The following is a 57,671-nucleotide window of genomic DNA, read 5'->3' on the forward strand; positions in this document are numbered from 1 at the left end:
CGGGTCCTATCCTTTCTCGTATTATGACTATGCGACACCTGTTTATGAGCCCGTCCTGAAACAATTTGTTACTCGGCATCGCCTAGAGAAAAAGAATCCCGAGCTTACTATGAGCGAAGCGGTGGAGCCTATCATATACTATCTTGACAATGGCACCCCTGAACCGATACGTTCTGCACTTTTAGATGGGGGGCGTTGGTGGAACGAGGCTTTTGAAGCGATTGGATATAGGAATGCATTTCAAGTAAAAATATTACCGGAAACAGCTGATCCTTTGGATGTGCGTTATAACGTAATTCAATGGGTTCATCGCTCGACAAGGGGATGGAGTTACGGTAGCAGTGTCACAGACCCAAGAACAGGTGAAATAATTAAAGGACATGTAAGCTTGGGAAGCCTTAGGATTCGACAGGATTTTCTCCTTGCACAAGGCTTGATGAACAAGCCTTTCAAAGATCGTGATGACAATCATGATGCGATGCTTGACATGGCCCTTGCACGCATTCGCCAGCTGTCGGCACACGAAATTGGTCATACGTTGGGCTTCGCGCACAATTTCGCGTCAAGTGCCAATGACCGTGCCTCGGTTATGGATTATCCACATCCTCAATTGCGGTTCAAGAAGGGCCAAATTGATTTTTCGCAGGCTTATGATAGTGGCATTGGTATGTGGGACAAGGTCATGGTCGCGTATTCATATGCCGATTTCCCCTCTGAAACCGATGAGCGAAAAGCACTGGATACTATATTACGAAATGCGTATGCAAAAGGACTTCGATATATCTCAGATCGTGATGCTAGGGCACATGGCGGGGCACATGCCCTTGCTCATTTGTGGGATAATGGTCTAAACGCCAGTTCGGAACTTGAAGAAGTTCTAAAGGTAAGAAATCACGCTATCGCTAATTTTTCCAGAGATAATATTCGTGATAGAGAATCCTTTTCTATTTTAGAAGACGTTTTTGTGCCGCTCTATTTTTTTCACCGCTATCAAACGGAGGCCGCAGCCAAGCTCATAGGTGGTCTTGATTACAATTATGCCGTTAAGGGCGACGGACAATTGACAGTAAAGGTAATCGATGCAAAGACCCAGCAAAAAGCTTTGGAAAGTATATTAAAGACGTTGCAGGCGGATCAAATTGCTGTTCCTGCGGATAAATTAGAGCTATTTCCTCCTAGGGCTATTGGCTACCCAAGAACCCGTGAGTCTTTCAAAGGAAAAACGGGCGTATCCTTTGATGCGCTATCAGCTCCTGAAACAGCGGCCGACATGACACTACGATTAGTCTTGCATCCTGAAAGAGCATCAAGGTTGATCCAACAAAAAAGTCTCCATGCCGATAATTTGGGTCTGAAGCAGGTATTAGATCAAGTAGTGGCGGCTACGATAGAACAAAAATTTAAAAACACGTACTTGAACGAAGTACAACAGGGCATCAATTTTAGGGTGCTCTTTCATCTTATGCATCTCGCTTCAAATGAAAACGTTCATGTTCAGGTAAACGCGATAGCCCATGACAAACTTAGGGAGCTACATAATTCGTTGGATAAAAGTAGCTCCGTCAATCGCGAAATATCAAGGCGTATTGATGATTTTCAAAAAGACCCCAAGGATTTTGATATTTTAGTACCCCCTCGTATGCCTGACGGATCTCCGATAGGAATGGATTGTTACTACTAATGTTACGTTTAATAGAATTTAATTGGAATCCTTCAAGAATTGTCAAAATTAATAGTAAATGGAAATAAACCTTATCAGTGATACCGTAACAAAACCCACTTCGGAAATGCTTGATGCCATGATGGCAGCAAAAGTAGGGGACGATGTTTTCAAAGCAGACCCTACGGTTAATGCGTTGGAAGAGAAGGTGGCTGAATTGTTCGGAAAGGAGGCGGCCTTGTATTTTCCATCGGGAACAATGACCAACCAAGCCGCTATCAAGCTCCACACGAATCCTGGAGATCAATTGATATGTGATAAATATGCCCATGTATACAATTACGAAGGGGGTGGGGTCAGTTTTAATAGCGGCGTATCTTGCAAACTAGTCGATGGTTACAGGGGTACTATGACCGCAGAGCAGGTTGAGCATGCCGTAAATCCGCCTGACTTTTACCATAGCCCTTTGACCTCATTGGTTTGCATTGAGAATACCACCAATAAGGGTGGGGGAGCCTGTTGGAATTTTCAGGAACTAGAGCGTATTAAATCGGTTTGCGAGAAACATAAGCTAGCCTACCATCTCGATGGAGCTCGATTATGGAACGCTTTAGTAGCTAAGAATGAAACAGCTCGACAATATGGAGCACTTTTTGACAGCATTAGTGTTTGCCTCAGCAAAGGTTTGGGCTGCCCCGTAGGCTCTGTATTGGTAGGGAACAAAGAATTGATAGGTAAAGCTTTGCGGATACGAAAAGTGTTGGGGGGAGGAATGCGACAGGCCGGTTTTTTGGCCGCGGCCGGCATTTATGCCTTGGACAACCATGTAGAAAGATTGGCTGAAGATCATAAAAGGGCACAGGAAATAGGGAAGATTTTAGAAATGCTTTCTTTAGTAAAGAAGATCGAACCGATTGAGACCAATATTATAATTTTTGAAATAGATGAACAAAAGACCAGCGAAACCGCCTTTTTGGAAAAGCTAAAGCAAAAAGGCGTACATATCATTGGAATGGGCCAAGGGAAACTCCGTATTGTTACGCATTTAGATTACACCGACCGTAAGCATGAGGCCTTTATTGGCCTCTTGAGAAAGTTATAAAGTATCTGGTTTTTAGAGTTTTGCAAATTGTTGCAGAAGGTTTTTGATACCATTCTCCAATCCCATTTCAGAATCATACAATTGACTATCGCCTAAGAGTTTGCCCTGTTTATCATATATATAGAACAAGAAGCGACCTTCGTGGTCCGTTTTTCGTTCAAATTGATTTCGGGTTATTTGCATTCCACGTAGGTCATTAACTGCTTGCTCGGCTTTCTGACGGGTCGAATATGGAATACTGTTGAACAGGATATTTCCGCTTTGCGCCTTTATATGGTAGCGGTAGCCGTTTGTTGAATCATGAAGTATCTCTATCACTTTGCTTTTTTCCTAAAAGATACAAAATTAGGTAGCATAGTAAATTGATGAATGGAAAATTTTAGAACCTGGTTTTACCATAGATAGGACAAAAATAACATGAGCATTTGGCTCGATAAAGGGCAAAATCAACGTTCTATATACTTATTGATCAATTTGGTATGTTTTTTAATGTTGCCGTTCATTGCATAGCCCGCTAATTCACCCAGTCTTTTTTCGTTTTCATCTATGATGACCAAGAAGGGAAATACCTTTTTATTATTCCAACGGGACATAAGTTTTTTATTGTGCAAGAGGAGGTCACTGGAAATAGAACCTCGCCTTCTAGGAAGGTCTACATAGAGTAAGACATAATTGTCGGCCTGATCTAAAAAAGCTGAGGTCTCAAAAAAATCCTTTTGTAGTATTTTGCACGGGGGGCACCAATCACTACCGGTAAAATAGATAAGCAGATTTTTATGCTCCGCTTTAGACGCTTCTAAAGCTGTGGCATAGTTGGTCAACCAATTAGATTTGCTGCTAGAAACCTCAATCTGACTCTGGCTTAATAGGGGAAGTAGCAGTAAAAACACTATTTTTTTCATCGCGTACAAGTTGGGTTTAGTCGCCCAAAGCGAATGGCTATGTGCCAAATTGAGCGCCTACTTTCCAAATAACGAATCTAGGCCAGGAATATTGGGCATACCTTCTTTGGCAACGGCAGCCAATTCGGTTTCATTGACTTGAGTAGCCCTTTCAATAGCCTTGTTTATGGTGATGACCAGATAATCTTCCAATTCTTCTTTATCTTCAAGAAGTCGATCGTCTATCTTGATTTCCTGCACTTTTCGGTTGGCGGTAATCGTTACCTTTACAAGGTCTTCCGTAGCTCTCTCTTCAATAGTGACAGTGTCCAACCTTTTTTTTGTGGCCTCCACTTTTTCTTGGGTTTCCTTAAGTTTCCCCATCATACCCATCATATCTCCGAACATAATATTCTTTTAAGATTAAAATACAAAAGTACTATTTTGCGAGACAAGATAAGAAGATAATGGAGTCACTCTTGACATAACAAATAGAGCCATGAATTTTCTATATCTTACTTTTGCACTTTTGTACCAATGCCAATACATACTATGAGCGAGATAACACCTCCTGTCGCAAAGAAAATACCCAAACGGTTAGAGCAACATGGTGACCTAAGAATTGATAATTATTACTGGATGAACGACAGGGAAAACCCTGAGGTAATAGCCCATCTCAAAGCTGAGAATGCCTATTATCAAGAATTAACAAAACATTCCCAAAATTTTCAAAGGGTTCTTTTCGAAGAGATGAAGGGACGAATTAAAGAAGATGATGCTTCGGTGCCCTATAAGAAGAATGGATACTGGTACATTACGAAGTATGAAACGGGGAAAGAATACCCTATTTACACCAGAAAACGAGAATCACTTAATGCCGAGGAAGAAATTATCTTTGATGGCAATGAAATGGCCAAAGGGCATGACTATTTTAATATCGGCGGAATAGCGATCAGCCCCGATAACAGGCTGGCAGCCTTTGGTGTCGATACCGTTTCAAGACGCCAATATACCCTTCGAATTAAAAATTTGATTACCGGTGAAATTTATGCAGATAAGATTGAAAACACTACAGGTGGCGCGGTTTGGGCCGATGATAATCGAACGCTTTTTTATACAAATAAGGATGAGGTAACCCTGAGGTCGGATAGAATTTTCAAGCATAAACTCCGTACCGATTCAAACGAAGACCAACTGGTTTTTAATGAAACAGACGACACCTTTAGCACTTTCGTGTATAAGACCAAATCGAGAAAATATATCATTATAGGTTCCCATAGTACGCTAACCTCGGAGTATCGTATCGTTGAGGCCGACCGGCCAGATAATGAATTTAAAATTTTTGCTGAACGTCAAAGAGGTGTAGAATATGGTATCTCCCATTATGGGAATCATTTCTATGTGCTTACCAATAAAGACGGTGCCACAAACTTTAAATTGATGCGGGTAGAATTGGAAAAAACAGGAGCGGAAAATTGGCAAGAGTTCATCCCGCACAGGGCAAATGTGTTGCTTGAAGACATTGACATTTTTAAGGAATACTATGTGCTATCAGAACGGGAAAATGGTCTAAATAGAATAAAAATAGAACGTTGGGACGAAAAAGAAAGTTACTATTTACCTTTTATAAGTGAAACCTATACCGCCGAAGTTGGACGGAATCCTGATTTTGACACTGAAATTTTAAGGTATACCTATAACTCGATGACCACCCCGAGTTCAGTAATTGATTTCAACATGCGCACGCGGGAAAAGGAGGTGAAGAAAGAGCAGGAAGTCTTGGGAGGTAAGTTCGATAAGACAAATTATATAGAAGAGCGACTATGGGCCACTGCCAGTGATGGGGTTCAAGTGCCATTGTCGGTTGTATATCATAAGTCTACTGCCCTTAATGCGAATACACCGCTCTTGCAATATGCATATGGTGCTTATGGGTATACCGTAGACCCCTATTTTTCTACAGTGCGCCTAAGCCTTCTTGATCGCGGTTTTGTCTATGCCATCGCCCATGTTCGAGGCGGGCAATATCTAGGAAGACCTTGGTATGAATCTGGTAAATTATTTCATAAGAAAAATACCTTCACCGATTTTATAGATTGCTCTAAATTTCTGATTCAAAAAGGGTATACAGCTCCGAACCATTTATATGCCATGGGTGGTTCGGCCGGAGGGCTTTTGATGGGAGCTGTTATGAATGCAGCACCACAATTATACAGGGGCGTTGTAGCCGCAGTGCCATTTGTTGATGTGGTAACCACTATGCTTGACGATACCATTCCATTGACTACGGGTGAATATGATGAATGGGGCAATCCGCATCACCAGAAAGATTATGAATATATAAAATCCTACTCTCCTTACGATCAGGTTATTGCCCAGGATTACCCCAATGTATTGGTAACTACCGGGCTACATGATTCTCAGGTACAATATTTTGAGCCTGCGAAGTGGGTAGCAAAACTCAGGGAGTTAAAAACAGATACTAATCCTTTATTGTTCGATATTAATATGGATGCTGGGCATGGGGGTGCTTCGGGCCGTTTTGAAGCCCTCAAAGAGGTGGCTAAGGAGTATGCCTTTTTACTTGATTTGGAAGGAAAAATAGACATATAGAAAAAAAATAGTAATTTTGTACTAGGAATAGTGTCGAAATAGAGAATTACTTCGGTACGCTTCCCAAACTAGATAGCCTTTATGGAACGAAAAATTTCAGCTTTTAACAGCATCCTAGAACTAATAGGTAATACTCCACTCGTTAAAATAAACAAAATTACCAAGAACTTTAAAGGTAATTTTTTTGCCAAAGTTGAATCATTTAATCCAGGTCACTCCTCAAAAGACCGCATCGCGATACATATCATAGAAGAGGCCGAAAGAAAAGGCATTTTAAAGAAAGGCAGTACCATTATCGAAACTACTTCCGGAAATACCGGCTTTAGTATAGCCATGGTAAGCATAATCAAAGGTTATGATTGTATCTTGGCGGTTAGTTCAAAATCCTCAAGTGATAAAATAGATATGTTGAGGGCTATGGGGGCCAAGGTATATGTATGTCCTGCCCATGTGAGTGCCGATGATCCAAGATCGTATTACGAAGTAGCCAAAAGATTGCACCAAGAAACGAAAGGTTCTATTTATATAAACCAGTATTTCAATGAGCTCAATATGGATGCCCATTATGCAAGTACGGGGCCTGAAATCTGGAAACAGACCAATGGTCAGATAACGCATTTGGTAGCATGTAGCGGCACAGGAGGTACTATCTCGGGCACGGCTAGGTTCTTAAAGGAGCAGAATCCGAACATAAAGATTATCGGTGTAGATGCTTATGGATCGGTTCTAAAAAAATATCATGAAACTGGAGAATTCGATGCCAAGGAAATTTATCCCTATCGTATCGAGGGGCTTGGTAAAAATCTGATTCCTGCCGCAACCGATTTTGAGGTAATCGATGAGTTTATCAAAGTAACCGATTCCGATAGCGCACATACGGCACGTGAAATTGCCAAAACCGAAGGGATTTTCGCAGGCTATACGAGTGGTGCTGTTATGCAGGCCATTAAACAGCTGAACGAAGAAAATAGGTTTAAAAAGGAGGATAATATTGTGGCGATTTTCCCAGATCACGGCTCGAGATATATGAGTAAAGTATATAGCGATGAATGGATGGAAAATCAGGGGTTTTTCGACACACAAGTCGTTGAGGAAACCCATAGGATACAGATTGTCAAGGAATAATTTTAAAGCGGTATTTCGTTAAAAAGCAGCGGTATGTAGAATCGTTGCTTTTTCTGTTTTACTGGATTTTTTTTATGAATGTTATCTTGAAAACCTTACTTTTACAGCCAAAACTAAGCAAACCGAATGCGAGATTTATTTGATAGAATTTTAGAAAATAAAGGCCCTCTAGGAAAATGGGCATCACAAGCTGAAGGATATTTTGTTTTCCCGAAATTGGAAGGCTCCATATCAAATCGAATGAAGTTTCAGGGAAAAGAAGTTATTACTTGGAGTATTAACGATTACCTAGGATTGGCCAATTTGCCCGAGGTGAAAAAAATTGACGGTGATGCCGCCGCTGAATATGGAGCAGCCTACCCTATGGGTGCCCGAATGATGAGTGGCCATACCGATTTCCATGAACAGCTGGAAAAAGAGCTTGCGAGATTTGTAAAAAAACAAGCTTCCTATCTTCTAAATTTTGGATATCAAGGTTTCATGTCGGTCATCGACGCTTTGGTGACCAAAGATGATATAATTGTCTACGATGTAGATGCGCATGCATGTATTATCGATGGTGTGCGATTGCATATGGGCAAACGATTTACCTTTCAGCATAACGATGTTGCTAGTCTTGAAAAAAACCTTGAGCGCGCCACAAAATTGGCAGATCAAACCGGAGGTGGTATTTTGGTGATTTCCGAAGGCGTTTTTGGTATGCGCGGAGAGCAAGGTAAACTGAAGGAAATCGTTGCGTTGAAAAGCAAGTATAATTTCCGTCTTTTGGTCGATGACGCCCACGGTTTTGGTACTTTGGGTAAAACTGGGGCAGGAACTGGTGAAGAACAGGGAGTGCAAGACGATATCGACGTGTATCTAGCCACTTTTGCCAAATCGATGGCCAGTATAGGAGCTTTCGTTGCGGCCGACCAAGAAATAATAGATTATTTAAAGTATAATCTTCGTTCACAAATGTTCGCCAAGTCGCTTCCGATGGTTTATGTTAAAGGTGCATTGAAAAGACTCGATATGCTCCGAAATATGCCCGAGCTCAAGGCCAAACTTTGGGAAAATGTAAATGCCCTTCAAAATGGACTAAAAAATAGAGGTTTTGATATTGGTGGAACCAATAGCTGTGTAACTCCTGTGTATCTTAATGGTAGTATACCCGAAGCCATGGCTTTAGTGAAGGATTTACGTGAAAATTACGGTATATTCTGTTCTATAGTTGTTTATCCCGTGATTCCTAAAGGGTTGATATTGTTACGTATGATTCCTACGGCGACCCATACCATGAAAGATATAGAAGAGACCCTTGATGCGTTTTCTGCTATTCGTGACCGATTGGAAAATGGTACCTACAAAAAATTGTCGGCAGCGGTTGCTGCTGCAATGGGAGAATAGTATTTGGTCAATAGCTACCAAACCATTAACCAAGTCAAACCAGTAGTTATAGGTTTCGAATCCGGTTCGTTTAAAAGTAGCAAAGACTTATCTTAATTTTCTTTGGAATTTATTAGCCCTTTTTCAATCAAGGTGACTTATTATCATCAGATTTTTTGTTTTTTCTGGTTTCCCCGGAAATGCGGTTCATGAATATGTTATCGAATTCTTTTTTTTACCGTTAGACGTTGATTAAAAGACGGCATTTGCCATTCGTCGCTTGACTAAGCGATTCATATCTTATTGTAGATCCATTCTAAAAGTACAGCGCTTTTTGTGTACCGTGGGCTGAACATGCTTCCAAATCTGTCGGGCTGCTAGGTTATCACTGAGCTCAGGGGTACGTATGCCTGTTTTTACGCCGCGTTTGGTAAAGGTCTCATAGTATTGATTGAAAATGATGGCGGTAACTCCTTTGTTTTGATAATCAGGATGTACTCCAATTAAATAAAAAATGGCACGATCGACTTTTTTTCGATTTTTTGCCCGCCACAAATGGTACCAGCCAAAAGGAAATAATTTCCCCTTTGCTTTCTGCAAGGCCCTGGCAAAAGACGGTAAGACTACAGCAAAGGCGATAAGTCTGTCATTTTCATCCACAACGAATTTAATGAACTCTGGGTCGACGAAATTGATGAATCTTTTTTTAATGTAGTCGCGTTGCGCTGGTGATATCGGAGCATACGATGCTAGTTTGGCATAGGTAAGGTCTAGAAGATCGAACATTGGATCGACGTATTCCAGTAGTTCCACTTTAGACGAAACATTTACTTCTTTAAGCGAAAACCTTTTCTTGACCAATTTATTGATTCTTAAGAAAAAAGACGGATCGGCATCCGATGTGGGCATGGTATTTTCGAAATACTCCTTTTCTTTTCTAAAGCCTAGGGCTTCGAAATGGGCCGCATAATAAGGGTGATTGTACCATGTAACCATAGTTCCAAGACTATCGAATCCTTCCGTTAACACGCCTACTTTGTCCAAGTTCGAGAATCCCATAGGGCCTTCAATATGGTCCATTTTATGGGTTTGGGCCATTTCAATGACCTTTTTCATTAACGATTTGGAAACTTCCGGGTCGTCAATAAAATCGCACCATCCAAACCGCATCTTTTTAATGTTCTGTCGTTCGAGCTCAAGCGTATTAATAATAGCCACGACCCGGCCTACAATTTTACCATTACTATAGGCTAGAAATAACCATGCACGCGCAGTTTTAAAAGCTGGGTTGTTTTCTTTATCAAAAGAAGCCATTTCGTCCGCCATGATTGGGGGTACCCAATTTGCAGATTTTTTGTAAAGTTCAAAGGGAAACTTCACGAACTCTCTGAGTTGTGATTTAGAACCTACTTCTTTAATCGTGACCATACTATTGTATTTGCAAGGTCAATATTAGGGATAAATAGGATTACATTAAAATTATACATCCCTTTTTAAAGTGGAAAAAGAACAAGGGACCATTAAAAATCAATGGTTCCGCTTTGGGAGTTTTTCTTTTGTTTTTTTGAAGTACCTAAATCAATATCTTCTGCCCCTTTACCTCTTCTTTTTCGCTTTTTCTTTTTTTTCTTCATGGTGTTTTTTCGAATTGCCCCTCCGTTTCCATTGGCGCTTTGGTCATCTATCGCCTTGAGGGTATCTTGATGAAAATCAAAACGGTAAGAAGCTCCTGCTGTTATGAAGATTCTGGTAGGCGTATTCTTAAAACTAGCTCCTAAATTGAAGTCAACCTGCAAATCATCCGTCAACAAATGAGCTACTCCTCCCCGCAGCAGAATGTCTGAATAGCGATCACTATTAATGCCCTGATTTTCGATGAAGGCGCTCCACTTCGGATTTCTAAAAGCATGGGAGAGCGAGACCAAATAGCTTAATTCGGGGAAATCAGTTGAAATACGGTCATAGGCAATGTTGGTTATCAACACGAAACGTGGGGTCAATTTACTCTGGGTAGCTACCATACCTCGATAAGAGACGGTAGGGTCGCCTACGTAAAACGGATTCTCACCTAGATTGAAGGTGGCCCCGCCGTAAATGGAAACCGACGGAATTAGATTTTTGAGCTGAAAAACATTATTTGCCCTCCAGCTATAAAGGTTTGGTTTATTGCGCTCTTCAGATTTGTAGCGATCGTAAATCAAAAATTTCAATCCCAATCTATTTCGTGAAAAATCGGTTAGATTTTCGGAAGACCCAAAATCCGTATACGTAATATTCTGGTTCTGAAACGTACCCTCATAATTTAGTTCCAATGTTTCGAATAAAAGTCCATAACGTAGCGAAAGATCTGTACCCCATATGGTACTTTGTGTGTTTCGGATCGCATGATCACTTTGTTCGTAAAAAACTCCGGCCTCTAGCTGTAACACATTTTTTCCAACCGCATAAGCGCTCACAGAGAGACCTGGGCGGTTTGAATTGATGACATCGGTATATTGTGAATGTATTGCCAAGGATATAAAAAATAGAGGCAGTAGCAGTGTATTTCTCATGTGTTTGCGTAGTGGTATAAAAGTATCCCCTATAGAAAATTTCAGATATTTTAAGTGTTTAAGCGTTATGAATAAAGCACCAAACCTTCTTCGATAGATACTGATATTGACCGATTTATCATTATTTTAGCATTTCAACCTTATCAATACAACGTTAGAATCGTATTTTTGATATAAATATTTCAAAAAAAGTATGGCCTTTTTCAAGACAATCTTAATCATATTACTGGTCTATTATCTGTTGAAAATCTTGGCCCGAATGTTCGCCCCTAAAATTTTCGGTTATGCCGCTAGAAAAACGCAAGAGCATTTCCGGGAGAAATTTGGGGAGTTCTCGCAACAACATCAAAATAATAGCCAAGAGCGTATAGACGATGTAATTATCAATAAGAAACCACCCAAAAAAAATTCTACCTCCGAAAAAGTTGGGGATTATATTGACTTCGAGGAAATTGATTGATTATTTTAGCCAAATCAACCGATAAACCCTGTTATGCGTAAAGGACTCAAGGCTTTCTTCGTCCATTTTTTTGTGACCGTTTTCTTTGTTCTTGCTTCATTGACCTATTTTTACCCGGTTCTTCAAGGGAAGGTCATCGAACAATCCGATATTATCCAATATACGGGTATGGCAAAGGAACAAAATGACTTCAGAAAGCGCACAGGTGACGAACCCTATTGGACCAATAGCGCTTTTGGAGGGATGCCGACCTATCAGTTAGGCGCATACTACCCACACGATTACGTGAAGAAATTAGATAGGATTATTCGTTTTTTACCGAGACCTGCCGATTATCTTTTTCTTTACTTTATAGGCTTTTATATCCTACTTAGTTGTTTGAAAGTTGATTTTAGATTGGCTGTATTGGGGGCGTTGGCCTTTGGGTTTTCTACCTATTTAATCGTTATTTTGGGGGTTGGACATAATGCGAAGGCCCATGCACTGGGTTACGTTCCGATATTACTCGGTGGTATTGTTTTAGTTTTTCGGGGTAAATATTTATGGGGCTTTGTAGTGACCGCACTTGCCATGGCCCTCGAAATCGGGGCCAACCATTATCAGATGACGTATTATTTCATGCTTTTAATACTTGTGCTGGGGGTGGCTTACTTGGTCGATGCTATCCTAAAGAGAAAACTTAAACACTTTTTTATTTCCATAGGTATACTTGTTGCGGCCGTCGTGTTGGGAATAGCGGCCAATGCTACTAGCCTTTTGGCGACTAAACAATATGCCGACTGGAGTACAAGAGGACCTTCGACTTTGACTTTAGATCCTGAAGGTAATCCAAAGGAAAATTTAGGGGGGCTTGACAAGGAATATATCACTCGTTGGAGTTACGGGGTAGTTGAGTCGCTTAACCTTTTTGTACCTCGTTTATTCGGCGGTTCGTCCCAAGAAAATTTGAGTAACAACTCTAAAACCTATGATTTTTTAATAGACCAAGGTATTTCTAGAAACCAGGCACTCGATTTTTCCAGTAATATGGCTCTTTATTGGGGAGACCAGCCTACTACATCAGGACCTGCATATATTGGTGCCGTCGTTTTTTTTCTCTTCATATTGGGTCTGTTTTTGGTCAAGGGAAAGCTAAAATGGTGGCTTTCTGGAGGATTTATAATGTCCTTACTTCTATCTTGGGGAAAGAATTTTTCGATTTTGACCGATTTGATGATAGACTATTTTCCGTTATACGATAAGTTTCGGGCCGTATCGTCCATTCAGGTGGTTCTTGAGTTGTGCGCTCCTACTTTGGCCATATTGGCCTTAGCCGTTCTTTTTGATAAATCGATAGCCAAATCAAAAAAAATCAAGGGACTCAAACTTTCCTTTTACTGGATTATGGGGTTGGGGCTAATCTTGTTCTTGGCTAAAGGTCTTTTTGATTTTTCAGGATATCATGACGCCATGCTTGACCGGTACTATGGTGATGAAATCGTATCGTTGATCAAATTGGACAGAAAGGCTCAGTATACTGCCGATTTAATACGTTCATTGCTCTACGTACTCTTGGCAGGCCTAGCACTATGGTTTTTTTTAAAAGAAAAGCTCAGACCAAATCTCCTTGTGTTTATTTTAGGAGTGCTAATAGTGTTTGATTTAGTAGGTGTCGACCGAAGATATGTTAATAAAGATGATTTCGTTGCAAAGAGGCGAATGGCCGAACCTTTTCAGGAAACTGCGGCCAATAGGGCTATTTTAAAAGATACATCGGTTTATAGGGTTTTCGATCAGACCCGTGGTTTTGAAGGAGCCCACACGTCGTACTTTCATCAGGCCATTTCGGGCTACCACGCCGCAAAGCCTTCTGCAATGCAAGATTTGTTCGATTATCATATCGCCAAAGGGCATATGGGTATTTTGAATATGTTGAACGTAAAATATGTAATTCAACAGGATGAAGAGGGTGCAAGCTATCCGCTGGTCAATTCAGATGCGAACGGCAATGCTTGGTTCGTAAGAAAGATTATAGAGGTAAAAGACTCGGATGCGGAGATTCAGGCTTTGGAAAATTTAGACACCAAGAACGAAGCGGTGCTTAATTCGGAAAAATTCGACGATTTTGATCAGAGAGATTTTCAAGTAGATTCAACGGCATCCATAGTCCTTACGGATTATGCGCCCAACCATTTGACTTATTCTTCAACGAACGACCATCTCGGGGTGGCAGTATTTTCAGAAATGTATTATCCCTACGGTTGGAATGCCTATATTGATGGTCAAAAACACAGCCATTTTAAGGTGAATTATGCGTTAAGAGCACTTGAAATTCCAGAAGGAAGCCATATTGTCGAATTCAAGTTCGAACCCGAAGTCGTAAAGACAGGCAGTAGAATAACCTTTGCCAGTTCCATTCTATTGGGGCTGATCGTGCTAGGAGGTGTGGGTTTTTCGCTATATCGAATGCGAAAAGAAGGTAAAGAAAACGAGTAAATATCTTAAAGGGCGACTATATGTCCCAACGCTTCATGTGAAACGATGAAAAAAGTGCTCATCATAACCTATTATTGGCCGCCTGCCGGAGGGCCTGGGGTGCAGCGCTGGTTAAAGTTCGTCAAGTACCTGCCAGATTTTAATGTAGAGCCAGTACTATATATTCCTGAAAATCCGCATTACCCTATTGAAGATCCATCTCTGATCAAGGAAATTCCTAAAGAAATTACAACCTATCAACACCCCATTTTTGAACCCTATTCACTGGCCAAATTCCTATCCGCCAAAAAGACGAAGCGTATCAGTTCAGGTATCATCCAAGAAAAAGACCAATCCCTACTAGAAAGGTCAATGCTATGGGTAAGAGGAAATTTTTTCATACCAGATGCCCGAAAATTTTGGATCAAACCATCGGTTCGGTTTTTACTAGACGTTCTTGAGAAAGAAAAAGCAGATACGATCATAACTACTGGTCCTCCCCATAGTGTGCATTTGATAGGACTCGCTTTGAAAAAGCAGCTTCCCAAACTTCGTTGGATCGCCGATTTTAGGGACCCATGGACCTCAATAGGGTATCACAAAAAACTTAAACTCACGAATTCATCACAAAGGAAACATAAAAAGCTGGAGCACGAAGTTTTAAGTAATGCTGATTCCATTATTACGACCAGTGCTACAACAAGGCATGAGTTTGAAAATTTGACGAAACGTCCTATTAAGGTCATTACTAATGGATTCGATAGTCGTTATGAAGGGTCAATCGATCTCGACAAAAGTTTTACGATTTCTCATATCGGATCCATGCTTGCTGGAAGAAACCCCAAAAACCTATGGAAGGTTTTATCAGAGTTAACTACCGAAAACTCGGTTTTTCGAGCTGATTTACAACTTGAGTTTATGGGAGTGGTCAGTCAAGATGTGATGGATACTCTTTATCGCTATGAACTGGGGCCCTATATCAAAATGAAAGGTTATGGCTCGCACGCAGAGGCAGTCAGAAAACAACGGCAATCTCAGCTTTTGTTGCTTGTCGAGATAAATTCAAGAGAGACCGAAGGGATAATTCCCGGGAAGCTTTTCGAGTATATGGCCGCCAAAAGACCTATCTTGGCCTTAGGACCTAAGAACTGGGAAGCAGGTGAGATGGTTCTCAACACCAATTCTGGTAAGGTATTTAATTATGAATCCCATGGTGATTTAAAGGATACTATACTTCAATGGTACGGGGCCTTTAAGAAGGGAAAATTGACTGCCAATTCGGAAAACATAACGATGTATAGTCGAAAGTCCCTTACCGAAGAACTTGTCAAACTACTTTAATGGGTATTGTATTTAAACAATCGCTTAACAATGCCATAATCACTTATCTGGGGTTCGGCCTAGGAGCATTGAATACGTTGGTCCTATATCTTAATTTTATGGATCCGAAGTATTTTGGATTGATTCAGGTGGTTCTCTCGACCTCTTATGTGTTAATGCCAATTCTCGCTTTCGGGGTTCCAAATAGTTTGGTAAAGTACTATAGCAGCTTTACGGATAAGAGAACCATTGATGGTTTTTTGACGTTAATGCTGCTCTTGCCTTTGATTGCCATGCTTCCCATAGGAATAATCACGCTGTTGTTAAATAGTACTATCGGCGCCTTTTTGGCAAGAGAAAACCCAATAGTGCAGGATTATGTCTGGCACATTTACCTCATAGGAATAGCCATGGCCTATTTTGAGGTTTTCTATGGTTGGGCCCGCGTGCAATTAAAGTCCGTTTTCGGAAATTTCATGAAAGAAATTTTTACAAGGGTGGGTCAAACTATGCTCTTGTTGCTACTCTATTTTGACCATATCACCGTTGAAGAATTTATATGGGTTTTGGTGGCCATCTACCTTTTTCGTACCCTGATAATGAAATTATATGCGTATCGTTTACGTGCGCCACGACTTAATTTTAGTTTCCCGGGCAATAGTCGGGAGATTATCCTGTATAGTACCCTAATAATTTTAGGGGGTTCTACGGCTATTGTTCTACTGGAGGTAGATAAGGTCATGATCAATCAATTTATTCAAATCGAGAACGTAGCCTATTTTAGTGTAGCGGGCTTTATCGCTATGGTCATTGCCGTACCATCAAGGTCGATGCACCAAATAACCTATCCTTTAACGGCTAAAATGTTAAATGAGAATGACCAAAAGGGCCTGAAAAGATTATATCAAAGAACCTCTGTGACCCTATTCGTCGTTGCCGGGTTATTGTTCATTCTTATATTGTCAAATCTCGATGACCTTTATCGATTATTGCCCGAACCTTATGGCAAAGGCTATTTTATATTCATTTGGCTTGGGCTGGCCAAATTGTTTGACGCAGTCATGGGGAATAATAATGCGATTCTTTATAATTCAGATTATTATCGTTCTGTTTTGGTGATGGGTGTTTTTCTGGCACTTTTTACCGTATTGTTCAACTTGTGGTTGATACCGACTTTCGGTTTAAATGGGGCAGCGATAGCCAGTTTCTCGGCTTTTTTTCTGTATAATTGTACCAAACTTATTTTTGTTAAATGGAGATTCGGCATTCTTCCTTTTACTTGGGATACCGCTAAAATAATGGCACTTTTGATGGGCGTGGGTTACGTGTTTTATATTATACAATTTTCGTCCCATCCGTTTTTGAACATTGTTTTGAAAGGTTTCATTATGGTCTTGATATATGTATGGATTGTCTATCGTTATAAAATATCTGATGATATATACGATGTTTTGAATAAATTTTTTAAGAAGCTTAAACTTTAAAAATCATACTTTTCTTAATAGATAACGAAAGTTATTTTATATATTTTTAGTCAGATAAAAGAGACGATGAAGTATATTGTCGAAGGCCATTTTAGTGCCGCCCTATGTAGAGACTTTTCCGAACCGATTGGTAAGGCCGAACTAAAAATCTACGATTTAGGTGAATCAGTAGACGAGCGATTACATTTATTGAACCTTGATAGATGTCAAGAGCCGCTCGAGAAGAAGGCAATCTTGAGAAAAGAAGAATTTTTGGTCGGTAACGGAACTACCGATACACAGGGAAAATATAGGATTGAACTTCATTATACCTATCAGGGGGGAGCCTTGGCAATAGATCTTTGTATAAGTAATATTCCTGGTCAAAAAAATACGCCTCAAAAATCAGTTCAATTTGTTGTCCAAAAGATGACACCGATATGGAGAAAGAAAGAAGAAGGTTCCTATTATATTTGGAATTATCGTTTGCCCTTTGATTTTTGGTCTCAATTGCGGATATCTTTTGATGCTTGGATGATATGCGGATATTTGAAGTCTAAAGATGATAGAAAATTACCACTGAAAGGAGTAAAGGTGTTGGCCTTTGATGCAGATTGGATTAAAGATGATTTTCTTGGCGAGGCCCTAACGGATGAAACCGGAGCTTTTAGAATCGACTACAATGGCAAGGATTTTAAGAGAACTTTTCTATCTCCATTAATCAATGTCGAGACGCCGTTCAGGGTCATTCCGGGCCCAGGGGTTTATTTTAAAGCGCAAAATTCCCAGGGTGCGTATATCCTTGAGGAGAGCCGCTCGTTGGGAAATCAAGATGGAAGGAAAAATATACCTCATTGTTTTTATGTCGATCTTTACATTAATTCAGAAAAGGCGGAGAGTCTTGGGGCCAAAAAATCACTTGGTGAAAATTAAGAGTACAACATGAAAATTAGAATTAAGGGCAATGCTATTCGAATTCGCATCACAAAATCAGAGGTGGCCGATTTTTGCAAGAACGGATACCTTGAAGAAAAGACTTTCTTCAATACCGGGGTATTCAAATATGCAATAAGACAAGAGCGAAATGCATCGTGCTTTGAGGCCATATTTGAAGACAACACCATTAGTTTCATCTTGCCAAAAGAAATGGTCGAAAGCTGGGAAGTCAATGAGGTGGTGGGTTTTGAGAATATCGTGGTCTTATCGGATGGGAAAGAACTTTCTCTGCTTTTGGAAAAGGACTTTACGTGTCTGGAACCTCGCAAAGAAGATCAAACCGACAATTATCCGAATCCAAAATTTGCAGAATGAAAAAGGATTTTCAAAGAGAGGTCTCTATACATGGAACACAGGAACTTTTAGATATTAGATTAAAAGATCCGGTTAGGCATGCGGCCGGAAAGCTAGGTGTGAAAGAGGCTTTACGACACAGCTTCAAGGAAATGGGGGTAGTACGATCGATGCGTGCATTGTTGGAAATGAACCAAGAAGACGGCTTTGATTGCCCCAGTTGTGCGTGGCCGAATCCAGAAAATCCATCTGTCATTGCCGAATACTGTGAAAATGGGGCTAAAGCTCTAGCTGATGAGGCAACCACTCAATTTATAGACCGCAAGTTTTTTAAAAACTACTCCGTAGAAGAACTTTCAAGATTGTCAGATTATCAGCTCAACAATTTTGGTAGATTGACCGAGCCTTTGGTGCTACGTGCAGGTAAGGTCCATTACGAACCTATTTCATGGGAGGAAGCATATGAACTGATCAGTCAACAGCTAAAGGCACTGAATGCGCCCGATGAAGCGATATTTTATACTTCTGGACGGTCAAGTAATGAGGCCGCCTATCTCTATGGAATGTTTGCGAGGGCGTTCGGAACCAATAATATGCCCGATTGTTCAAACATGTGTCATGAATCGAGCGGGGTAGCACTTTCCGAAACTTTGGGTATTGGAAAGGGTTCCGTGAAGCTAGAAGATTTATATGAGGCTGAAATCGTAATCGTAGCTGGGCAGAATCCAGGTACAAACCATCCCAGAATGTTGAGTGCCCTGGAAAAGTGTAAGGAAAATGGGGGAAAGGTGATCAGTATCAATCCACTTGAAGAATCCGGAATGGTCAATTTTAAGAATCCCCAAAAGATTAAGGGGCTGCTTGGATTTGGGGAAGGTATGGCCGATTTGCATCTTCCAGTGAAGATCAATCAAGATATTCCATTGGTCAAATTATTACTGAAAAGGCTTGCGGCCATTGACGCTATCCAGGGAGACATATTCGACCATGAGTTTATGAATAATTATGTAGAAGGCTATGAAGAACTTTTGTCCGACCTTGACCGGTATGACGAAAATGAGCTGTTAGATCAATGTGGCGTTGATAAAAACAAAATCGAGGAGGCGGTATCGTTGTTAGCCTCTCGCACCAAAATTGTGGTTTGTTGGGCAATGGGTTTGACGCAACATAAAAATGGCGTAGCGAACATACGCGAATATGTGAATTTATTATTATTGAAGGGCGCCATTGGCAAACCAAATTGCGGCACCTGTCCGGTTAGGGGACACAGCAATGTACAGGGAGATCGAAGTGTTGGAATCATGCATTATGTGGACCAAGATTTGAACCAACGGATACGGGAACATTTAGGTTTTGAACCACCTAAAGAACCTGGAGTTGACACGGTAGGGGCAATCAAAGCGATGTATGATGGAAAAAGTCGGGTGTTTATATGTTTAGGAGGAAATTTTCTGATGGCCGCCTCCGATACAGAATATACCGCAAAAGCCTTACAGCGCTGTGAACTCACGGTACAGATCAGTACAAAACTCAACCGTTCACATTTGATAACTGGACAAACTGCCCTTATTCTTCCCACTTTCGGGCGTTCTGAAAAGGATATGAAAAATGGTAATTTGCGATATCTCACCATGGAAGATAGTATGGGAAGGGTACGCCAATCTCGTGGTCTTTTACAACCTGTCTCAGAAGCAATTAAAAGTGAACCCGAACTTATTGCCCAATTGGCGGATACTTTTTTCCAAGGGCAGCATTCGGTCAATTGGAAAGCCATGTCGATAGACTACGACCTTATCCGACAGAGTATCGATACGGTTATAAAAGGTTTTGAGAACACCTCGAAGCGCTCAAAGGGAATAGGGTATTATCTGCCCAACAATGCACGAGTTCTCGATTTCAGTATGCTTCCGAATGGTAAGGCACGCCTTACTCTCAATCCCTTACCTGAGCATCCTTTAAAGAAAAATGAATTTCTGCTAATGACCATTCGCTCTCACGACCAATTCAATACTACCATTTATGGACTAGATGATCGTTATCGTGGAGTATATAATGAGCGACGTGTACTTTTTATAAACCCTAAAGACATGGCTGATCAAGGGTATACAAAGTTAGAAAAGGTCGATATAGATAGCTGTTATGATAACACGCTTAGAACGGCACGTAATTTTTTGATAGTTCCTTACAATATACCCACGGGCAATTTAGCCGCTTATTTTCCGGAAACCAATGTTTTGGTCCCATACAATCATTATGCCGACAAGAGCAAAACGCCAATTAGCAAGTCGATACGGGTTACCCTTCGAAAAGCTCAATAATCAGATTTGGTACATAGGGAACAAAAAACCCCCGCAGCGGATTTATCGGCTGCGGGGGTAAACAACTAACCAACCTAAAAACTATCTTTATTAGTATGACCTAGAACTTCGCGTTGATGACGTTCTGGCCCTATTATTGCTACTTCTCGATGGCACTTTGGCGACATTTCTTCTTGCTGAAGAACTTCGGGTAGAAACAGAACTTCTACTTCTTGTAGGTGCCTGCTTCATTGTTCTTCTCGCCGTAGAAGTACTTCTTGTAGCCACCTTATTTGGCCTTTGGGGTGCCTTATAGGTCTTTGTACTGCGAGTTACCGTTTTGCTCCTTGGGGTTTGCCTTACCGTTCGCTTGGTTACCGTATTCCGTTTTGGGTTTCTAACGGTTGTTGACCTTTTGACGACCGTGTTCGAAGACTTGGTATTGCCTCTTCGATAGGTATTGCCCTTACCGGGATTCGACCTGTTGACCGTCGATCTTGTTGTAGCATTTCTATTAACCCCATTAGATCGAACTGCATTCCCTTGTCGGTTCAAGCTCCGGTTGTCCCTTTTATTGATGGTCCCATTTGATCTAGAGATACCGTTATTTCGTTGTGCTACATTTCTATTGCTTCTTGATGCATTCTCTCTCAGTGCAACACGCTTGTCGTTTCTATATACTTGAGAACGCTCTCGACGTACCTGATTATACCTATGTGTCTTGCCTATTTTTGCATAGGCCCGTCGGTGATTATGTAGATAGGGTCTATAATAGGTGTAACGTATGGGTCTATAATACCTTCTATAAGGCCTGTTGAACACTAGGCTAAAACCTATAGCTGGCCTAATGAAAAACCTATGAAATGGTCTAAATATATAATGTCTATTATACATATTGATATAGCCGGTATGATAATCATAAAATCCACGGGTATTATAATACACCTGCATTCCACCTATTCTTCTTACCCTTCCGCTGTTATAGCTTAAATCGACATTGCCTATTTGGGTAACCCTACCATAATAATCATAGTAGATCGGAATATTCTCTATTTGGATAACGGCTCCGTAATCATCGTACTGTACGTATGGGTTATAATCGAAACCTGAATTAAATGTTATTCCATTTCTTCGTCCTACCACTCGGTCATCAATATAAAAATCGAATTCACCATCGGGATATACCGAAAACGTAATGCCATTTTCCACAAAGATGAAAGAGTCGTTGTACCTATAAGCATTGCGTTCTGCAACCTTATTTTCCGTACCGTTGGCCAAGGTACTCGCTGTACCAAGTACTAGGGCCGATAAAAAGAGTACTAAGTTTTTCATGATATAAGGTTTTTAATTCTCAATGCAACTATTTGCATTCGATTTGTATATACCAAACAGCATGCCAAAATTTATAAAATATTGATTATGAGTTAATTATGATTTTTAAAATAATTGTAAAGAACCACTTTCAATACTTATGTCGCTATGTAAACAACTTAAATACAGGAAAGAATCGAACATATAAAGTGAGGTGAAATACTTACCAGCTCGAAAGATTACGGCCTATTTGACAGAAAAATTCAGGGCTCATGGTATAGACCTGGCCTTTTGAAGGACTATAATTTTTCTTTCAAGTAATTCGCGGTAAACGACGAATCGCTTTTTACGAGCTCTTCCGGGGTTCCCGTTGCTACTAAGTTACCCCCGTTTTCTCCTCCTTCCGGACCTAGATCAATAATATGGTCTGCACATTTGATCAGCTCTATATTGTGTTCGATTACGATGACCGAATGACCACGGGCAATTAAGGCATCGAACGATTTTAAAAGTTTTTTTATGTCATGAAAGTGGAGTCCTGTAGTGGGCTCATCGAAAATAAAAAGAGCCTTATCTTTTGTAGTTCCTTTCACAAGAAAAGAGGCCAGTTTTATACGCTGCGCCTCTCCACCCGATAGGGTAGAGGAAGATTGCCCGAGAGTTACATAGCCTAAGCCGACGTCTTGTAATGGCTTCAACTTGTTCACAATTTTTGTCTGTTGATAGTTCTCGAAGAAAGCAATGGCATCGTCGATGGTCATACATAGAATATCATCTATATTTACATCATTGAATTTAACCTCAAGCACTTCTTTCTTAAATCGTTTGCCACCGCAGGTCTCACACTCTAAATGAACATCGGCCATAAATTGCATTTCCACCGTAATTTCTCCTTCACCTTTACATTTTTCACAACGTCCGCCGTCAACATTAAAAGAAAAATGTTTCGCCTGATACCCTCTGATTTTACTTAGTTTTTGTGACGCAAAAAGGTTGCGTATATCGTCATAGGCCTTTATATAGGTCACAGGGTTGGAACGTGATGACCGCCCTATTGGGTTTTGATCAACAAATTCTACATGTTTTAGACTTTTATAGCTGCCTTCGACCCCCGAAAATTGCCCAGCTTTTTCGCCGTAACCTCCAACCTCTTTCAAAATAATGGGATAAAGTAGTTTTTTGACCAACGTACTCTTGCCGCTTCCTGAAACACCGGTAATTACCGTAAGCATGTTTAAGGGAAAGGTTACATCAATGTTCTTCAGATTATTCTCCCGCGCCCCTATTAGTTTAACGAAGTTCTTTGATGTACGTCGCTGCTTGGGAACTTCTATTTCTCTTGAACCGTTGAGATAAGCTGCAGTCAGCGAATTTGATTTCAGTATTTCGTTGAGAGGGCCGTAAGCTACAACCTCACCACCATGCGTACCGGCTTCAGGTCCAATATCAATAACCTCGTCGGCCGCCTTCATAATATCTTCATCGTGCTCTACTACAATTACAGTATTTCCCAAATCACGCAATGATTTCAAGACTTCAATAAGGTTTTCTGTATCTTTTGGATGTAAACCTATACTTGGTTCATCTAAGATATACATACTTCCTACCAAGCTACTACCTAGCGAAGTTGCCAGATTGATTCGTTGGCTTTCGCCTCCGGATAGGGTATTTGATTTTCTGTTGAGGGTAAGATAATTTAAACCAACTTTGCTTATAAAGTCCAAGCGGGTGTTTATTTCCTTTAATAGACGCGATGCTATTTGCCCATCATACTTGTTAAGCGAAAGTTCGATGAAAAAGGCCCTGAGCTTTTCAATAGGAAGCTCTACCAAATCTGAAATATTGCTTCCACCGATTTTGACGTAATCGGTTTCTTTTCGAAGCCTTTTTCCTTTACAGAGGTTACACCTGGTTTTTCCACGATACCGTGATAACATTACCCGATTTTGAATTTTATAGCTTTTGTCCTCCAACATGGAAAAGAAGTCGTTCAGGCCAGTAAAATGTTCATTTCCATCCCATACCAACTGTTTTTGGTCATTAGAGAGTTGAAACCAAGGTTTATGTATCGGAAAATCAAATTTGTAAGCCGAATTGACCAGTTGATCCCGATACCAACCCATGCTCTCACCCCGCCAGGGGAAGACGGCATTTTCATATACGGAAAGTGCCGTGTTCGGCACAACCAAATCCTCGTCTATCCCAATGACATCGCCATATCCTTCACATTTCGGACAAGCACCGTACGGATTATTAAAACTGAACAAATGTACATTAGGTTCTAAAAATGACATGCCGTCAAGCTCGAACTTATTACTAAAAGTGTGTTTTACTGCGGTATCAAGCTCTTCAATAATACATTCTCCTTTTCCTTCGAAAAAAGCCGTGTCGATGGCGTTTGCCAATCGATTATAAAAATCTTCATCGTTTTTAACGATCACACGATCGACGACCAAGTGGAACTCACGTCCGATATCTTTAGGTACAGAATCGATCCGTAAGACTTCATCATGGTATTTGATTCGGGCATAACCTTGTTTGGACAAGAGTTGAAGGGCCTTACCCGTTTCGCGGTTTTCATCGATTTTGAAAGGGGCCAGAAGTAACAATTTTGTACCCTCCTTATATTTTTTTACCTGTCCAATGACATCACTAACCGTATTCTTCTTGACTTCGTCACCTGAAATTGGTGATATGGTTTTCCCGATTCGTGCATACAGTAACTTTAGGTAATCATAAATTTCAGTGGTCGTACCTACTGTAGATCTAGGGTTACTTGAGTTCACCTTTTGTTCAATGGCGATGGCTGGTGCAATACCTTTTATATAGTCGACCTTTGGCTTGTCAAGTTTACCCAAGAATTGTCGTGCATAAGAAGAAAGACTCTCAACATAACGTCGTTGGCCCTCCGCATATAACGTATCAAAGGCTAAACTTGACTTTCCCGAACCGGATAGCCCTGTAATAACAACGAGCTTATTTCTGGGTATTACGACGTTTATGTCTTTAAGATTGTGTAGTTTTGCCCCTTTGATAATGATATTTTTTTTGGGGTCGACTTCTTCTATTTTGAACATACCTAAGATTAGGGTGCAAAGATACAATAAGCCCTTTTCAATTACTACAATCGTCTGACCGATATTAAAAATCTCTCCATCGAAACAGATTTTTTTTCAGGTCATTTTATTTTTTCTATATTTGAACCTAACAAAACGTTAATACGCCTATAGCAAGAAAATTACTTTTTTAAAAACTAAGACATTCACTACTGAGCCCTTTTCATAGGATAAGGCCATTGGTTTTAATTAAAAAAGTAATTGTTATGGAAGTACAACTGCAAGATTCCCTTCTTATAAAAAGATATTGTGCTGGCGATGAAAAAGCGCTAGAGGCCTTAATCGAAAAGCATAATCAGCGATTAAGCAGCTTTATTTATTCCAAGGTCAATAATCGAGATATTACTGAAGATATTTTTCAAGACACCTTTATTAAGGTCATAAAGACGCTCAGAAAGGGAGCCTATAACGAAGAAGGTAAGTTCTTACCATGGATAATGCGTATCGCTCACAACCTTATTATTGATTATTTTAGAAAGAGTAGCAGGATGCCTATGTACGAGGGTAGCGACAGCTTTGATATATTTTCTCTGATCAGTGACGAAAAACTTAATGCCGAACGACAGATTATCAAAGATCAGATAGAATCTGATCTGGTCGTTCTTATTCAAGAATTACCCGAAGATCAACGTGAAGTTTTGATCATGCGCATATATAAGGATATGAGTTTCAAGGAAATTTCGGAAAATACAGGTGTAAGTATCAATACGGCGCTAGGAAGAATGCGTTATGCACTATTAAATCTCAGGAAGATAATTGAAAAGAATAATATTGTTTTAACGAATTAATAGGCTATAGGTCGATTGACTTAATTATCTTAGAAGTATTGTCGTTATTATAGAGAAACAATACTGAAAAGATATGGAAGAAATTTACTTCAGAAACCAACAAAATTGCGAGATAGTACAGGCTAAACCAGAAACCGTAAGCTTTTTGTTGAATTATTCAAAGTCATTGAAAATAACACAAGCCAAGGGAATACAGTTTGAATCAAACTTGAATTAAGTAGCATTAAAGTCGAATAACACGGATTTATTGAAAGGCCCCTACAAAGAATGTAGGGGCTTTTTTTATGGTATTCGTTTACGATACGCCAACGCTCGTTAACCCCAAATGAATCGCCAAGAGCTGAATTAAACTCTAATACAATATAATTGGGAATCTCACAGTCCCCATATTTCATGGCGCAACGCACTTCACTACGTTTTATTTTGCTGAAAAATAAAAAAATAGCTTTTCACATCAATTTATAGTGGTTTGACAACAATGTTTTTTGCTTTAGGTGCCTTATATCTAGTTTTAGGTCATAATTAATAATGGATGTCGCAAGGGATACCATTAAAACTCAAAAATAATAACTAATAACCTTTAAGAGCTTTCTTTCTAAGAATCGCAAATCTTACAAAAACTTTCAACAATGGACCTACAAATCGAAGATTCAGTACTAGTACGAGATTACATCGCCGGAGACGAAAAATCTTTAGAGATTTTAATCAATCGCCATAACCAAAGAATTACGAGCTTTATTTATTCCAAAGTATTGGATAGAGACATTACCGAAGATATTTTTCAAGATACGTTTATTAAAGTTATTCGTACACTAAAGAAAGGGTCTTACAGCGAAGAAGGTAAATTTTTACCCTGGGTTATGCGCATTGCCCATAATTTGATTATCGATCACTTTAGAAAGAACAAAAGAATGCCAATGTTCGAGGGAAGCGACGATTTCAACATCTTTTCGGTTATTGGTGATGATAAATTGAACGCGGAAAAGCAACTTATCAAAGATCAGGTCAATTCTGATCTAAGAAATTTGGTTGAGGAGTTGCCCGATGATCAGAAAGAGGTATTGATTATGCGTATTTATAAGGACATGAGTTTTAAGGAAATCTCAGAAAATACAGGTGTAAGTATTAACACTGCTCTAGGAAGAATGCGATACGCGCTTATCAACCTTCGAAAAATAATAGATAAACACAATATCGTGTTGACTAACTAAATAGAGTACCTTAATAAAAAATAACAATATTTCTATAGTAGTTGCGTTATCTTTGTATAACTATAACTACTGATATGGAAAAAATTTACTCTGAAAACCTTGAGAAAGGGAAAATCTTAAAAGCTAGACCTGAGACAATTCAGTTTTTACTAAATTTCTCAAAATCATTTCATCTAGTGGAATATCAAGACCTTCGATTTGAAAATAGTCTGAATTAAAAAAACCCTTACCGGGTTTTTTTTGTTTTCAAGTAGTCATTCAAGACTTTTTTTCTCCCGATGGTGTTGGTAATAACGTCCTTTTCTAGGTTCCAGCCTCTCGCCGGTGAATATTGACGACCGTACCATATGATCTGAAGATGAAGTTCGTTCCACAGTTCTTCAGGAAATAGACGTTTGGCATCTTTCTCGGTTTGCACGACATTTTTTCCATTGGATAGCCCCCAACGGTACATAAGCCTATGTATATGCGTATCTACAGGAAATGCAGGAATACCAAAAGCCTGTGATACTACTACACTTGCCGTTTTATGCCCTACCGCTGGCAGCTCTTCCAAAAGTTCTATGTCTTGCGGCACTTTCCCTTCATATTTGTCTATAAGAATTTTCGAAAGCCCGAATATGCCTTTCGCTTTCATTGGGGAAAGACCTACGGGTTTTATGATTTCCCGTATTTCGTCGACCGATAATTTAACCATGTCGTAGGGGTTGTTGGCTTTGGCAAATAAAATCGGCGTTATTTTATTGACCCTGACGTCGGTACTTTGCGCCGACATTAATACAGCTATCAATAACGTATACGGATCTTGATGATCCAGCGGTACAGGAATTTGCGGGTATAAATCTTGAAGCGTTCTTATTACAAAATCTACCTTTTCGGTTTTCGTCATTTTTTAATTAGTTTCGGGACGTGTTACAAATACGAATTTAACTAAAATTAAATATGAATACATTGAAAGTAGGCGACAAGGTTCCTGGATTCGCGGCCAAGGACCAAGATGGAAACACTGTAAACCTATCGGATTACCACGGAAAAAAATTAATTGTCTTTTTCTATCCAAAGGCGAGCACCCCGGGCTGTACGGCGGAGGCATGTAATCTCAGGGATAATTATAAGGAATTAAAAGATCAGGGTTATGAGTTGCTCGGAGTAAGTGCCGATTCTCAAAAAAGGCAGTCCAATTTCAAAGAGAAATATAATTTTCCATTTCCTTTATTGGCCGATGAAGATCGTACGGTCATCGAAACTTTCGGCGTTTGGGGACCAAAGAAATTTATGGGGCGTGAATACGATGGAATTCACCGAAAAACATTCGTTATTAACGAAAACGGTATTGTGGATAGGGTAATCGATAAGGTTAAAACCAAAGATCACGCAGCCCAATTGTTGGCAGAATCCTAAAATAGGTTGAAAAAACAAAAATCCCGATAATGCATCGGGATTTTATTTATACAAAGGGACATATTTATACTTTTTCCTCTTCTGACTTTATCAATTTTCGGGTAAAAAGGTTTTTGTTCTTTATAATTTCCGCAATGCCTTTTGGAAGCATCTCTTCCCAGCCTTCTTCATTGTTAATTATTTTCTTTAGAACGTCACGCGAGAAAATATGCATAATTTCCGGATCGTAATCTATGATATCCATTACTTTTCCGTTGTATTTAAAGAACTTATAGAGTTCTTTCATTCTTGGGTGCACCTTCATATTATTACTGGTCATTATCTGCCCCGTCTCAGGATTTTTCATAGGATAAAGGTAGACTTGCAGTTCTTTGAAAAATAGTTTTCCGAAAGCTTCAAGAATTCCGCCGCTAAGGTGACGATAATATTTTTCATCGAAAATATCAACAAGGTTGTTCACGCCCATGGTGAGGCCGATCTTGGCCTTGGTGTAATTATTAAAGTACTCCACCAGTTTATAGTATTCCTGAAATTTAGATATCATCACAATATGGCCAAGGGAACATAGCAGTTCGGCACGATCCATAAAATCACGTTCGTCAATTTCTCCGGAAGCCTTTAAATTCGAAAGGGTGATTTCAAAAATAACAATCGTATTGTCTTGGTCAACGGCCGGGTCCCTTATGAAAATATCATACGATTTATGGAACATATCTAAATTAACCTTCGTAACCGGTCTAAAACTTCCGCGCAACGCTAATATATTTTTTTTGTACAATACGGCTGCGGGAAGAAGGTTGTTTCCATCCGGACCGAACATGACGGCATCGGTCATGTCGTTACGAATCAGCTGAAGGCTCATCAATCGATTATCTACATCTTTGAAATTAGGCCCCGCAAAGTTTACCATATCGATTTCTACCGTATCCTTATCGATATGATCGTACAGATACTTCAACATCTTCCTGGGCTTATGATACTTGTAAAAAGCACCGTAAATCAAGTTTACGCCCAGAATCCCCAAGGTTTCTTGTTGCAACCTTGCTTCGTTCTGTTTAAAACGAATATGAAGAATAATTTCATCGAATTCTTTCTGCTTCGGGTCTAGCTGAAAGCGTATACCAATCCATCCATGGCCTTTGTATCGTTTCGAAAAATCTATGGTAGCAACCGTATTGGCGTACGAAAAGAACAATCGGTCAGGGTGCCTATCTCGACTTATACGCTCTTCCATCAAGCGCATTTCGTGCGATAACATTTTTTTCAGACGCGATTGTGTAACGTACCTCCCGTCTTGCTCTATGCCATAGATCGCATCGCTGAAATCTTTGTCATAGGCACTCATTGCTTTGGCAATTGTACCCGATGCACCTCCAGATCTAAAAAAGTGTCTTGCAGTTTCCTGACCGGCCCCGATTTCTGAGAAGGTGCCATAAATGTCAGGGTTTAAATTGATTCTTAATGTCTTGGCCTTTATCGAGGGTATATTTTCAAAAGCCGTATCCCTTTTTAACACTGAAGCCATTTCATAGATTTTGGTCAAACAAAGTTAACAAGTTACTGTTATCTATTAAATAATTTAGTTATAAATTTGAGAATACATGGACGAGGGTTTGAAAATTATCTTTTTAGGCACAGGAACGTCACAGGGAATTCCTATTATCGGTAGCAATCACCCTGTTTGCTTGAGCAACGACCCCAAGGACAAACGCCTGCGAGTTTCAGTCTTACTCCGTTGGAACAAATACAATTACGTTATCGACTGCGGCCCTGATTTTCGGCAGCAAATGCTCAGACATAAGGTATCTAGGTTAGATGGAATACTTTTCACCCACGAGCATTCGGACCATACGGCCGGCCTTGATGACATACGTCCCTTTTTTTTTAGGCAAGGCGACATTCCTATTTTTGCCCACGAACGCGTGGTCCACTCACTCAAACATCGTTTCGATTATATCTTTACCGATGAAAATCGCTATCCAGGAGCTCCTTCCGTGGCTCCCCATGTTATTTCTAAGGAAACTCCTTTTAAAATAGGGGATACCTTGGCAATTCCTATCGAAGCAAACCATAATAGACTAAAAGTTATGGGTTTTAGAATAAAGGATTTCACGTATTTGACGGATATAAAAACTATAGCAAATGAAGAGATCAACAAGGTGAGGGGGTCTAAAGTATTGGTGGTGAATGCGCTGCGCATAGAACCTCATCACTCACACTTTAATCTTGAAGAGGCGTTGGCGTTTATAGAAGAGGTAAAGCCAGAAGTCGCATATCTAACACATATCAGCCATCTCCTAGGGTTTCATGAAGAAGTCGAAAAATCCCTTCCGGATGGAGTCCATCTTGCCTATGACAATTTAACCTTGAATCTCTAGATAGTTCAATAACATTTTGGCAATGTGGTATACTAGTATAGTAAGTACGGCGTTTTTAAACAAAAGTCCTAAGATTTGAAAAGTAAATTATACCTATATCTATTTGTATTTGCAATATTGATTTGCCTATATCTTTTTGTGAGCAACCAAAAAATGGGGGCAGCGAAAGACAGTCAAATTGAACAGATGAAGCTGAAAATAGAACAATTGCAAGACGCTGTGAGCAGGGGTGAAATAAAGGCCTTGGAATTGCAATATTTTTCTTTGGAAAATAATGATGATGCCCTGGCGTACTATGATCATCTGAATATTGAAGACCCTGCACGCTACATTGCGGATAAGTTGCTCGAGACCAATGAAAGTAAGGGTGATAATCCTTTGATTCCTTATGAGGGTATGGAGAGCGATTTTAAGATCAACAAGATAAAGATATTGAATCACAAATGGATTATAGCCGATTTTTCTGATGGAAAATATTGGGGTGAATTGATTTTGAAATATGAACTGAAGGATGACCTTGGCGTTGATTTCACCTTGTTGGATCATCTGCTTTACACGCATAGTCAATAAACAAACAACATTAGCTGCCCATAATCTTGTAGTTGCCTCGGCTAGAAAATGATGGTAGGTTAAATTTTATTTTCCAACCATTTTTTGAATGCATAAAAGTTTTGGGGCGAAACCCCGTGACCGACAGGAAATTCCTCGTAAACATAAGAGACCCCCAATCTAGTTAAAAACGCAGGTATCTTTTGGGCCCATTCGGGAGGTATTACCTGATCGACTTGCCCATGTGAAGCATAAATATTCAAATGTTTATGGTCTTTTTCGGCAAAGCCCTTAAGAATAATACCTTCGTTGATATAGCCACTTAAGGCGACCACATTTTTTATTTTTTCAGGATATGACAGGGAAACGGCATAGCTCAAAATAGTACCTTGGCTGAACCCCAACAGTGTAATTCGATCTTCATCCAGTCCATAGGTAGTGCAGGCTTCTTTGATGAAATGAACGATTTTTTCACGAGATTCAATAGCTTGCTCATCATCGCTCCATTTGCCTTTTTCTGCATCAAAATTAATGGCATACCAAGCATAGCCAAAAGGCTCCATGGTATATGGGGCGCGTACCGATATAATACATAATTCCTCCTGAAGTTCGGACGCGAATGAAAACAGATCTTCTTCATTGCTACCATAACCATGAAACATGAACATAACGGGTGGCTTACGTTCAACTAGCGATGAAGGTCTAATGAGGTGCTCTAGTGATAAGGGTGCAGTGGTCATGTTATGGGATAAAAGTAAACCATTTTTGAAAATAGGCCCCCAACACCGGTATCAATTGTTTTTTTTCATTCAGCGCCCCTATAAAACCAAATATCCAGAGTACCATGTAACATAAGTACAATCCATATAAGGCATAGGGACTATACCATACACTGGAAAATAAGGCAAAAGCGTGAAAAAGAAGGTGTATTCCGAAAGCTTGTCGGATATGAAAACGGGCAAAATCGTTTTTTGGTTCCATGTTCATGCTCATCGCAATAAAAGAACCGATTATAGTTATGTATGCGATAATAGCCGTGGTCTTTCCATTTTTATTAGTCGGGGTCATGGCTTATAAATTTCCGCAGAATAAAGTATTGGCGAACAAAATTAAGAAGCTTTTTTACCAATGTGTCCTACTAAGGGTATCTCTTCCATTCTACCGTTCATTGCATTGATGAGTCCTAATATCGCCAAAATAAGACCGGTGTACTGCAAGTACATCAGAATTTCGATACCGGTAATGGAGACTAACATGCCTGCGATTATGGTTACCAGTATTCCGGTCAACCAAGCCCTCAGGGCTTGCCCAATATGAAATTTGGCAAATTCGTTCTGCTTCGAATTGTTCATCAAATAGGCGACAAGTGTGCCTATTAGGGTAATATAGCTAATGATAGCTATTGTTTTGCCCTCGTCGATTGTATTTTGATCCATGTTTCGGTTTTTAAATAGGTTGATTTTTTCAATATACACTATTCACGAATATTCATCTGACCGTTATTAATGATGCCGTAAACTAGGCCTTTAAGTTCCGCTCCTACGAACATACAGTTTTTTGAAGTCGAATATATATCTTTCTCATTAAAGACCCAATGTTTATCTGGATCAAAAAGGGTCAGGGAGGCCCTTGATCCCTCACTTAATCTTATGGTTTCCAAACCATAGCGTTCTCTACCCCGGGTTAACAAGTCAATGACCGTGGGAAGCTCAAAAAGTCGATTAGATATCCCGAAGGCAGTTTCCAACCCGATACTCCCAGGAGTGGCATTGTCGAACTCTCTATGCTTCTCTTCAATATTTAAGGGGAGGTGATCACTACAGATGTAATCGACCACTCCCTCCTTCAAGCCCGTGATCAATGCTTCGGTGTCGGTCTTCGTACGAAGTGGAGGCATGACCTTAAAGGAGGAGTCAAAGTTTTCTAGCACGCTATCGGTAAGGAACAAGTTGTGTACGGCCACACTACAACTGACATCGAGCCCGTTTTTCTTTGCCGCTCTTATGAGGCCTACCGATTTCGCAGTGGAAATGGTGGGTATATGTAACTTACCACCAGTGTACTCTAAAAGGGTAAGGTCTCTTTGAACTTGTAATTCTTCCGAAATGTTCGGTAGGCCTTTGAGTCCTAATCGAGTAGAAACCTCACTTTCATTAACTATTCCTTTACCGGAGATATTTTTATTAAGCGGAAACGAGTAGACCAGTCCATCAAAATTCTGTACGTATTGCAAAGCAATTTTAAGAAGGTTCGAATTTTCGACAGGCCTTTTAAAATCATAGTAACCGACGGCCCCAGCATTCTTCATGTCGTACAGTTCCGCCAAATCTTTACCCTCACACTTAACCGTGAGGGCACCTAATGGATGCAAATTGGCCAAGCAGCCCTTAGCAGCATTTTTAAAAAAAACAATATCCGAACTGCTATCGGGCACGGGGTTGGTATTCGGGTTTAGAACGATATCGGTAAAACCGCTTCTTGCTGCAACATCAAGACCATGGGCAATAGTTTCCCTTTCTTCATAACCAGGTTCCCCAAAACTTACGCTGCTATCAAACCAACCAGGTGAAATATGAAGGTTCTTTTTTTCGATGAGCTGAAATTTCCCCGTTTCCTCAATCTTTGGGGCGATTTTTTCAATAATTCCATTTCGGATAAGAATATCGCGCTTTTTTAAATGAAGCTCCCTATTCGTTTGATCAACAATTTTCGCCGACTTTATAAGGATTTTCATCTAAAGATATTTTTGAATGAGAATTTCAATAATCATAAACAGTAACGCTAAAATAACAAACCATTTCCAAAGCTCGCTTACAGTGTTATTTTTTTCAATGGTTTCAAAAAGGGAACTAATGGAGGTCGTTTTTAATGCTGCAGGAATACGTTCTAGCTCTTGGTATACCAGTTTACTTTCTTTTCGAGGAAAATTAAGTGCTATGTACTTAATGGGATTTTGGTCTTCTTCAATAACGTAGATTCCATCTGTATCTAAACCCTCTTCGAAAAAGAGAGATACTTTTTTGGTGCGTGATTGCTGACGCGGTATATATTCATAAGTGTCTTTTTTTACCTTTAAAATCTGGTCTTTTCCTAGTGTAACCGGAACATCAATGGTAAAATTTTGCCCCAAAACATTATAGAGTTGCGGCAGTTGAAGGCTCTGACGTGCCATATTATAGAATGTTGGAACAATGAGGGGAGAATTTCTAAACGAGGAGTTTTCATCGAACAGAGGAGCAGAAAACAAGAAGAAACCATCATTACCTAGCAAAAAGGGCATTCCATTTTCAAACGACAGCGCCGCAAGTGCACTCGAATTCACCGTATAGTAATCGCTAACTTTAGGATACTGGAAATTCGACACACTTTTCTCGAAGACATTGCGGTACAAGGGGTGTGAAAACGCAATGTTTGTAATATTTCTATCAGCCACTACATGTTCCCCTATGGAAGTCGAAAAATAATTCGAAACCAATAGATTATACGAATTCAAGTCGATCTCATTAGAAGGAATTATGGTAATGCTGTTGCCATCATCGGTGAAAGATCTTAAACTGGTCGCCAAAGATGTAGGTATCTTCCGCAATCCATTTAGGATAATTAAATTTTGATCTGTCAAATCGCCATAATTTAAATTATCTAGGCGATAGGTCGAGAAAATGAACTCGTCATCGCGATAAATTTTACCAAGATATTGATGGTCTTCGGGACCGACGGACAATACACGAATCTTTTCACGCTCATCTATCATAAAGTATAAATAGTTGTCATACAATAACCCGGTGTCCGCGATTTGAATTTTTCCTTTAATCGATTTATTGTCGGGAAGTGTGAAGTACACCTTTGCTGTATTCTCTTCATCAAATGAAGCAGAAGTTTTGGCAATCAGGTTATCACCGTTGTACAACGAAACCGGGGTATTCTCTACGATATTATCGCTGGATAATTGCGTGATCAAGGTGGGTTGACCGATATTTTCGGTGTCTAAGTAAGCGGTATCTATAGAGATATTGGTGTACTCGCTCGCCGAAAGTTGCACTAAATTTCTTTGACCTATATGAATAGAATCGAGAGTAGTACCGAACATATCTTGTTGAAAATCAGAAATAATGATTAAATTTTTATCGGTAGTACGATCATTGGAAAAAAGGGTGTTTCCCTTAAGTGAAATTTCTTGAAAATCCAATTGGTTTTGCCCGGTCGAAAGAGTTAAGAGATCGTTTTGGATATCTCGAAGGGTGACATTTTTAAAGGTTCTGTCATTAGTGAACAGCGAAAATCTTTCGTCAGCCGGGAGGTGTTTTATCAAGTCTTGTACCGCATTTTCTAAAAGGGAAGCACCGTCCTTTTTCAATTGCATACTAAAAGAATTGTCAACATAGATTACATTTTCTTTTTTGGTAAGGGCGGATTCATTTGCTAAAAAGGGTTGGGCAAAAGCCAAAACAAGAGCGGCTATAAGCGACAATCTGGCGAACAATAAAAGCCATTTTTTTAGGGTACTGCTCCTTCTTGATTCGGAGACCACCTTTTTTAGCAACTTTACATTGGTAAACCGCGTTTTCTTGAAACGACGAAGCTGAAAAAGATGTATAATGAGGGGAATCAGGAGAAGACTTAAGGCCCAAAGTAGTTCTGGATTTTTAAACTGCATTTCCTGAATTGAGTTGACAAAGATAGGCAATTCGAGATTCAAAGTTTAACGGTTAAAGCTAAATCTTATCGTCGGTTAAAAGTAGGATGCTCCATGATAATTTTCTTAACAAAAGAAAAAATAATCGCGTGATTCTTTTTGGTCGAGGTGGGCTAAATACTGTCTTATCTCCCTTTGGGCTTCTTGGTTGGCCACGGTAATGATACTCTGAGGAGCTGTTAATTTTTCCAGTTCGGAATAGTGCAGCATAGGGAATCCGTAAATTTTCTTTCCTATTTTTTTCGGATTGTCGCAAAGCCAATAAAAGGGAACATTTTTCTTGCGTAAACCCTTGGCAATATCCTTGCCTTTGGTACCGGCACCCCAAACGACCAATGGGCGGTTTCTATCATAATCCAATTTCAAAAAATAATGAAGTTTGATATCCAAAAAATAATTTTGTGCATAATGTACGCTTGTTCTTGAGGTGCGCGTATCGTAGTCGCGCCAATAGTGCAATACCTGTTGGCAAGGAATACATTGTAAAGCGTTTTCATAGAACCGAAACGTAAGGTCGTAGTCTTCCGGGTAGCGATTTGAATCAAAGGCCCCGCATGTATCGAGGTCCTCGCGGAAGGCCATCCAACACGGGGATGGAATAACACATTCCTTATAAATTTCACTATAGTTGGTGCCACATTCGATAAGTGTATTAATCCACTTTTCGTACCGCTTGTAGCCATTGCTTATACCCCTATGCGAGAAATATTTCACCTGGCCTACCGCTAGATGTCCTTTTCCTTTATGACGAAGGGCATCGACCATAACGCGCAATCTGTTCGGGGTCATGATGTCATCGGAATCCATTCTGGTAATCAAGTTCCCGTTGCTTTCTGAGTAGGCAGTTCGCAATGCCTCGATAATACCTTTACCCTGGTTTTCGAATACCTTGATGCGCGGATCTTTTTTGGCATAGGCCTTGACCCGTGCTAAACTTTGGTCTTGAGACCTATCGTTCACGGCCAGCACTTGCCACTGCGTATATGATTGCCCTAAAATTGATTCAATACACTCTTCGAAGAATGGCTCGGAATCTTTAAAAGGAATCAGGATGCTGACTAAATAATCGTGCATGGCAAAATGGTTCTTATAAATCGGTATGCGCGTAACGGTTAAGCCCTACGAAACCAAACGAAGACGAATTTACCTTAATTTTAAAAACAATGGAACTGCTATTTGGAACTTTGGTATAGGTTGACGACCTTGTATTCTCAAACTTTTTGTAATATCCAGAGAGATGAAAAAAAGCATGGTTACCTATACGTTCCTTTTTCTAGCCCTATCAAGCTTTGCCCACACGAACCCCGTTCCTTTGACCGCCAATACCTTTGATGGTATGTGGGGTCTTGAAATTGAAAGTGGGGGCGTTGGTTGGTTGCACGTTCATGAAGACCAAGGGTTTTTAGACGCAGAATTATTGTGGATCGGAGGTAGTGTGCTACCGGTATCCCATGTCTATCTGGCCGATGAGAACACCTTGGTCGTTACCCGTACGTACGAAGCGAAAAAAAGCGAAAATCGAACCCACACCGTTACGATGACCTTACGTATCAAAAAGTCGGGAGATACCCTTGAAGGTACTATGACCGCTCCAAAATGGAATGGCAGTGGCGAAACTGAAACCAAATTTATAGGCAAACGAATGCCTGCCATGCCCGAAAGACCCGACCTGTCGAAAGTGGATTTAGGGAAATCTGTGAATCTTTTTAATGGTAAAAATCTGAACGGGTGGAGGTTGATCGACCCGGAATCGAAAAGCGCATTTGAAGTCGTCGATGGGGTATTGGTAAACGACCCGGTTCAACCGGATCATGGGGCACACATTTCGTATGGAAATCTCCGCACCGAAAAAGAGTATGGTGACTTTAATCTAAAACTGGAAGTCAACGTACCAGAAGGAAGTAACAGTGGGGTCTATTTAAGAGGCCTTTATGAGATACAGGTAGTCGATTCGTACGGTAAGCCATTGGATTCGCATAATATGGGCGCTGTTTACAGTCGAATTACCCCCAATGAGGCTGCAGAAAAGCCGCCAGGTGAGTGGCAATCTATGAACATTACGTTGGTAGACCGGCACGTGACCGTCGTTCTTAATAATAAGAAGATTATAGACAATGAACCAGTGTATGGTCCTACGGGTGGTGCCATTAGTGCCGATGTCTTGGCTCCCGGACCGATTTATCTACAGGGCGATCATGGCAAAGTTTCATATCGCAATATTGTTTTGACCCCAATCAATTAGAACCTTACCTTGTGTATACAAGGCATTATCGAGGTTTGTAAGATCATTGATTTTTATTGACTGGAAATCTTTATGGATTCAAAAAAGCTTTCTATATTTGCAACCGCTTAGGAGGAATGGCAGAGTGGTCGAATGCGGCAGTCTTGAAAACTGTTGAGGGTCACACCTCCGGGGGTTCGAATCCCTCTTCCTCCGCTGAATAGTGTAAAACACTACAAAGAACCCTGTAAATAAATTATTTGCAGGGTTTTGTTTTGTTTGATATTCCTTTATTTCGACGTCGGATTACAAGCCTCCTTTTGCACACCTAAAGATGCCATTTTTTAAAGCCTCGGTTGGTTTTTTGAGGGTTCGGGTATGTATTCACCACGAAAAAAGCAACTTCTTGAACGGAGTTCCTCTTTCTAAAGGAATAGCATGGGCATTACCATTTTTTCAGTCCCAGCAATTTCTCGCCTAAATCTGATAATTCCGCCCTTTTGTATTTCGTCTGCTCCCAATTTCGTGGATCACCGGGAAAGGCATAGCCTTCCGGGGCCATCCGGTTCTTCCATGAATTGACCCGCCATTCTCGTAAGGCCTCGTTGTCTTCTTGTGCAGGCATCATCGAAATATATTGCGCTATTCGAACTTTTTCGTCGGATGTGTTGGGGCGAATGCCATGCGGCAGCGAACTGTTGAATATCAGTAGGTCACCTGCTTCCATGGGGACTTTTACAAGTTTGTCCTCCAGCCCCGCAATATCAGGTTTAAAATGATCCCTATCCCCGGGCTGTGTAAGTTTCCAGGTGTCATAATTTCTAAACAACCAGGGAATACATTGAAATCCTCCCATATTGGGATCTGTTTGGTCGGCCAATGCCAATACGCCTTGAACGTTTTGAGGTTTGGTTTCCGGATCGTAATCCCAATGGATAAACCCTTTGTACTCATGGCCGGGGCGCATGGGAAAATTTAAATTTGCCCTATCTATGGTGACCCACAGTTTTTCGGTTCCCCAAATATCGACAAAGGCGTCATAGACCCGTTTTGTTTGACGGTTGTTCCAAAGGTGTTGATGATTATAGACTTCGACCATTCCGGTACCTGCCAGTTCCTTCATTTTCATTTCGGCACGGGCTGCAGTATACCAGGTTTCTTTGTCATGAGGGTCTTTTTCCTCGAATTCCCAAAGAAAGGCAGTAGTACGAGCTGCTTGTTCTCGGGGTACCGCATTTGTAACGACCACATAGCCGTTCTCTTTCCAAAACTTCCATTGTTCCAGGGTCAAGACCTTGAGCGAATCCGCAGCGGCTTCTCTTCGCAATTGAATTTTGCTGCTCTTTGCGGTAGAAGGATTACCGGGAATTTCTTTGTGTTCATGGCCCGGAACCATTTTTTGCGCTGTTTTTTCCATGATTTTTAAATTGATTAGTATCGGTTATGTTCTCTGTTCTGAAAATGTTTCACTTCATTGATGTAAAAATCAATCCTCGTGTGCGATTATATACGTTTTAGATTGACTTTCTTTAAATAGGCGTTTTTATGACAGAATTAAATGGCTTTGTCAGGGCCGTCACCACAGTTTCATTACGTTGGGGCCGTATCACTTTCTTTGTTTCAAAATGATGCCTACGACAAGCATTGGCACAATTGCAGGTACAGCTTTTATATTTTAAAGTTATTGATTTTGAGCACATTATTACTTAGTATTTAGAATTTATATCTGCTGTTCGGTATTGCAGTGCGATTACCTTTAGCCAAATTCAGAACTACATCGTATTATCACTACAAAGAACAATAGAAAATTTGGCGGAAAGTTTGATAGAGTTAGCCACAACTTGTACTATATTGATATTTTGTAGTATTTTAATACATATACATGCCATTTTCATGAAAGTCCAGCTCGAAACCATCACGAATAAAGTGAACCGTTCATTCAGCATGATGTTCAATCCAAGGTTGAGCGATCTTTTTTTTTGGCATTTCCATCCCGAGTATGAACTGGTGTATATAGAAGGAGCGAATGGTACCCGCCATGTGGGCGATCATATTTCGACCTATGAGGGTAGCGATCTTGTATTGATCGGATCGAACATTCCCCATTTGAATTTTGACTATGGGGTCGATACCGATTATAGGAAGGTAGTGGTGCACCTGAAGAAGGAATTGGTAGAGACCCACTTTTTCGGAACACCGGAATTATTGGTGATCAACACCATGTTTCGAAAAGCAAGATATGGTTTGGCCTTTCCAGAAAAGTTCAAAAAGAAACTTGGGAAAAAACTGTTCGCCTTGGAAGGCTTGGCACCCATCGAACAGTATATGCAACTGCTTGAAATATTACAAGTATTGTCGGATGCAGAGGAGTTCGAACTTTTACACGACCACCCTTATGACCATCAGGTAAGTGATAAAGATCAGAAAAGAATAAGCTCGATCTTTGCCCTTATCGATAATGGCTATCAGCATAAAATAGAACTTCAAGAGGTGGCCGACCTCTGCCATATGACCAAAGAAGCGTTTTGTCGCTATTTCAAGAAAATGACAAGGTACACCTTTACCGAATTTTTAAACCGGTACCGAATCAGCCAGTCGAAACGAGACCTGATGGCCGGCAAGAGTGTGAGCGATGCCTGTTATGGCTCGGGCTTTGAAAGTCTCTCGTATTTTAACCGTATTTTTAAGAAAGTTACCAATGAAAATCCTAGGGAGTTTCGAAAAAGATATGTGTAGCGCATAGAAAATAGGTGGTGTTCGCCATGAGTATTTGGTTGAATCGCCTCCACCGGCACTTCTATCTATACGAGATATATTGTATATTTCCGGGTGTTTAAAAATTGCTCTGATATACCATGAAAAGAATATTCTTGCTCGGCGTACTTGTTATTTTGTTTTTTACCCTACCGATTACAGCTCAAAAGAAAGCTTCCTTATCCTTAGAGGACATCTATAAAGACCGTGTTTATCAACAGAAAAGTTTTGGGCCCGTCAGATGGATGACCGACAATAACGGGTACTCTACTCTTGAGCCAAATGAGGAAGTTGGTGGTAAAGATATCGTAAGATATGATGCCAAGAACGGAAAGCGTACCGTAGTAGTCTCCGCTGCTCAGTTGATGCCCGATGGTAAAGAAGAACCTTTGGAGATTTCAAATTATAATTGGTCCAGTGATAATAACAAATTGCTGATTTTCACCAATACAAAAAAAGTATGGAGGTATAACACTAGGGGCGATTATTGGGTACTGGATCTAGACTCCGGCAAACTGAAACAATTGGGGAAAACGCTGCCCGAATCCTCTTTGATGTTTGCCAAGTTTTCGCCAGATGCCTCAAAGGTGGGCTACGTCAGTAATCTAAACATTTATGTGGAAGATGTAGAAGTGGATACGATTCAGCAGTTGACTTCAGATGGTGGCGGAAATATTATCAACGGAACATTTGATTGGGTCTATGAAGAGGAATTAAATTGTCGTGACGGTTTTAGATGGAGTCCCGATGGTCAAAATCTTGCTTATTGGCAATCAGATACCAAAGGGGTAGGCACCTTTTATATGATTAACAATATAGACTCCATATACTCCAAGCCGATACCCATGCCTTATCCAAAAGTCGGCACCCAACTTTCGGCGGTCAAGGTCGGGGTCATTCCTGTTCAGGGAGGCAACACCAAATGGTTCGATATCCCCGGTGACCCCAGGAACAATTATTTGGCCCGTATGGATTTTATACCGGGCACTGACGAGGTCATGATTCAACAATTGAATCGTCGGCAGAATACCAATAAAGTCTGGATAGGCGATATCAGTTCGATGACCATAGAAAATATCATAACGGAAAAGGACGAGGCATTTCTCGATATCCATGACGATATCCGTTGGCTAGATAATAATCGGTTTTTTACTTGGTCTAGTGAACGTGACGGATGGTTACATTTATACAAAATTTCAAAAGACGGAAAGGAAATAGAGCCGATTACCAAGGGAAGTTTTGATGTCATCAATATCGATTGTATCGATACCAAGGGGGGGTATGTGTATTACATAGCATCTCCCGATAATTTCACCCAACGCTATTTGTATAGAAGTCGTATCGACGGCAAAGGGAAAGCCGAGCGGATTACGCCTCTATCTGATTCAGGACAAAGCGCTTATCAAATTTCCGAAAATGCCAAATGGGGCATACAGGTTTTTCAAAATAGTACCACACCACCGCGATATTCCTTAATAAGCCTCCCGAAGCATAAAGAAATAAGGCTTTTGGAAGACAATAGTGAACTACGTAAGAAATATGACGCCCTCGCTCTGAGATCAAAGGAGTTCATAAAGGTTGATATCGGTGATGTAGTACTTGATGCTTGGATGCTAAAACCAATCGATTTCGATGCTACAAAAAAATATCCGCTTTTGTTCTACGTCTACGGCGAGCCTGCCGGATCTACCGTTCAGGATAACTGGAGCAGCCGTGCCCTATATCATCAATATATGGCACAGCAGGGATATGTAGTTGTCAGCGTCGACAATCGGGGCACCAAAACGCCTCGTGGCAACAAATGGCGGAAGTCCATTTACGGACAGATCGGTATTTTAGCATCCGAAGACCAGAGTAAAGCGGCAAAGAAAATTTTAAACACTTACGATTTTCTCGACCCTGAGAGAGTGGGTATCTGGGGCTGGAGTGGAGGCGGGCAGATGACATTGAATTGCATGTTCAGGTATCCCGATATCTACAAATCTGGATTGGCAGTTTCCTTTGTGTCCGATCAAAGGCTATACGATGCGACCTATCAAGAACGATATATGGGGCTTTTGGAAGACAATGCAAAGGGATATCATGACGGATCCCCAATTAATTTTGCTCAAAACCTGAAGGGCAACCTGATGATTATTCATGGCACGGCAGACGATAATGTACATTATCAGAGTGTTGAAATGCTGATCGATAGATTGATAAAATACAACAAGTTATTTTCTATGATGTCCTATCCGATGCGATCGCATTCGATCAATGAACGGGAAAACACTTCATACCATTTAAGGGAGACCATGGAAAAATTTTGGAAAGAAAAGCTACAGGCCGGTGCACGATAAATTAATGCTCAATATACCGGCCCCAAGTCTACAAAAAAGAAGTGGATTTTTTAGAAGAAGCAAATTAAACAAACGAATGGCCAAGGTTTGCTGCTCTTTTAGGTAATAAAGAAAGCAACCTAAATTTTAAAGACCATGGGTATCTCTTCTGTCAGAATAATACCTTTTTTTATTTTTTTTTTGAACAGACTTGGATGGGCAGCCCCGATGATGTTGTAGGTTTCCTAAGAGGCTCTGATTTAGAAAACTAAGAATGGAAATAGAACCATTTGGCATCTATTATTTTTTTTTGCAACGGTTGGATAGGGTCTAGCAAATATTCTATAACGTCAATAAGAACAGTTTAGTTAACTATCTTTCTGTTTTTCAATTAAATATGAAAGAACCTTCTAGAATTTTTGTAATGGGCGCTTCCTCTGGAGGTCGGAAGGTTATTGTGAACGTTTTAAGAGACTTTCCCGAGAACTGTAATGCAGCTTTTTTGGTGGTGGTGCATGCCTCTTCCGACACACCGTCGATATTTCATCAAATACTTTCCAAAAAAATAAAAATGAAGGTGTTCGAGGCAGAACATGGGATGACCATTCAAAAGGGAAGCGTTATCCTGGCCAAACCTAATCAGCATTTGTTTGTAAGTGAGGGTAAGGCCCTATTGTCAAACGGGCCGCGTGAAAATCTGTTTAGACCCGCCATAGATGTCTTGTTTCGTTCTGCTGCGGTGGCCTATGGAAATTCGTGTACCGGTATTCTCCTCTCGGGCCGATTGAACGACGGTGCCGCTGGTTTGGAAGCCATCAAGAAATGTGGTGGTCTCGTTATGATCCAGAACCCTGCGACCGCCGAATTCAGCGATATGCCCTCCTTTGCGGCAGAAACGGTCGATGTCGATTACGTAGTGAATGAAGAAGACATGTGTCATGTGCTACTCAAAGTTTTGGAGGAAGAGAAACCCCGGCAAATTGAAATTCCCCAAACGATTATTAGGGAGAATACCATTGCTACAAGAATTGGTAGCCAAGTATCGAAACAAAATAGTTTGGGTAATCAGGTTCCGATCAGTTGCTCTACCTGTGGCGGCCCTCTATGGAAAATAAAGGACTCAAAAATTAACCGCTATCGCTGCCATGTCGGCCATGCTTTTACCGAAGAGGCCTTATTAAAGAGTCAGAATGAAGCCTTAGAAGAGGCTTTATGGGTGGCATTGCGTACGCTTGAAGAGAAAAAGATGCTGCTTGAACGCGTATATGGGCAGGTTAAAGAAAGGCGGGGCAAGACATTGGTCGTTCCCCAAAACATAAAAATTGATGAAGTTCAACAACAAACTAATAAATTGCGGAATGTTCTACAAATACCCGATTGATGGCAGAAAGTAAAACCAGTTCCAAAAAAAACCGTGGGTTGTATGTAGTAGGAGTAGGGGCTTCGGCAGGGGGGCTTGATGCGATTACCAAGCTTTTATCAAATTTCAATGGGGTAACCGCCAATTTCTGCGTGGTGGTAGTGATGCACCTGAGCCCAAAGTACAAGAGTGAACTAACCTCGATTTTGAACAAGCGTTGCAAGTGGCCCGTCATTACGGTAGAAAGTAATTTAGAACTAAAGCCCAGACATATCTATGTTACTCCTCAAAACAGTGATATCCATATAGAGGGTACCGATCTAATGTTAGCCCCCCTACCGCCGAATTATTCGACCGCACCCTCTATCGATAATTTTTTTACCTCCTTGGCCCGTTCAAGGCAAAACAAGGCCGTAGGCATTATACTATCGGGCTACGGAAAGGATGGTTCGGAAGGCATTATAGAAATTAAGAAGAACAACGGGTTTACGTTGGCCCAATACCCAGATACCGCCGAACATCCCGATATGCCAAAAGCGGCCATTCAAACTAAAATGGTCGATTTGGTAATACCTCCCGAACAAATGTTCGAAGAAGTCTCCCATTTCATTTTAAATAGCACTGCCATAGCCGCAAGCCCTCCCAAAAAGAAAAGTATCGATGCCATTTTTGAATTGTTGGAAAAGCGATCGGGAACCGATTTTTCACAGTACAAGCCTACAACGATAATGAGGCGCATCAATCACCGTATGGCAGGGCTACAGATTGGATCATTGATCAAGTACTATGAACTCATAATGAAATCACCTCGCGAGCTGGACTTTTTATTTAAAACGGTATTGATCGGGGTGACCGAATTTTTTAGGGATAAAAAAGCGTTCGATAGTTTTCGGAAGCTTTTGGAAGATGTGCTCAAACAAAAATCGGCAGGAGACTCCATACGAATATGGTGCGTTGGTTGTGCCTCAGGGGAAGAGCCGTATTCGGTAGCAATTATGCTGAATGAAATTCTACAGGAAAAAATCAATCACCATCAGATACAGATTTTCGCCTCCGATATCGATGAGAGAGGTCTGAACATAGGGCGAAAGGGAATTTACAGCAAAGAAAGTCTTGAGAATTTAGATCCTAATTTCATATCAAAATATTTCGAAACCGATGATGGTATCCATTATGAAGTCAACAAGCAGATCAAGCAACATATACTTTTTACGCGGCACGATATCAGCAACGACCCGCCCTTTGTGAAACTTGATGCCCTGATCTGTAGAAATCTACTTATTTATTTCAATAACGCCCTACAAAAGCAATCGTTTCAGATCTTTCATTATTCGTTACGGCCACACGGCTTATTGTTTTTAGGGAAATCGGAAAGTGTAAGCGTGGCAGCCGACCTTTTTGAAAAAATAGATACCCATAAGATTTTTCGAAAGGCTGAGGCGGCCTTGAGCTACCAACTTCGTTTTTCGCGTTTTCGAGGTAAAAATGATGAACAAGTGACTGAATCGAAGAAAGCGGTGGCCCGCAATATGTCGATTGTAGATGTAGCGAAGGAGACGCTATATCACAAGTATGATCATCCGTTCGTCATTATCAATGAACAGGCAGAGATAAAACAGGTACATGGTAGCGTACGCATGTACCTTGAGATCAAAGAGGGCACCATGAACGCCAATTTGTACAAAATGGCCAACCCCGAATTGAACAAGGTGTTAAAGGCAGTGCATGCACAGGTAAAAAAGACCAAAGTGCCCCACACCAGTCACGTGGTCAAATTTATGCTTTATGAAAACCCCCATTATGTAAAAATAAAGATAACTCCCCTTCTCTATACGGTGGCCGACAGTCAGTACTACTTGGTCATTTTTGAAAAAATAATGCCGAGCGAGCAGGTGCTTGAACTGCAAAAGAAACTGCAGACCGCCGATTTCGTAGACCTGCGTATCAAGGAATTGGAAGACGAACTGGCCACCAAAAGCGAGCATCTTCAGATTTTTACCGAAGAATTGGAAGCAACGAATGAAGAATTGCAGACCATAAACGAAGAACGACAATCGGCCAATGAAGAACTCAAATCATCGAATGAAGAGCTGGAGACAAGTAACGAGGAGCTGCAATCGGCCAATGAAGAGCTCAATACTGCGAACAATGAATTACGTTTGACGAACGAATTGATGATCGAGAAGGAGGCCGAGCTCAAAAGGGAAAAGAGTAAAAGTGACCAAAACGAACTGATTTATCGGACCATTGCCGAAAACATCCCCAACGGCACGGTTGGTATTCTTAACGAAAATTTCAAGATCGAGTATGTTGCCGGTACAGGTCTTGACGATTTGGGGGCTGAAGATATGATCGGGCAATCAATGCCCGAACTAAATCCCTCGCGGGCCGAAACCGAAAGACTCCGAAAATTGTGTCAACAAACCTTGGAAGGTAAGTCCGGACACGTAGAAGTACATTATAAAAATCGGTACTACGAAGTACAGACCGTACCTGTTCAGTTTCGATCGGAAGACAAGACGAAAATCTTGTATTTGGTACAGGAAATTACCGAGGAGAAAAAGAATCTTCTCAAATTGGACGCCGCGCTACATGCGGCAAAGTTGGTCGTTGTCGAATATGACTTTGAGAAGGACCTCATTGCCGAAAGCAAATCGCTTTGCCAATTGTTGGACATTGGGGAAACCAGACCGCTAAAAGAAAAAGATTTTGTTGGGAAAATTCATCCTGAAGACTTGAAAAATCGGGAAAAGCAATTGAAGAAGGCCTTTAAGACCGGACGTATAGCCTATGACGTGCGTCTTGTTCTAAAGGAAGGAATAAAGCACATGCGCGTATCCGGTAAGATACTTTTCGATGATGAGAAGAAACCTATCAGTGCCGTGTCGACATTATTGGATATCACACAGGATAAAGAGCTGCTGTTTCAGGTAAAGGAAAGTGAAGAACGCTTTAAACGCATAGCGGAAAGTGCCCCCGTTACGATTTGGATTACCGATAAAGAGGACAACTGCACCTACATCAACAAGACCTGGCTTGAATATACCGGAAGTAGTTTAGAAGATTGCTTGAACGATGGTTGGTTGAAATACATACATCCGGAAGATCGGCGTAGGTCTATGAAAACGTTCTTAAAGGCCTCCGATAAAAGAATACCTTTCGAACTTGAATATATGGTAAAAAATAAGGACGGATCGTACGGATGGTTTTTAAATAGGGCCCATCCTATTTTTGACCAAAATGATCAGTTCAATGGTTTTATTGGCACGAACGTAGACATTACGGCACAGAAAAAGTTTTCGGAAGCACTCGAAAAAGAGGTCGCTGAACGTACTTCGGAGCTAGAAATGTCGAATGCCCAGTTGATGAAAGTGAATTTGAGCTTAGAGGAATATGCCCATATCACCAGTCATGACCTGCAAGAACCAGTGCGTAAAATTCGTACGTTTAACTCGATGCTCCGACCAAAAATTGATGACAATGAAGCGGCGGTAAAATTAGTGGATAGAATTGAAAGTTCTGCAGAGCGCATGACTTCCCTTATAAAAGATATATTGGAATATAGCAAGGTGTCAGAAGGAAATGTCGATTTTGATACGGTCGATCTTGACGATGTGGTTCAAAAAATAGAGCAAGATTTGGAATTGTTAATTTCCGAAAACGAGGTAACCATTAATTCCGATAATCTAGGATCGATCGAGGCGGTTCCTACCCAAATATATCAACTGTTTTCAAACTTGATCAAGAACAGTATTAAGTTCAATGATAACAAACCGAAAATCACGATAAAGTCTTCCGAAATCCAAGGTAAGGATTTGGATGAAGACATTGATGTTTTTCCTGACTTGATATATAAAAAATTGCTGTTCATAGATAATGGTATCGGCATTGCGGAAGCCCAAAGGGATAAGATTTTTAAACCTTTCCAACGGCTTCATTCCAAAACAGCGTATTCGGGCACGGGAATCGGCCTATCCTTATGTAGGCGTATAGCAGAAATACATAAGGGACATATCAGGGTGGGCCGGAACAGTGGTTCGGGTGCCATTTTCGAAGTATACCTACCCATACAACTTCAAGAATAGGGCAAGACCAAAAACCTAAGTATTACGTTTTTATCAAGAAGTTCTTTTCTCCGAGTTGAGAACGGGGGTTCTGCCAATCGAGATTTAACATTCGTTGCATTATTTCGGTAAGTCGGCGGTAGTTAGAGGGTTTTTTCAAAAAGCAGTCCGCGCCCAGTCGCTTGGCTTCCATAATATCGGCATCACTCGTGGATGTAGAATACATTATAACGCACAAGTCGTCGAAAGTAGGCTTGCTTCTCAGTTCCTGTAATACTTCAAAGCCGTTCATCACTGGCATATTAATGTCCAAGAACAACATCGCTGGAATATCGGAATCGGGCATAGTCAAATAGGAGAGTAGGGTTCGACCGTTTTCGAAGCACAAAATCATAAGGTCTAAATCCAAGTCATTACAGACCCCCTTGAAAATTTCCCGATCTTCGGCGTCATCGTCCACCAAAGCGATCAGCTGAATATTATTTCCACGCATAGTGCATAACAAAGTACTTAACAAACCGAATGCCTCTGCTCAATAGAGATAAGGCAGTACAGTCTGCAATTGAAAAATAGAGTAAAAAGGAACTATTGGAGGGTTGTAATACAATCTGTTTTAAAATAAATAAAATAATTGAAAGACAAAAATATTTGAAAGGGACGAATTAAAAGTTATCATTTACTGAGAAAGGTCAACTAGGAGAATAGCCTTTGAAACCGTCCAAAACGTATTTCTTTTTGTTAAAGGAAAAACAGAACCATTTCTTATACTATAATACGTATAGGGTAGTAAGACAAACTAGACCCAAAAATGTCTTTTTACCGAACTTTTTAATCACTTAAACGTCAAAATAGGGGTGTAATAGGGCGATTTTAACATAAAAAGAGGCATTATTGAAAGAAACCTATGAATAATTACTAAGTGGGCGAGCGCAACCATTTCGCATCTTTGTATAAGATTTTTAACCCCCTAATCGTAACAGTATGAAAAGTTCATTAACCTACAACGTAGTTCTTACATGTATCATTATGTGTATGACGTTCGTCATTTCGGCCCAAGAGCCTTCAAGCGCTCAAGCTGACAGTGAGACGAACAAAAGAGTGGCCAATTATCTCAAGTTAAAGGAACTGGGATATGACGACCGAGAAATTTTCCAAGATTTGGGAAATGTCAATTTTTTACAAAAGAATTATGAGACCGCCTTGTTCTGGTATGATAAGCTCAAGGAAATAAGCAGACATGGTGTTTTGGGAGGCAATTATGATGAGCGCTATCTCTATGCCTTGCAAAAAACAGGAGCGACTACCGCTTCCACGTTTTCCTATAATACGGATTGGATGGACCAAATCAAGGCCGACTATGAAGTAAAGAAGAAACCGGAGGAAAGTATTTTAAATAAACCGCTCGCGGAAAGGTATCGAAAATTAGATTTTCAACGCAAAGATGGTAATTACATTGTTAATGATGAGGCCATTGCGGAAGCCGACTATGAAGATTTGACAGGGAATAAATTTGATGGCGACAAGCCCTATAAAACTCCCTTAGCCGTTTCACCCGACGGAAAAACCGCCTATTTCAGCAAAGCGGTTTCCGAAAAACCATTGTACGGTATTTTTTCGAAAAAGGAAACCCTACACAAGATTTATAAAGCTGATAAAGTGGACGGCCAATGGCGAAATATTAAAGAAGTTGCCATTACTAAAAAGCATTATTCGGCGAAGCACCCGGCAATTTCTGCCGATGGAAAGCGACTCTTTTTCGCTTCGAATATGCCAGGCACCTTTGGTGAGTTCGATATATATGTAGCTGAAATACAAAGGGATGGTAGTATTGGAGTTGCCAAAAACCTGGGTACTAAAGTAAATTCGAAGAAAAACGATATGTACCCAAATGTGGTGGGAACAAACACGCTCTTCTTTGCTTCGGAAGGTAGGGGCGGTGAAGGTGGCCTTGACGTTTTCATGACCCAAGTGGGCAAAAAATCGGTTGACCTGGCGGTAAATCTTGGTAGCCAGATCAATAGTAACGAAGATGACTTTGCCGTGACTTTTACAGCCGAAAAGGGCAAAGGTTATGTAATGTCAAACCGTGGAAACCAAAATACTGGGGTACAACGTGTAGCGTTTACGTACGCCGATTCCAATGAAAAAATGACCGCGGATAAAAGCGAATACGATTTTCTGGAAGCTTTTAACCCCAATTCAAAAACACAGTATTCTTCTACAGTTTTTGAAGATGAATGAGAATGAGTCCGTAACAGGGTAGTACCTGGACCCTGTTACGGCTTTCCTCCCTTTTTTATCGAATGTATGGGTATACCCAAATGATGATAAAATGGGTGGTAATGATTCGCGATTTGAACAACAATAAATTTCACTACCATGAGCCATATTAATACTATCAAACGAATACTTGTGCCGCTAGTACTTCTCTTATTCGCCATTACCTTTGGCACTAAGGTATACGGTCAAGAGGCTAGTACCGAGATAAGTTCAAAAAGCACTTATCACAACCAATTGTTTTTTAATAGGTTTTTAATAAATCCGACCTTTTCCTTGGTCAGGGAAAGAAAGTCATATATTAATATTCTCCATAGAAACCAGTATGCCACTTTTGAAGATAATGACCAGAATTATTTTTTAGGATTCAGTAATCTTCTTAATGATCATACCGCTTTAGGAATTAGCGTATATAGTCAATGGTCAGGTGTCGTTCAAGAGTTTGGTTTCAATGCCAACTACGCGAGCTCGGTCAAATTAGGAGCCAATAGTAAACTTACTTTTGGTACGAATATTACCTATTTCAACGAAGGCTTGGATAAAAATCGAGTTGTCGCCACCGAGGATGACAACAAAATACAAGAATCCAGGAAAGAAAGTAAGGTCGCCGTACAACCGGGTATTACTCTCTCCTTAGGTCAGTTCGATTTTAGCTTGTATGCTAAAGACTTATTGAAGTATAACCAGACGACCAATGAATTTTTAACGAATCTAGGAACAAAAAGTGTGAAAGCCTCCGTTCAATATACCCATGAATTCATGGCAAACCGAGGATTGTTCGCCAATGCCAGATTGATGCCGTTGTTCCAGATAGGTCAAAACCAAGAGGGAGGTATTTCTTATGTAGGGTCTTTATTGTTAGATATGCCAGAATACGGTTGGTTTCAGACCAATTTCGATGCCGATTACGGATTGTCAATGGGACTAGGTTTTAACTTGAGTAAAAAAATGTCAATCGGGTATCTTTTAGAAAAAGACCTTTTACAAGACGATATGGATTTGGGTTGGAACCATGAGGTGTCTTTGGCCTACACATTCGACGACCGCGGAACGGCCATGGGAGGTAGAAGTTTTGCCGAAAATTCAGAAGATTCTAAAATCGACCGTATTGTCCGAAACTATGAAGAACAGATTTTGAGATTAACGGCTGAAAATAAAAAGAGCAATAAGAAAAGTAAATTAGAGAACACTAAGGAAACTACGGAAGATAGGAACTCATTGGCCTATGAAAATCGCTTGATTCTCGATGAGTTGATTTTGCGCCAAGACTCTATAGAGGCAGCAAGGGATCTTGCCTTTGAAAAGAGATTTGAATCCTTGGTGGATGTGCTCCGGCAAGAAATTAAGCAAAACATGAAGACACAGCCAGAGGAGGATGATAGCTCTTCTCCAACCGCTTTGGCTAGTAACGACAAAGGTATTGAAGATTCCGGTTCGGTTGAAGATCGTACCAATCAGATCGGTTTGGCCTCGGCAAACGCAACGCATGGCTCTAGTTCGGCAGCCCCTGCAGCCAAAGACATTGAGGCCGTACCGCAGGGTGTTCATACCATGATTGCCTCTGCCAGGGATAAATTTTCAAACTATGGAAGGGACAAGGAAGTGGCTGCAGAAGTTGAAAGTGCTGGGATTGCATCCGTTGATAATGAGGAGGAACGTGCAAAGCGTTTGGAGAAGCTTCCGATCAAAGTGTTGAATCAAAGCGATATTGTGGGTGTAAAGTCTGGCTATTATGTGATCGCCAATGTTTTTAAGACAAAAAAATACTTGGATGCCTTTATGACTTCTTTAGAGAAGCAGGGTTTGAAGGCAAAACAGTTTTTCAACAAAGAGAATGGCCTACATTATGTATATCTGGCGGACTTCAATTACAAAGAAGATGCAAAAACCGCCTACGTTTCAAATTTGAATGGAAGGTATCGTGACGAAAAATGGATTATGCAGGTTGATGATACCTCGGCAATCGTAAGTAATATGTACGAAGACCAATAGAAGAAAGAACAAAAAATTAAAAATATGGTTAGTGGGACCTTGTTTTTCAAATTGAAGAATCAGGTAAGAAACAGCGGGGGAGGCTCCGCTGTTTTTCTTTTTTCAACTATTTATAGTTCTATTTAATCAGAAGATATTCGCCCGCGGTATTAATTTAGGGCTATCGACGTATGGTAAAAATATCGATGAAAGACCTTAAAGTTGGTTCATTCACTGCATTTGAACGAAAATACGTACATTGCGAACCATGCTACTCATAATATTTTCTATGTTTGAAATGTAAAACCTAATTACATTGTATTGAACCCCCAAATTCCCACAACCATGTACAATTACCTACATCACCTAAATTCACGCACCGGTTCGAGATTTAAATCGAGTGCAAGCCCCAGACTTTTTAGGGGCCAAATTTTGACGAACTATAATCCATCCGGATTTCCATCCTCCGTCACGAATTAAAATAAACGTCTGATTCTTCCAGCGTAGACAAGTTAGTTTCCCTTTATACTATTGCCGAAGGCGGATAAAGAGCAATCTCTTTTTTCAGTCAGGTCTTTTACAGCGTAGTTCTATGGGGTATAGCCAAAGGTATGCCTCCTTTGAAAAAAGGAGTTATACCGGTCTACGTCTTGTTTCAAGCAAAATTGCCCACCTAGCAATTGAAAGCAAAGCTTATTTCCCAAAATCTAACCCAGGTATGTTCCGAACTTTTGATGGGCGGGACATATCACTAAAACCCCACTACCATGCAAATTAATGTATTAAACAGTATCGTTGTCGACAGTGATTTTTCGTTACATCAGTCTTATCGCGATTATTACGATATGTATTTGGAGTATTCCTTGAAGGGTGTTTATCCGTCGATCCAAGAAGCCCTATCCAATTATGAAAGGGAATTGCCCGACATTGTATTTTCTGAAATTTCATTACCCAACGAATGTGGTATTGAAAGCATTCAACTTTTTAGAAAGTTGAATCCTAAGGTCAAGATTATCATGCTCAGCCCTGAAAATGATTATGAACTAGTCAAAAAGGCCTTTAAGAATGGTGCTAACGGTTTTCTTTCCAAACCCGTGAGCGAGCGGACGCTCTACAATGCACTAGACTCCATCAAATGGTCAGGAGCTACAATGAGTAATGATATCGTAAGTACGATTGTTTCGAGCTTTCAGAGAAAATCAGTAGATATTTTCTCAGAAAGGGAGAATCAAGTTATAGATTATCTCTGTCAGGGGGATACCTATAAAACCATTGCCAAAAAATTGTTCGTAACAGTCAGCGCTATCAATTTTCACGTGCAGAACATTTATCTAAAACTGAATGTGAACTCAAAGTCAGAAGCCCTTCAAAAACTTCGAGAGTTGGAGTTTTCACGTTCAGTAGCCTAATAATCGCTCTAGATTTTAGTGGGACATTTTTTATAATCTCCCATTCCTCCGCCGAAAAAGCTCTACACATTGTAGAGCTTTTTCATTTTTATAGGTGTAATCCCTTTAATGGACTTATTTTTGCACTGTGGAACATTGGTACCATTACATACTTCTTATCGGTGTAGGCTTTGTCGTTGGTTTTGTAAACACCGTAGCGGGTGGAGGGTCATTGCTCACCTTGCCCGTACTTATTTTTCTGGGCCTCCCTTCCAGTGTGGCCAATGGCACTAATCGTGTAGCCATTGTTATTCAGACCGCTTTGGCCACCGCTGGTTTCAAAAGTAAAGGAGTTTCAACATTTCCCTTTAATGTCTATCTAGGTATTTCTGCATTAATAGGTGCAATAATAGGGGCCTATATCGCCGTCGATATAAGGGGAGCTACCTTCAATCGTATTTTGGCCATCATTATGGTCATCGTAGTGTTGGTTATTTTGTTCAAACCGAAAATAAATCTTGTGGAATTTCAAGAACGAATCACAGGAAAATATCTGTGGTTGGGTATTTTAGCCTTTTTCTTTTTTGGAATTTATGGAGGATTTATAAATGCGGGTATTGGCTTTATAATTATTTTATTTTTACATTATGTAAACCGGTTGAGTCTTGTTCAGGCCAATGCCACTAAAGTAGTCGTGGTATTCATATATACACTATCGGCTTTGTCCGTTTTTGTATTGAACGACAAAGTCAATTGGAAAGTGGGCCTGATTTTGGCCATTGGAAATGGTCTGGGAGCTTGGTTGGCCAGCAGGGTCTCTGTAAAAAGAGGGGATGGATTCATTAAATATTTCATGATCATAATGGTGATAGCCATGTCGGTCAAACTTTGGTTTTTTTCATAAAGAAGCCCTTAATAAATAGAAATTAAAGATGTATGAATAATGGGGATGACAGTATAAAAAAATTGGAATGGCGGTATGCTGTGAAAAAATTTGATGACGAGAAGTATCTTTCCCCCGAGAAGGTGACACGCCTAAAAAAGGCCTTTAATTTAACAGCAACTTCCTACGGGTTGCAGCCGATTAAACTACTCGTTATAAAGGACAAAAAGCTACAAGAAAAACTCGTGGCACATTCTTTTGGACAGCAGCAAGTACTACAGGCCTCGCATGTTCTCGTTATTTGTATACAAACGGCTATCGATAAGTCGTATATCACAAAATATTTTAATCAAATTAAGCGCGTACGTGGAACCGGCGATGACATATTGAATCCTTTTAAAGATGCCTTGGTGTCTGAATTTTCGAAGAAAAAAGAGAAAGAAATAAAAGAATGGTCTACCAATCAGGCCTATTTAGCCCTTGGTAACTTGTTAACGGTTTGTGCCATGGAAAAAATTGACTCCTGTCCGATGGAAGGCTTCGTTCCAAAAGCTTACGATGATTTGCTCGGCTTATCGGATAGAGGATTGTCTTCGGTATTGGTACTTCCTGTAGGATACCGCGCCAAAGATGATATGTTCTCCAATTTTAAAAAGGTGCGAAAGAATTTGGAAGATAGTATTATAGAGTTTTTCGATGAATGATACTCACCTATATTTTTATGTGTACCGACTTAATATCAACGGTTATAAAAAGAAAACATGCCAGGATTTGAATTGTTTGGAGAAAAAGAAAAAGCACAGGTAAACGATGTACTCGACTCCGGTGTTTTGATGCGCTATGGTTTCGACAGTTTGCGACAAGGACATTGGAAAGCCTTGGAACTCGAAAGTTTATTGGCCAAAAGAATGCAGGTAAAATATGCGCAGTTGACCAGCAGCGGTACGGCGGCCCTGACTGTGGCCATGGCCAGTGCAGGTGTTGGGGCCGGCGATGAAGTCATACTGCCCACATTTACCTTTGTTGCCAGCTTCGAAGCTGTTTTGGCCCTTGGAGCCATCCCTATTCTGGTCGATGTAGACGATACGTTGACCCTCGACCCATCGGCCGTAGCAGCTGCTATTACAGAAAGGACTAAAGTGATAATGCCTGTGCATATGTGTGGATCGATGGCTGATTTAAGGGCCTTGAAATTACTGTGCCATACACATAACCTGTTGTTGATCGAAGATGCGTGCCAAGCTATTGGTGGCACATATGAAGGTAAGCCCTTAGGAAGTTATGGTGATTTGGGTTGTTTTTCCTTTGATTATGTAAAAACGGTTACCTGCGGGGAAGGTGGTGCTATCATAACCAATAATGAAAGATACAAAATCAATGCCGATCAATATTCAGATCACGGTCATGACCATAAGGGTAGCGATAGAGGGGCGGAAACACATCCATTTCTAGGTTATAATTTTCGTATTTCCGAACTTCACGCTGCCGTAGGTGTAGCTCAGCTTAAACGTCTGGATGATTTTTTGTCCCTTCAAAAAAAACACTATTCAATATTGCGACAAACGTTGGAGCATGTGCCAGAGGTTACTTTTCGAAGGGTGCCCAAAGGAGGGGTAGAGAGTTATGCCTTCCTGAGTTTTTTCTTATCCAGTCAAGAGTTAGCTAAGAAAGTTCATGCCACATTGGTCTCTGAGGGTGTGGATGCCTGCTTCTATTGGTTTGACAATAATTGGCACTATTACAGAAAATGGCAACATCTATTGGAGCAGTCTAGCTTGGGCCCATTGCCCAATGAAGTAAAAAAGGGTCTGCCACAGTATACTTCAACACAATTTTATAAATCCGATCAATGGGTCGGTCGCACGATTTCATGCCTCATAAAATTAGGTTGGTCCGAAGACGAAGTTTCCCAAAGAGCTCGTAAAATGGCAGATATTGTTCGTAGCTGTCTATGATTCGATGGATAGTATTGTATTGAGCGATGTACAAATGTCTTGAAGGAGATTCTTATGCCCGATTCCTTAAAATTTAGGCAAATCGTCAAAAACTAAACTAAAATTTACCATTCATTCGGACTACTCTTTGTAATTTTTATAAATTGTGTCGAATTAATCAATTATACTCTCAATTATGAAGCGTCTTACCCTCACCATCTGCCTGGTCATGTTATGTTGTACTATTCCTATAACGGCCCAGCATAGTTCCAATGTACCTGAAGTTTCTCCGATGCCGATGAAACCTGAAATGACCGAAATTTGGGAGCCCGAAGTTGAAGTGGTCACCCCTGGAAAGGTTTTGGGAGATGCTCCTTCAGACGCAATTATACTTTTTGATGGAAATGATTTAGCCCAATGGGTCAGTAAAAAGGATAGTACCAAGGCCGCGCCATGGAAAATTGTAGGCGAT

At 40.5% G+C, this 57,671-nt stretch carries 46 protein-coding genes and 1 tRNA gene (2 of these 47 running past the window's edge); 30 read left to right on the plus strand and 17 right to left on the minus strand.

Going from position 1 to position 57,671, the window contains the following annotated elements:
• Both F2B13_RS02065 and F2B13_RS02070 read left to right on the plus strand, forming a co-directional pair.
• A protein-coding gene (locus F2B13_RS02065; RefSeq protein WP_149302937.1) for a zinc-dependent metalloprotease crosses the window boundary here: on the plus strand, nt 1-1,681 show its 3' portion. 713 nt of this gene lie to the left of the window's left edge; 1,681 of the gene's 2,394 nt are visible here — the last part of the coding sequence; its start codon lies beyond the left edge, outside the window; its stop codon occupies nt 1,679-1,681.
• Between the two features lie 58 nt (nt 1,682-1,739).
• Nucleotides 1,740-2,762, plus strand: a complete 1,023-nt coding sequence (locus F2B13_RS02070; RefSeq protein ID WP_149275579.1) for a threonine aldolase family protein — start codon at nt 1,740-1,742, stop codon at nt 2,760-2,762.
• Nucleotides 2,763-2,774: 12 nt separating this feature from the next.
• On the opposite strand, the gene F2B13_RS02075 is transcribed toward F2B13_RS02070, so the two are convergent.
• The 3 genes from F2B13_RS02075 to F2B13_RS02085 all read right to left on the minus strand — a co-directional run bounded on the left by F2B13_RS02075 (nt 2,775) and on the right by F2B13_RS02085 (nt 4,051).
• Complete coding sequence (locus F2B13_RS02075; RefSeq protein ID WP_149275580.1) at nt 2,775-3,080, minus strand: YegP family protein; 306 nt, start codon at nt 3,078-3,080, stop codon at nt 2,775-2,777.
• A gap of 128 nt (nt 3,081-3,208) precedes the next feature.
• Nucleotides 3,209-3,664, minus strand: coding sequence for a thioredoxin family protein (locus F2B13_RS02080; RefSeq protein WP_149275581.1), 456 nt, complete (start codon nt 3,662-3,664; stop codon nt 3,209-3,211).
• 57 nt (nt 3,665-3,721) lie between these two features.
• Nucleotides 3,722-4,051, minus strand: a complete 330-nt coding sequence (locus F2B13_RS02085) for a YbaB/EbfC family nucleoid-associated protein (RefSeq protein ID WP_149275582.1) — start codon at nt 4,049-4,051, stop codon at nt 3,722-3,724.
• 144 nt (nt 4,052-4,195) lie between these two features.
• On the opposite strand from F2B13_RS02085, the gene F2B13_RS02090 reads away from it, so the two are divergent.
• The 3 genes from F2B13_RS02090 (at nt 4,196) to F2B13_RS02100 (ending at nt 8,767) form a co-directional block, all read left to right on the plus strand.
• Entirely contained in the window at nt 4,196-6,256 is a 2,061-nt protein-coding gene (locus tag F2B13_RS02090; RefSeq protein WP_232622977.1) for a S9 family peptidase, read from the plus strand.
• Nucleotides 6,257-6,337: 81 nt separating this feature from the next.
• Nucleotides 6,338-7,381, plus strand: a complete 1,044-nt coding sequence (locus tag F2B13_RS02095; protein WP_149302939.1) for a PLP-dependent cysteine synthase family protein — start codon at nt 6,338-6,340, stop codon at nt 7,379-7,381.
• A 126-nt stretch (nt 7,382-7,507) separates the two neighbouring features.
• A complete protein-coding gene (locus tag F2B13_RS02100; RefSeq protein ID WP_149275585.1) occupies nt 7,508-8,767 on the plus strand; it encodes an aminotransferase class I/II-fold pyridoxal phosphate-dependent enzyme in 1,260 nt (419 codons plus the stop codon).
• Nucleotides 8,768-9,046: 279 nt separating this feature from the next.
• On the opposite strand, the gene F2B13_RS02105 is transcribed toward F2B13_RS02100, so the two are convergent.
• The gene (locus F2B13_RS02105; protein WP_149302941.1) at nt 9,047-10,174 is read right to left on the minus strand and encodes a GNAT family N-acetyltransferase; all 1,128 of its coding nucleotides are present in this window, start codon (nt 10,172-10,174) and stop codon (nt 9,047-9,049) included.
• A 92-nt stretch (nt 10,175-10,266) separates the two neighbouring features.
• On the minus strand, nt 10,267-11,298 hold the full coding sequence (locus F2B13_RS02110) for a transporter (RefSeq protein WP_149302943.1): 1,032 nt from the start codon (nt 11,296-11,298) through the stop codon (nt 10,267-10,269).
• Between the two features lie 193 nt (nt 11,299-11,491).
• Here F2B13_RS02110 and F2B13_RS02115 point away from each other — a divergent pair, with 193 nt between their 5' ends.
• From F2B13_RS02115 to F2B13_RS02145, 7 genes are all read left to right on the plus strand, one after another.
• Nucleotides 11,492-11,758, plus strand: coding sequence for a DUF4834 family protein (locus F2B13_RS02115; RefSeq protein WP_149275588.1), 267 nt, complete (start codon nt 11,492-11,494; stop codon nt 11,756-11,758).
• A 33-nt stretch (nt 11,759-11,791) separates the two neighbouring features.
• Nucleotides 11,792-14,233, plus strand: a complete 2,442-nt coding sequence (locus F2B13_RS02120) for a YfhO family protein (RefSeq protein WP_149275589.1) — start codon at nt 11,792-11,794, stop codon at nt 14,231-14,233.
• 45 nt (nt 14,234-14,278) lie between these two features.
• Entirely contained in the window at nt 14,279-15,553 is a 1,275-nt protein-coding gene (locus tag F2B13_RS02125) for a glycosyltransferase (protein ID WP_149302945.1), read from the plus strand.
• Nucleotides 15,553-17,016 carry a lipopolysaccharide biosynthesis protein gene (locus F2B13_RS02130; protein ID WP_149275591.1) on the plus strand — a complete coding sequence of 488 codons (1,464 nt, stop codon included), beginning with the start codon at nt 15,553-15,555 and terminating at the stop codon, nt 17,014-17,016. Before F2B13_RS02125 ends, F2B13_RS02130 begins: the two co-directional genes overlap by 1 nt.
• Nucleotides 17,017-17,082: 66 nt before the next feature.
• On the plus strand, nt 17,083-17,928 hold the full coding sequence (locus F2B13_RS02135; RefSeq protein ID WP_149275592.1) for a transthyretin-like family protein: 846 nt from the start codon (nt 17,083-17,085) through the stop codon (nt 17,926-17,928).
• A 9-nt stretch (nt 17,929-17,937) separates the two neighbouring features.
• Nucleotides 17,938-18,306 carry a DUF7009 family protein gene (locus F2B13_RS02140; protein ID WP_149275593.1) on the plus strand — a complete coding sequence of 123 codons (369 nt, stop codon included), beginning with the start codon at nt 17,938-17,940 and terminating at the stop codon, nt 18,304-18,306.
• A complete protein-coding gene (locus tag F2B13_RS02145) occupies nt 18,303-20,603 on the plus strand; it encodes an FdhF/YdeP family oxidoreductase (RefSeq protein ID WP_149275594.1) in 2,301 nt (766 codons plus the stop codon). The genes F2B13_RS02140 and F2B13_RS02145 overlap by 4 nt, the downstream gene beginning before the upstream one ends.
• A 90-nt stretch (nt 20,604-20,693) precedes the next feature.
• Here F2B13_RS02145 and F2B13_RS02150 read toward each other — a convergent pair whose 3' ends face one another.
• Entirely contained in the window at nt 20,694-21,914 is a 1,221-nt protein-coding gene (locus tag F2B13_RS02150; RefSeq protein WP_149302947.1) for a hypothetical protein, read from the minus strand.
• A 278-nt stretch (nt 21,915-22,192) separates the two neighbouring features.
• On the minus strand, nt 22,193-24,970 hold the full coding sequence (gene uvrA, locus F2B13_RS02155) for an excinuclease ABC subunit UvrA (RefSeq protein WP_149302949.1): 2,778 nt from the start codon (nt 24,968-24,970) through the stop codon (nt 22,193-22,195).
• Between the two features lie 245 nt (nt 24,971-25,215).
• Here uvrA and F2B13_RS02160 point away from each other — a divergent pair, with 245 nt between their 5' ends.
• Together F2B13_RS02160 and F2B13_RS02165 are read left to right on the plus strand one after the other, a co-directional pair.
• Nucleotides 25,216-25,797, plus strand: a complete 582-nt coding sequence (locus F2B13_RS02160; RefSeq protein WP_149275597.1) for an RNA polymerase sigma factor — start codon at nt 25,216-25,218, stop codon at nt 25,795-25,797.
• A gap of 629 nt (nt 25,798-26,426) precedes the next feature.
• Nucleotides 26,427-27,008, plus strand: coding sequence for an RNA polymerase sigma factor (locus tag F2B13_RS02165; protein ID WP_149275598.1), 582 nt, complete (start codon nt 26,427-26,429; stop codon nt 27,006-27,008).
• A 226-nt stretch (nt 27,009-27,234) separates the two neighbouring features.
• Here the strand turns inward: F2B13_RS02165 and F2B13_RS02170 are convergent, their stop codons facing one another.
• Nucleotides 27,235-27,897 carry an endonuclease III domain-containing protein gene (locus F2B13_RS02170; RefSeq protein ID WP_149302952.1) on the minus strand — a complete coding sequence of 221 codons (663 nt, stop codon included), beginning with the start codon at nt 27,895-27,897 and terminating at the stop codon, nt 27,235-27,237.
• Nucleotides 27,898-27,950: 53 nt separating this feature from the next.
• Between F2B13_RS02170 and bcp the strand changes: the two genes are divergently transcribed.
• Nucleotides 27,951-28,409 (plus strand): thioredoxin-dependent thiol peroxidase, encoded by a 459-nt coding sequence (gene bcp / locus F2B13_RS02175; RefSeq protein ID WP_149275600.1) that lies wholly within the window; start codon nt 27,951-27,953, stop codon nt 28,407-28,409.
• 64 nt (nt 28,410-28,473) lie between these two features.
• On the opposite strand, the gene F2B13_RS02180 is transcribed toward bcp, so the two are convergent.
• A complete protein-coding gene (locus F2B13_RS02180; RefSeq protein WP_149275601.1) occupies nt 28,474-29,934 on the minus strand; it encodes a TonB-dependent receptor in 1,461 nt (486 codons plus the stop codon).
• A 76-nt stretch (nt 29,935-30,010) separates the two neighbouring features.
• Between F2B13_RS02180 and F2B13_RS02185 the strand changes: the two genes are divergently transcribed.
• Both F2B13_RS02185 and F2B13_RS02190 read left to right on the plus strand, forming a co-directional pair.
• Nucleotides 30,011-30,787: an MBL fold metallo-hydrolase gene (locus F2B13_RS02185; RefSeq protein WP_232622978.1), complete on the plus strand. Its 777-nt coding sequence runs from the start codon at nt 30,011-30,013 to the stop codon at nt 30,785-30,787.
• 186 nt (nt 30,788-30,973) lie between these two features.
• Nucleotides 30,974-31,357 carry a hydrolase gene (locus tag F2B13_RS02190; RefSeq protein ID WP_394348961.1) on the plus strand — a complete coding sequence of 128 codons (384 nt, stop codon included), beginning with the start codon at nt 30,974-30,976 and terminating at the stop codon, nt 31,355-31,357.
• A 59-nt stretch (nt 31,358-31,416) separates the two neighbouring features.
• Here F2B13_RS02190 and F2B13_RS02195 read toward each other — a convergent pair whose 3' ends face one another.
• The 6 genes from F2B13_RS02195 to F2B13_RS02220 all read right to left on the minus strand — a co-directional run bounded on the left by F2B13_RS02195 (nt 31,417) and on the right by F2B13_RS02220 (nt 37,103).
• A complete protein-coding gene (locus tag F2B13_RS02195; protein WP_149302956.1) occupies nt 31,417-32,076 on the minus strand; it encodes an alpha/beta hydrolase in 660 nt (219 codons plus the stop codon).
• 1 nt (nt 32,077) lies between these two features.
• Nucleotides 32,078-32,404, minus strand: coding sequence for a hypothetical protein (locus F2B13_RS02200; RefSeq protein ID WP_149302958.1), 327 nt, complete (start codon nt 32,402-32,404; stop codon nt 32,078-32,080).
• A 41-nt stretch (nt 32,405-32,445) separates the two neighbouring features.
• Entirely contained in the window at nt 32,446-32,772 is a 327-nt protein-coding gene (locus F2B13_RS02205) for a DUF4870 domain-containing protein (protein ID WP_149302960.1), read from the minus strand.
• Nucleotides 32,773-32,810: 38 nt separating this feature from the next.
• Nucleotides 32,811-34,070, minus strand: coding sequence for a dihydroorotase (locus F2B13_RS02210; protein WP_149302962.1), 1,260 nt, complete (start codon nt 34,068-34,070; stop codon nt 32,811-32,813).
• Nucleotides 34,071-35,990, minus strand: a complete 1,920-nt coding sequence (locus F2B13_RS02215; RefSeq protein ID WP_149302964.1) for a BatA domain-containing protein — start codon at nt 35,988-35,990, stop codon at nt 34,071-34,073. It lies immediately after the preceding gene.
• Between the two features lie 105 nt (nt 35,991-36,095).
• Complete coding sequence (locus F2B13_RS02220; protein ID WP_149302966.1) at nt 36,096-37,103, minus strand: glycosyltransferase; 1,008 nt, start codon at nt 37,101-37,103, stop codon at nt 36,096-36,098.
• A gap of 163 nt (nt 37,104-37,266) precedes the next feature.
• Here F2B13_RS02220 and F2B13_RS02225 point away from each other — a divergent pair, with 163 nt between their 5' ends.
• Together F2B13_RS02225 and F2B13_RS02230 are read left to right on the plus strand one after the other, a co-directional pair.
• Nucleotides 37,267-38,271, plus strand: coding sequence for a 3-keto-disaccharide hydrolase (locus F2B13_RS02225; protein ID WP_149302968.1), 1,005 nt, complete (start codon nt 37,267-37,269; stop codon nt 38,269-38,271).
• 110 nt (nt 38,272-38,381) lie between these two features.
• Nucleotides 38,382-38,466 (plus strand) — tRNA-Ser (locus F2B13_RS02230).
• A 229-nt stretch (nt 38,467-38,695) separates the two neighbouring features.
• Here the strand turns inward: F2B13_RS02230 and F2B13_RS02235 are convergent.
• Nucleotides 38,696-39,667: a phytanoyl-CoA dioxygenase family protein gene (locus F2B13_RS02235; RefSeq protein WP_149302970.1), complete on the minus strand. Its 972-nt coding sequence runs from the start codon at nt 39,665-39,667 to the stop codon at nt 38,696-38,698.
• Between the two features lie 476 nt (nt 39,668-40,143).
• Here F2B13_RS02235 and F2B13_RS02240 point away from each other — a divergent pair, with 476 nt between their 5' ends.
• The 4 genes from F2B13_RS02240 (at nt 40,144) to F2B13_RS02255 (ending at nt 48,767) form a co-directional block, all read left to right on the plus strand.
• Nucleotides 40,144-40,986, plus strand: a complete 843-nt coding sequence (locus F2B13_RS02240; protein WP_149302972.1) for a helix-turn-helix domain-containing protein — start codon at nt 40,144-40,146, stop codon at nt 40,984-40,986.
• 119 nt (nt 40,987-41,105) lie between these two features.
• A complete protein-coding gene (locus F2B13_RS02245; protein WP_149302974.1) occupies nt 41,106-43,343 on the plus strand; it encodes a S9 family peptidase in 2,238 nt (745 codons plus the stop codon).
• A gap of 376 nt (nt 43,344-43,719) precedes the next feature.
• On the plus strand, nt 43,720-44,703 hold the full coding sequence (locus F2B13_RS02250) for a chemotaxis protein CheB (protein ID WP_149302976.1): 984 nt from the start codon (nt 43,720-43,722) through the stop codon (nt 44,701-44,703).
• Nucleotides 44,703-48,767 (plus strand): CheR family methyltransferase, encoded by a 4,065-nt coding sequence (locus tag F2B13_RS02255; protein WP_149302978.1) that lies wholly within the window; start codon nt 44,703-44,705, stop codon nt 48,765-48,767. Before F2B13_RS02250 ends, F2B13_RS02255 begins: the two co-directional genes overlap by 1 nt.
• Before the next feature lie 22 nt (nt 48,768-48,789).
• On the opposite strand, the gene F2B13_RS02260 is transcribed toward F2B13_RS02255, so the two are convergent.
• Complete coding sequence (locus F2B13_RS02260) at nt 48,790-49,239, minus strand: response regulator (protein ID WP_149275660.1); 450 nt, start codon at nt 49,237-49,239, stop codon at nt 48,790-48,792.
• A 488-nt stretch (nt 49,240-49,727) separates the two neighbouring features.
• Between F2B13_RS02260 and F2B13_RS02265 the strand changes: the two genes are divergently transcribed.
• The 7 genes from F2B13_RS02265 to F2B13_RS02295 form a co-directional block, all read left to right on the plus strand.
• Nucleotides 49,728-50,987, plus strand: coding sequence for a TolB family protein (locus tag F2B13_RS02265; RefSeq protein WP_149275661.1), 1,260 nt, complete (start codon nt 49,728-49,730; stop codon nt 50,985-50,987).
• A gap of 138 nt (nt 50,988-51,125) precedes the next feature.
• Nucleotides 51,126-53,015, plus strand: a complete 1,890-nt coding sequence (locus F2B13_RS02270; protein ID WP_149275662.1) for a PorP/SprF family type IX secretion system membrane protein — start codon at nt 51,126-51,128, stop codon at nt 53,013-53,015.
• 746 nt (nt 53,016-53,761) lie between these two features.
• Nucleotides 53,762-54,403 carry a response regulator transcription factor gene (locus F2B13_RS02275; RefSeq protein ID WP_149275663.1) on the plus strand — a complete coding sequence of 214 codons (642 nt, stop codon included), beginning with the start codon at nt 53,762-53,764 and terminating at the stop codon, nt 54,401-54,403.
• A 127-nt stretch (nt 54,404-54,530) separates the two neighbouring features.
• Nucleotides 54,531-55,286, plus strand: a complete 756-nt coding sequence (locus tag F2B13_RS02280; protein ID WP_149275664.1) for a sulfite exporter TauE/SafE family protein — start codon at nt 54,531-54,533, stop codon at nt 55,284-55,286.
• 32 nt (nt 55,287-55,318) lie between these two features.
• The gene (locus F2B13_RS02285) at nt 55,319-55,969 is read left to right on the plus strand and encodes an NAD(P)H-dependent oxidoreductase (protein WP_149275665.1); all 651 of its coding nucleotides are present in this window, start codon (nt 55,319-55,321) and stop codon (nt 55,967-55,969) included.
• A 57-nt stretch (nt 55,970-56,026) separates the two neighbouring features.
• A complete protein-coding gene (locus tag F2B13_RS02290) occupies nt 56,027-57,220 on the plus strand; it encodes a DegT/DnrJ/EryC1/StrS family aminotransferase (protein WP_149275666.1) in 1,194 nt (397 codons plus the stop codon).
• Nucleotides 57,221-57,395: 175 nt separating this feature from the next.
• Nucleotides 57,396-57,671, plus strand: the 5' end (the start) of a protein-coding gene (locus tag F2B13_RS02295) for a 3-keto-disaccharide hydrolase (protein ID WP_149275667.1). Its footprint extends 507 nt past the window's final position; the window shows 276 of its 783 coding nt (coding positions 1-276); its start codon is at nt 57,396-57,398; its stop codon lies beyond the right edge, outside the window.

This window comes from Pareuzebyella sediminis, from assembly GCF_008367235.1.
GTDB lineage: Bacteria > Bacteroidota > Bacteroidia > Flavobacteriales > Flavobacteriaceae > Pareuzebyella > Pareuzebyella sediminis.

Excerpts from the sequence above, each read along its gene's own strand:
- F2B13_RS02070 (WP_149275579.1), top strand. The coding sequence starts at position 1,740 with ATGGAAATAAACCTTATCAGTGATACCGTAACAAAACCCACTTCGGAA.
- F2B13_RS02080 (WP_149275581.1), bottom strand. The coding sequence starts at position 3,664 with ATGAAAAAAATAGTGTTTTTACTGCTACTTCCCCTATTAAGCCAGAGT.
- F2B13_RS02085 (WP_149275582.1), bottom strand. The coding sequence starts at position 4,051 with ATGTTCGGAGATATGATGGGTATGATGGGGAAACTTAAGGAAACCCAA.
- F2B13_RS02090 (WP_232622977.1), top strand. The coding sequence starts at position 4,196 with ATGAGCGAGATAACACCTCCTGTCGCAAAGAAAATACCCAAACGGTTA.
- F2B13_RS02095 (WP_149302939.1), top strand. The coding sequence starts at position 6,338 with ATGGAACGAAAAATTTCAGCTTTTAACAGCATCCTAGAACTAATAGGT.
- F2B13_RS02100 (WP_149275585.1), top strand. The coding sequence starts at position 7,508 with ATGCGAGATTTATTTGATAGAATTTTAGAAAATAAAGGCCCTCTAGGA.
- F2B13_RS02105 (WP_149302941.1), bottom strand. The coding sequence starts at position 10,174 with ATGGTCACGATTAAAGAAGTAGGTTCTAAATCACAACTCAGAGAGTTC.
- F2B13_RS02110 (WP_149302943.1), bottom strand. The coding sequence starts at position 11,298 with ATGAGAAATACACTGCTACTGCCTCTATTTTTTATATCCTTGGCAATA.
- F2B13_RS02115 (WP_149275588.1), top strand. The coding sequence starts at position 11,492 with ATGGCCTTTTTCAAGACAATCTTAATCATATTACTGGTCTATTATCTG.
- F2B13_RS02120 (WP_149275589.1), top strand. The coding sequence starts at position 11,792 with ATGCGTAAAGGACTCAAGGCTTTCTTCGTCCATTTTTTTGTGACCGTT.
- F2B13_RS02125 (WP_149302945.1), top strand. The coding sequence starts at position 14,279 with ATGAAAAAAGTGCTCATCATAACCTATTATTGGCCGCCTGCCGGAGGG.
- F2B13_RS02130 (WP_149275591.1), top strand. The coding sequence starts at position 15,553 with ATGGGTATTGTATTTAAACAATCGCTTAACAATGCCATAATCACTTAT.
- F2B13_RS02135 (WP_149275592.1), top strand. The coding sequence starts at position 17,083 with ATGAAGTATATTGTCGAAGGCCATTTTAGTGCCGCCCTATGTAGAGAC.
- F2B13_RS02140 (WP_149275593.1), top strand. The coding sequence starts at position 17,938 with ATGAAAATTAGAATTAAGGGCAATGCTATTCGAATTCGCATCACAAAA.
- F2B13_RS02145 (WP_149275594.1), top strand. The coding sequence starts at position 18,303 with ATGAAAAAGGATTTTCAAAGAGAGGTCTCTATACATGGAACACAGGAA.
- F2B13_RS02150 (WP_149302947.1), bottom strand. The coding sequence starts at position 21,914 with ATGAAAAACTTAGTACTCTTTTTATCGGCCCTAGTACTTGGTACAGCG.
- uvrA (WP_149302949.1), bottom strand. The coding sequence starts at position 24,970 with ATGTTCAAAATAGAAGAAGTCGACCCCAAAAAAAATATCATTATCAAA.
- F2B13_RS02160 (WP_149275597.1), top strand. The coding sequence starts at position 25,216 with ATGGAAGTACAACTGCAAGATTCCCTTCTTATAAAAAGATATTGTGCT.
- F2B13_RS02165 (WP_149275598.1), top strand. The coding sequence starts at position 26,427 with ATGGACCTACAAATCGAAGATTCAGTACTAGTACGAGATTACATCGCC.
- F2B13_RS02170 (WP_149302952.1), bottom strand. The coding sequence starts at position 27,897 with ATGACGAAAACCGAAAAGGTAGATTTTGTAATAAGAACGCTTCAAGAT.
- bcp (WP_149275600.1), top strand. The coding sequence starts at position 27,951 with ATGAATACATTGAAAGTAGGCGACAAGGTTCCTGGATTCGCGGCCAAG.
- F2B13_RS02180 (WP_149275601.1), bottom strand. The coding sequence starts at position 29,934 with ATGGCTTCAGTGTTAAAAAGGGATACGGCTTTTGAAAATATACCCTCG.
- F2B13_RS02185 (WP_232622978.1), top strand. The coding sequence starts at position 30,011 with ATGGACGAGGGTTTGAAAATTATCTTTTTAGGCACAGGAACGTCACAG.
- F2B13_RS02190 (WP_394348961.1), top strand. The coding sequence starts at position 30,974 with ATGAAGCTGAAAATAGAACAATTGCAAGACGCTGTGAGCAGGGGTGAA.
- F2B13_RS02195 (WP_149302956.1), bottom strand. The coding sequence starts at position 32,076 with ATGACCACTGCACCCTTATCACTAGAGCACCTCATTAGACCTTCATCG.
- F2B13_RS02200 (WP_149302958.1), bottom strand. The coding sequence starts at position 32,404 with ATGACCCCGACTAATAAAAATGGAAAGACCACGGCTATTATCGCATAC.
- F2B13_RS02205 (WP_149302960.1), bottom strand. The coding sequence starts at position 32,772 with ATGGATCAAAATACAATCGACGAGGGCAAAACAATAGCTATCATTAGC.
- F2B13_RS02210 (WP_149302962.1), bottom strand. The coding sequence starts at position 34,070 with ATGAAAATCCTTATAAAGTCGGCGAAAATTGTTGATCAAACGAATAGG.
- F2B13_RS02215 (WP_149302964.1), bottom strand. The coding sequence starts at position 35,990 with ATGCAGTTTAAAAATCCAGAACTACTTTGGGCCTTAAGTCTTCTCCTG.
- F2B13_RS02220 (WP_149302966.1), bottom strand. The coding sequence starts at position 37,103 with ATGCACGATTATTTAGTCAGCATCCTGATTCCTTTTAAAGATTCCGAG.
- F2B13_RS02225 (WP_149302968.1), top strand. The coding sequence starts at position 37,267 with ATGAAAAAAAGCATGGTTACCTATACGTTCCTTTTTCTAGCCCTATCA.
- F2B13_RS02235 (WP_149302970.1), bottom strand. The coding sequence starts at position 39,667 with ATGGAAAAAACAGCGCAAAAAATGGTTCCGGGCCATGAACACAAAGAA.
- F2B13_RS02240 (WP_149302972.1), top strand. The coding sequence starts at position 40,144 with ATGAAAGTCCAGCTCGAAACCATCACGAATAAAGTGAACCGTTCATTC.
- F2B13_RS02245 (WP_149302974.1), top strand. The coding sequence starts at position 41,106 with ATGAAAAGAATATTCTTGCTCGGCGTACTTGTTATTTTGTTTTTTACC.
- F2B13_RS02250 (WP_149302976.1), top strand. The coding sequence starts at position 43,720 with ATGAAAGAACCTTCTAGAATTTTTGTAATGGGCGCTTCCTCTGGAGGT.
- F2B13_RS02255 (WP_149302978.1), top strand. The coding sequence starts at position 44,703 with ATGGCAGAAAGTAAAACCAGTTCCAAAAAAAACCGTGGGTTGTATGTA.
- F2B13_RS02260 (WP_149275660.1), bottom strand. The coding sequence starts at position 49,239 with ATGCGTGGAAATAATATTCAGCTGATCGCTTTGGTGGACGATGACGCC.
- F2B13_RS02265 (WP_149275661.1), top strand. The coding sequence starts at position 49,728 with ATGAAAAGTTCATTAACCTACAACGTAGTTCTTACATGTATCATTATG.
- F2B13_RS02270 (WP_149275662.1), top strand. The coding sequence starts at position 51,126 with ATGAGCCATATTAATACTATCAAACGAATACTTGTGCCGCTAGTACTT.
- F2B13_RS02275 (WP_149275663.1), top strand. The coding sequence starts at position 53,762 with ATGCAAATTAATGTATTAAACAGTATCGTTGTCGACAGTGATTTTTCG.
- F2B13_RS02285 (WP_149275665.1), top strand. The coding sequence starts at position 55,319 with ATGAATAATGGGGATGACAGTATAAAAAAATTGGAATGGCGGTATGCT.
- F2B13_RS02290 (WP_149275666.1), top strand. The coding sequence starts at position 56,027 with ATGCCAGGATTTGAATTGTTTGGAGAAAAAGAAAAAGCACAGGTAAAC.